The 52,384-nt window shown below is 72.3% G+C and carries 40 protein-coding genes and 1 pseudogene; 20 read left to right on the top strand and 21 right to left on the bottom strand.

Annotated elements, in window-relative coordinates; all coding sequences use genetic code 11:
• Window positions 1–633 precede the first annotated feature (633 nt).
• The 3 genes from ACGFNH_RS17865 to ACGFNH_RS17855 form a co-directional block, all read right to left on the bottom strand.
• On the bottom strand, window positions 634–1,635 hold the full coding sequence (locus tag ACGFNH_RS17865; RefSeq protein ID WP_393654701.1) for a beta-ketoacyl-ACP synthase 3: 1,002 nt from the start codon (window positions 1,633–1,635) through the stop codon (window positions 634–636).
• Window positions 1,636–1,898: 263 nt separating this feature from the next.
• A complete protein-coding gene (locus ACGFNH_RS17860; RefSeq protein ID WP_393654699.1) occupies window positions 1,899–2,945 on the bottom strand; it encodes a hypothetical protein in 1,047 nt (348 codons plus the stop codon).
• Between the two features lie 323 nt (window positions 2,946–3,268).
• Complete coding sequence (locus tag ACGFNH_RS17855) at window positions 3,269–3,775, bottom strand: MarR family winged helix-turn-helix transcriptional regulator (RefSeq protein WP_393655392.1); 507 nt, start codon at window positions 3,773–3,775, stop codon at window positions 3,269–3,271.
• Between the two features lie 156 nt (window positions 3,776–3,931).
• On the opposite strand from ACGFNH_RS17855, the gene ACGFNH_RS17850 reads away from it, so the two are divergent.
• Both ACGFNH_RS17850 and asnB read left to right on the top strand, forming a co-directional pair.
• A complete protein-coding gene (locus tag ACGFNH_RS17850; RefSeq protein WP_393654697.1) occupies window positions 3,932–4,360 on the top strand; it encodes a DUF6069 family protein in 429 nt (142 codons plus the stop codon).
• 220 nt (window positions 4,361–4,580) lie between these two features.
• Entirely contained in the window at window positions 4,581–6,449 is a 1,869-nt protein-coding gene (gene asnB, locus ACGFNH_RS17845; protein ID WP_393654695.1) for an asparagine synthase (glutamine-hydrolyzing), read from the top strand.
• 81 nt (window positions 6,450–6,530) lie between these two features.
• Here asnB and ACGFNH_RS17840 read toward each other — a convergent pair whose 3' ends face one another.
• Entirely contained in the window at window positions 6,531–8,315 is a 1,785-nt protein-coding gene (locus ACGFNH_RS17840; protein WP_393654693.1) for a BTAD domain-containing putative transcriptional regulator, read from the bottom strand.
• Window positions 8,316–8,594: 279 nt separating this feature from the next.
• On the opposite strand from ACGFNH_RS17840, the gene ACGFNH_RS17835 reads away from it, so the two are divergent.
• Together ACGFNH_RS17835 and ACGFNH_RS17830 are read left to right on the top strand one after the other, a co-directional pair.
• Window positions 8,595–10,313, top strand: coding sequence for an MDR family MFS transporter (locus ACGFNH_RS17835; RefSeq protein WP_393654691.1), 1,719 nt, complete (start codon window positions 8,595–8,597; stop codon window positions 10,311–10,313).
• Between the two features lie 405 nt (window positions 10,314–10,718).
• Window positions 10,719–11,084 (top strand): holo-ACP synthase, encoded by a 366-nt coding sequence (locus ACGFNH_RS17830; RefSeq protein WP_393655390.1) that lies wholly within the window; start codon window positions 10,719–10,721, stop codon window positions 11,082–11,084.
• Between the two features lie 56 nt (window positions 11,085–11,140).
• On the opposite strand, the gene ACGFNH_RS17825 is transcribed toward ACGFNH_RS17830, so the two are convergent.
• Window positions 11,141–11,533, bottom strand: a complete 393-nt coding sequence (locus ACGFNH_RS17825) for a DUF6059 family protein (protein ID WP_393654690.1) — start codon at window positions 11,531–11,533, stop codon at window positions 11,141–11,143.
• Between the two features lie 604 nt (window positions 11,534–12,137).
• Window positions 12,138–12,590: a thioredoxin gene (gene trxA / locus ACGFNH_RS17820; RefSeq protein WP_393654688.1), complete on the bottom strand. Its 453-nt coding sequence runs from the start codon at window positions 12,588–12,590 to the stop codon at window positions 12,138–12,140.
• Between the two features lie 164 nt (window positions 12,591–12,754).
• Between trxA and ACGFNH_RS17815 the strand changes: the two genes are divergently transcribed.
• Entirely contained in the window at window positions 12,755–14,188 is a 1,434-nt protein-coding gene (locus tag ACGFNH_RS17815; RefSeq protein ID WP_393654686.1) for a dihydrolipoyl dehydrogenase family protein, read from the top strand.
• Window positions 14,189–14,352: 164 nt separating this feature from the next.
• Here the strand turns inward: ACGFNH_RS17815 and ACGFNH_RS17810 are convergent, their stop codons facing one another.
• On the bottom strand, window positions 14,353–14,829 hold the full coding sequence (locus ACGFNH_RS17810; protein ID WP_393654684.1) for a GNAT family N-acetyltransferase: 477 nt from the start codon (window positions 14,827–14,829) through the stop codon (window positions 14,353–14,355).
• Between the two features lie 116 nt (window positions 14,830–14,945).
• Here ACGFNH_RS17810 and ACGFNH_RS17805 point away from each other — a divergent pair, with 116 nt between their 5' ends.
• A complete protein-coding gene (locus tag ACGFNH_RS17805) occupies window positions 14,946–15,767 on the top strand; it encodes an exodeoxyribonuclease III (RefSeq protein WP_393655388.1) in 822 nt (273 codons plus the stop codon).
• Between the two features lie 100 nt (window positions 15,768–15,867).
• On the top strand, window positions 15,868–16,374 hold the full coding sequence (locus tag ACGFNH_RS17800; RefSeq protein WP_393654682.1) for a DUF309 domain-containing protein: 507 nt from the start codon (window positions 15,868–15,870) through the stop codon (window positions 16,372–16,374).
• 171 nt (window positions 16,375–16,545) lie between these two features.
• Here ACGFNH_RS17800 and ACGFNH_RS17795 read toward each other — a convergent pair whose 3' ends face one another.
• The 3 genes from ACGFNH_RS17795 to ACGFNH_RS17785 form a co-directional block, all read right to left on the bottom strand.
• Entirely contained in the window at window positions 16,546–16,779 is a 234-nt protein-coding gene (locus tag ACGFNH_RS17795; RefSeq protein ID WP_393654680.1) for a DUF2277 domain-containing protein, read from the bottom strand.
• A gap of 261 nt (window positions 16,780–17,040) precedes the next feature.
• Window positions 17,041–17,439, bottom strand: coding sequence for a nuclear transport factor 2 family protein (locus tag ACGFNH_RS17790; RefSeq protein ID WP_393654678.1), 399 nt, complete (start codon window positions 17,437–17,439; stop codon window positions 17,041–17,043).
• A gap of 241 nt (window positions 17,440–17,680) precedes the next feature.
• Entirely contained in the window at window positions 17,681–18,469 is a 789-nt protein-coding gene (locus ACGFNH_RS17785; RefSeq protein WP_393654676.1) for a MerR family transcriptional regulator, read from the bottom strand.
• Window positions 18,470–18,630: 161 nt separating this feature from the next.
• Between ACGFNH_RS17785 and ACGFNH_RS17780 the strand changes: the two genes are divergently transcribed.
• From ACGFNH_RS17780 to ACGFNH_RS17765, 4 genes are all read left to right on the top strand, one after another.
• Window positions 18,631–20,232 carry a flavin-containing monooxygenase gene (locus ACGFNH_RS17780; protein WP_393654674.1) on the top strand — a complete coding sequence of 534 codons (1,602 nt, stop codon included), beginning with the start codon at window positions 18,631–18,633 and terminating at the stop codon, window positions 20,230–20,232.
• A complete protein-coding gene (locus ACGFNH_RS17775) occupies window positions 20,229–21,203 on the top strand; it encodes an alpha/beta fold hydrolase (protein ID WP_393654672.1) in 975 nt (324 codons plus the stop codon). The genes ACGFNH_RS17780 and ACGFNH_RS17775 overlap by 4 nt, the downstream gene beginning before the upstream one ends.
• The gene (locus ACGFNH_RS17770; protein ID WP_393654670.1) at window positions 21,200–22,096 is read left to right on the top strand and encodes an SDR family oxidoreductase; all 897 of its coding nucleotides are present in this window, start codon (window positions 21,200–21,202) and stop codon (window positions 22,094–22,096) included. The genes ACGFNH_RS17775 and ACGFNH_RS17770 overlap by 4 nt, the downstream gene beginning before the upstream one ends.
• A gap of 135 nt (window positions 22,097–22,231) precedes the next feature.
• On the top strand, window positions 22,232–22,549 hold the full coding sequence (locus ACGFNH_RS17765) for a hypothetical protein (RefSeq protein WP_393654668.1): 318 nt from the start codon (window positions 22,232–22,234) through the stop codon (window positions 22,547–22,549).
• 147 nt (window positions 22,550–22,696) lie between these two features.
• On the opposite strand, the gene ACGFNH_RS17760 is transcribed toward ACGFNH_RS17765, so the two are convergent.
• Entirely contained in the window at window positions 22,697–26,017 is a 3,321-nt protein-coding gene (locus tag ACGFNH_RS17760; protein ID WP_393654667.1) for a S41 family peptidase, read from the bottom strand.
• A gap of 163 nt (window positions 26,018–26,180) precedes the next feature.
• Between ACGFNH_RS17760 and ACGFNH_RS17755 the strand changes: the two genes are divergently transcribed.
• The gene (locus ACGFNH_RS17755) at window positions 26,181–26,777 is read left to right on the top strand and encodes a TetR/AcrR family transcriptional regulator (RefSeq protein WP_393654665.1); all 597 of its coding nucleotides are present in this window, start codon (window positions 26,181–26,183) and stop codon (window positions 26,775–26,777) included.
• A 120-nt stretch (window positions 26,778–26,897) separates the two neighbouring features.
• A complete protein-coding gene (locus ACGFNH_RS17750) occupies window positions 26,898–29,153 on the top strand; it encodes an MMPL family transporter (protein WP_393654663.1) in 2,256 nt (751 codons plus the stop codon).
• A gap of 171 nt (window positions 29,154–29,324) precedes the next feature.
• Here the strand turns inward: ACGFNH_RS17750 and ACGFNH_RS17745 are convergent, their stop codons facing one another.
• Window positions 29,325–31,394, bottom strand: coding sequence for a DHA2 family efflux MFS transporter permease subunit (locus ACGFNH_RS17745; protein ID WP_393654661.1), 2,070 nt, complete (start codon window positions 31,392–31,394; stop codon window positions 29,325–29,327).
• Between the two features lie 302 nt (window positions 31,395–31,696).
• Here ACGFNH_RS17745 and ACGFNH_RS17740 point away from each other — a divergent pair.
• The 3 genes and pseudogenes from ACGFNH_RS17740 to ACGFNH_RS17730 all read left to right on the top strand — a co-directional run bounded on the left by ACGFNH_RS17740 (window position 31,697) and on the right by ACGFNH_RS17730 (window position 34,454).
• Window positions 31,697–32,913: pseudogene (locus tag ACGFNH_RS17740) on the top strand (energy-coupling factor ABC transporter permease).
• A gap of 3 nt (window positions 32,914–32,916) precedes the next feature.
• Window positions 32,917–33,678, top strand: a complete 762-nt coding sequence (cbiQ, locus tag ACGFNH_RS17735; protein ID WP_393654659.1) for a cobalt ECF transporter T component CbiQ — start codon at window positions 32,917–32,919, stop codon at window positions 33,676–33,678.
• Window positions 33,666–34,454, top strand: a complete 789-nt coding sequence (locus ACGFNH_RS17730) for an energy-coupling factor ABC transporter ATP-binding protein (RefSeq protein WP_393654657.1) — start codon at window positions 33,666–33,668, stop codon at window positions 34,452–34,454. The genes cbiQ and ACGFNH_RS17730 overlap by 13 nt, the downstream gene beginning before the upstream one ends.
• A 58-nt stretch (window positions 34,455–34,512) precedes the next feature.
• Here the strand turns inward: ACGFNH_RS17730 and ACGFNH_RS17725 are convergent, their stop codons facing one another.
• The gene (locus tag ACGFNH_RS17725; RefSeq protein ID WP_393654655.1) at window positions 34,513–35,823 is read right to left on the bottom strand and encodes a haloacid dehalogenase-like hydrolase; all 1,311 of its coding nucleotides are present in this window, start codon (window positions 35,821–35,823) and stop codon (window positions 34,513–34,515) included.
• 226 nt (window positions 35,824–36,049) lie between these two features.
• On the opposite strand from ACGFNH_RS17725, the gene ACGFNH_RS17720 reads away from it, so the two are divergent.
• Window positions 36,050–37,303: a serine hydrolase domain-containing protein gene (locus ACGFNH_RS17720; protein ID WP_393654653.1), complete on the top strand. Its 1,254-nt coding sequence runs from the start codon at window positions 36,050–36,052 to the stop codon at window positions 37,301–37,303.
• A 578-nt stretch (window positions 37,304–37,881) separates the two neighbouring features.
• Window positions 37,882–38,667, top strand: a complete 786-nt coding sequence (locus ACGFNH_RS17715) for an SDR family NAD(P)-dependent oxidoreductase (protein ID WP_393654651.1) — start codon at window positions 37,882–37,884, stop codon at window positions 38,665–38,667.
• 21 nt (window positions 38,668–38,688) lie between these two features.
• On the opposite strand, the gene ACGFNH_RS17710 is transcribed toward ACGFNH_RS17715, so the two are convergent.
• The gene (locus ACGFNH_RS17710) at window positions 38,689–39,144 is read right to left on the bottom strand and encodes a VOC family protein (protein WP_393654649.1); all 456 of its coding nucleotides are present in this window, start codon (window positions 39,142–39,144) and stop codon (window positions 38,689–38,691) included.
• Between the two features lie 318 nt (window positions 39,145–39,462).
• Between ACGFNH_RS17710 and ACGFNH_RS17705 the strand changes: the two genes are divergently transcribed.
• Window positions 39,463–41,010 (top strand): MFS transporter, encoded by a 1,548-nt coding sequence (locus ACGFNH_RS17705; protein WP_393654647.1) that lies wholly within the window; start codon window positions 39,463–39,465, stop codon window positions 41,008–41,010.
• Between the two features lie 61 nt (window positions 41,011–41,071).
• On the opposite strand, the gene ACGFNH_RS17700 is transcribed toward ACGFNH_RS17705, so the two are convergent.
• The 7 genes from ACGFNH_RS17700 to ACGFNH_RS17670 form a co-directional block, all read right to left on the bottom strand.
• Entirely contained in the window at window positions 41,072–41,368 is a 297-nt protein-coding gene (locus ACGFNH_RS17700; RefSeq protein ID WP_393654645.1) for a hypothetical protein, read from the bottom strand.
• A gap of 176 nt (window positions 41,369–41,544) precedes the next feature.
• Window positions 41,545–42,432: a hypothetical protein gene (locus ACGFNH_RS17695; protein ID WP_393654643.1), complete on the bottom strand. Its 888-nt coding sequence runs from the start codon at window positions 42,430–42,432 to the stop codon at window positions 41,545–41,547.
• A gap of 164 nt (window positions 42,433–42,596) precedes the next feature.
• Window positions 42,597–43,793 carry a hypothetical protein gene (locus ACGFNH_RS17690; protein ID WP_393654642.1) on the bottom strand — a complete coding sequence of 399 codons (1,197 nt, stop codon included), beginning with the start codon at window positions 43,791–43,793 and terminating at the stop codon, window positions 42,597–42,599.
• A gap of 430 nt (window positions 43,794–44,223) precedes the next feature.
• Window positions 44,224–45,075: an EamA family transporter gene (locus tag ACGFNH_RS17685; protein ID WP_393654640.1), complete on the bottom strand. Its 852-nt coding sequence runs from the start codon at window positions 45,073–45,075 to the stop codon at window positions 44,224–44,226.
• Window positions 45,072–45,572, bottom strand: a complete 501-nt coding sequence (locus tag ACGFNH_RS17680) for a YbaK/EbsC family protein (protein WP_393654638.1) — start codon at window positions 45,570–45,572, stop codon at window positions 45,072–45,074. The genes ACGFNH_RS17685 and ACGFNH_RS17680 overlap by 4 nt, the downstream gene beginning before the upstream one ends.
• A gap of 173 nt (window positions 45,573–45,745) precedes the next feature.
• Entirely contained in the window at window positions 45,746–47,416 is a 1,671-nt protein-coding gene (locus ACGFNH_RS17675) for a penicillin-binding transpeptidase domain-containing protein (RefSeq protein ID WP_393654636.1), read from the bottom strand.
• A gap of 383 nt (window positions 47,417–47,799) precedes the next feature.
• On the bottom strand, window positions 47,800–50,562 hold the full coding sequence (locus tag ACGFNH_RS17670; protein ID WP_393654634.1) for an ATP-binding protein: 2,763 nt from the start codon (window positions 50,560–50,562) through the stop codon (window positions 47,800–47,802).
• A 517-nt stretch (window positions 50,563–51,079) separates the two neighbouring features.
• On the opposite strand from ACGFNH_RS17670, the gene ACGFNH_RS17665 reads away from it, so the two are divergent.
• Window positions 51,080–52,267, top strand: a complete 1,188-nt coding sequence (locus tag ACGFNH_RS17665; RefSeq protein WP_393654632.1) for a macrolide family glycosyltransferase — start codon at window positions 51,080–51,082, stop codon at window positions 52,265–52,267.
• Window positions 52,268–52,384 lie beyond the last annotated feature (117 nt).

Genomic DNA, 52,384 nt, shown 5'->3' with positions numbered 1-52,384 from the left:
GCCGGGGGGGCGCGCGGGCCGCCCCCCCCCCCCGCCGCGCCCCCCCCCCCCCCGCCGGCCCCCCCCCCCCCCCCCGCCCCCCGCCCGGCCCCCCCCCCCCCCCCCCCCCCCCCCCCCCGGCCGTCCGCGCGTGTTCCACGGTCGAGGCCGGTCGCCGGAGGATCCCGCCGGGATCGGCCTACCGGCCTGTCAGGCGGCGACCCGCTCAGTGCCACATCCAGGGAGCGAGGTCCTCGCCTTCGCGACCCATCGGTGCGGCAACCGGAGCGAACGCGTACGGCCACAACCCCCGCTTGCGACACGGGAGATCACCAGTGGCAGAGGCGATGTGATGCCCAGCCGCCATCGCCACAGGGAGGACGGCTGGGTCAGGACCACCGCCGCCGCTCGAGGCCGTGCGGCGACATGAATCGCCGTCGGATGCCGCGTGCACATCCCTCGCCGCGGATGTGGTCGGCGCGGCGGAAGGCGCTGTGCGGTGCAGTGCGGGCGGGGCTTGCGTACGGCCTTCGCCGGGGGCGGGCGGGGCCTGCGTACGGCCTGTGCCGGGGCGGCGGAGGGCATGAGGGAAGCGGGCACCCGGGCCGTGCTTTCGGCAGCCGGGTGCCCGCTTCGGTTCTGGGACCGCCGGGGTCAGGGGAGCCGTACGACCTGGCCCGCGTAGACCAGTCCGGCGCCGAAGCCGACCAGCAGGGCGAGCCCGCCGGAGGGGGCCTTGCCGCCCGCCAGCAGCTCGTCCATGGCCAGCGGGATCGAGGCCGCCGAGCTGTTGCCGCTGGTGACGATGTCCCGGGCGACGGCGGTGCGTTCGGTGAGGCCGAGCTGCTCGACGACGAAGTCGGTGATGAGCATGTTGGCCTGGTGGGGGATGAAGGCGTCGAGGTCGTCGACCGTGACGCCGGCGAGGTCCAGCATCCGCCGGGCGGCGGGCACCAGTTCATTGGTCGCCCAGCGGTAGACCTTCCAGCCCGACATCGTGATGGCGGGCCGTGCGTCGGGCCGGGCGCCGGTGCCGTCGTGCCAGGGATCGGTCATCTTCAGGGCGGCGTTGCGCGAGCCGTCAGCGCGCCAGACGACGGGTCCGATCCCGGCCTCCTGCGACGGCCCGACGACCACGGCGCCGGCACCGTCGGCGAACAGGAACGCGGTGTCACGGTCCTCGTGGTCGAGGATGTCCGTCATCCGCTCCGCGCCGATGACCAGTACGTAGTCGGAGCGGCCCATCCGCACCTGGTCGCTCGCCAGCGCCACGGCGTGGCAGAAACCCGCGCAGGCGGCCGAGACGTCAAAGGCGGCTGCCTGCGCCGCCCCGAGCCGGTGCGCGACCTCGACCGCCACGGCCGGCATCTGCTCCATGGACGTGATGGTGGCGACGATGACCGTGCCGAGCTGGTCGGCGGATATGCCGGCCGCGGCGAGCGCCTTCTCGGCCGCTGTCGTCGCCATCGAGGGCAGGGTCTCGGCCGGGGAGGCGTAGCGGCGCGAGCGTATGCCCGAGCGGCGCTCGATCCAGTCGGGGTCGAGCCCCGTCCGCTCGGCGATCTCGGTGTTGGGGACGGACCGCTCGGGCCGGTAGGTGCCGACCCCCAACAGGCGGCTGTGGCGCAGGACTTCTGTGTCCCGGATCGCAGTCATGCTTGTCCTTTCCTGGCGTACGGGAGGGCCCGGACGGCGGTGGGGCGGATCAACGTGCGGGGCGCGGTAGGTGCTGCGGGGCGGTACGTGGGGGCGTGGCGTGGCCCTGGGCGGTGCGTGGAGCTGGGTGGTGCGGAGTGCTGCGTCGCTGCATGGCGGCGCGTGCACGGCGTCTGGCGTGTCACGGCCCTGCGGTCGTCAGCAGGCCGTGCCGGAGTGTCCGGAGGCCGCCGCCCGCCGGCCGCCATGCGGTGACAGGCGGATCAGCCGGTCGTCCGGGACGAGCCCGCGCGGGAGGACCCCTTCCTGCCCCAGCGGGTCGGGCCCCACGGCTTGTACGTGGACACGGCCGTCATGAACACCAGCGACAGCAGGGCCAGGGCCGCCGAGCCGGCCATCGACCAGCCCACCGTGTCCAGTTCGCCGCCGCGCACCGGTGCACCCGCGTCGACCAGTTCATTGGCCTTGAGGATGAGCTGGTGGATGACGGAGAAGCCGAGCAGCATCACGCCCATGGTCGTGAAGAACTTCACGGCCACCCATCTGCGCTGCAAGAGCCCCCACTTGGTGCCCGCGCCGACGACGATGCCGGTGATGAGGGCGAACATGCTGGTCATGCCGAGGAAGATCTCGTCGAGCATCGACATGGTGCGATACATCGCGGCCTGCTGCTCGGCGCTCCCCGTGGTGGCGCCCGCCACCGACATGGCGAACATCCCGGTCACGAGCCCCAACCAGCCCACCGATATGGCCACATGCGCGGTCAGGACGGCCTTGCGCAGCCGCTGCGGGATCGTACGGCTCTGCCCGCGCACCGCCGCCATCCAGCGGTTGGCGGACGGGGCGAACAGCAGGAACAGGCCCGCCACCGATGCCAGGAGGCTGACGACGGCCAGGGAGCCCTGCAGCGCTCCCACGAGCGGCCGTCCGCCGAGCCCGGCAAGGCCCAGACCGGTGAACAGGATGCCCAGGGAGGTGAACACCGTCAGCAGGACCCGGCCCCACTGGCGGCCGGCCCTGAGCATCTCGGCGAAGAACCCGAACAGCGCGCAGAACGCGATGGTCAGGACGAGGTCGCCGGTGGTCGCGGCACCGGCGACACCGGACTCGACCTGGTGGGCGATCTCGAAGACATTGCTGGCGATCGCGGCGAGCGTCGCCACGATCACCATGACGTAGGCCCAGCGGATGGCGGTCGGCGGGCCGGCGGGCGGCGCCGCGGCGGCCGGACCGGCCGCCTCGGCAGGCTTGCGGCGGCCGCGCCCGGCCTCCGGGACGGGCGGCCTCTCCGTCTGGTCTGTCGTACTCACCGTCGCGCCTCCTTCAGGACAAGGCGCGGACGCCCGCGGCAGCGGGGCTCTGACGCGCCGTCGGTTTGCGGGGTTCTGGCGCGATCAGCCTTGCCGGGAGGGCTCGAAGGTCACTCGAAGGCCGGTGGACGGAGGGTGGGCGACGGGCGCGAACGGGGCTCGTACGGCTGAGGGTTGGTCGACCCGCGGTACGGGGCTCGTACGACGGGCGGTCGGCCGACGCGCGTACGGTCCGCCGACGGCCTGGTGGACGGAGGCCCCGGGTGCGACAGGGATGCCGTTGCCCCGGGGTGCGGAGTGCCTGGGTGCGGAGTGCCGGGGCGTCAGCCCCGGGCCGCGTCGTCCAGGGACCGTACGAACTTGGTGAGCAGGCGCGCGAACTCCTGCTGCTCGTCCGGGTCCCAGCCCTCGAGCACGTGGGAGTAGAAGTCCTGGCGGGTGCGGTGCGCGGCGGTCACGGCCTCCTCTCCCGTCGAGGTCAGCTCCAGACAACTCCGCCGCCCGTCCTCCTGCGAGGCCACGCGGCGCACGAAACCGGACCTGACCGCGTCGGCGACGATCCGGCTGGCCCGAGAGGGGTCGATGGCCAGCCGGTCGGCGACGAAGCCGACTGTGACGTCGCGGCCCCTCTCGTCGGCGCCCTCGTCGACGGCGTCGACGACGGCGAGCGTGTTGAGATCCACCGGCTCCGCGAGGCCCTTCATCACGGGCCGGGCGAGGCTGCGCCGGGACTGCCGGCGGCGGATCCGGATCATCGCCGCCTCGACGGCGGTCAGCACGGTCTCGTCGACCGGCGCGTCATCGGCGCGTCTGCGCGCTTGCGTATCGATTTCTTCTGCACCTTTCACGCTTCGAGGCTACTTGCATACGACTGGACCGAGCATTCCTGGGTGTGAGACCATTATGTGCGAAGGTCATGCATGTGCGTAGTGCACAATATCTGGTCCGGCACTCGCCCGAGTGTTCGCGACCGAAGGAGGCCGAACATGTCCGCATCCCCCGCCGCCGCTCGTACCGGCAGCCCGGTGCGCACCCGCGCACTCGCCCTCGTGGGAGCCGTGGTGCTCGACGCGCTGATCTGGCTCCTCGCCGACCGGGTCTTCGGGATCGACCTGAGGATCCCGGACGGCCCCGGCTCCACCACGACCAGTGAGCTGGTGCTCCCGGCCGTGATCATCTCGGTGGCCGTGATCTCGCTCGTGGGATGGGGCCTGCTGGCCCTCCTGGAGCGGCTGACCGGCCGTGCCCGCACGGTGTGGACCGCCATCGCCTCGGCGGTGGTCGTGCTCTCCCTCCTCGGGCCCCTGTTCGCCGCGGGCCTGACGGCGGGCAACCGGATCACGCTGGTCTGCCTGCACCTGGCGGTCGGTGCGGTCCTGATCCCGGCCTACCGCAAGGACGCGCGCCGCGTGTGATCCGGGCACGCGCCATGCCGGTCCGAGCGCGATCCGGGTGTGGTCCGGGCGTGGTCCGGGCGCGCGCAGGGCGTGATTCGGGCGCGCGCAGGGCGTGATTCGGGCGCGCGCAGGGCGTGGTCCGGACCGGGCCGGTCCAGCGCCTCTCCAAGCCGCTTCGAGTGCTCCGGGAAACCTTGGACACCGAGGGCAACCGAGAGGCCACGGAAGGAGATCCCGTATGTGCGGCATCGCAGGCTGGGCCGTCCGCCAGGACGGCCGGCCCCGGGAGGAACCCGGAATCGCCGAGTCCATGGCGCGCACGATGGCTTGCCGGGGGCCGGACGAGCAGGGTGTCCGGACCGGCCGGCACGTGACGCTGGTCCACACGAGAATGGCGGTCATCGACCTGGCCGGTGGGCGCCAGCCCATGGCCGCGGACGACAGCGAGGATCCGGCCGCGACCCTCACCTACTGCGGCGAGATCTACAACTTCCGTGAGCTGCGTACGGAGTTGACGGGCCGCGGCCACCGGTTCCGCACGCGCAGCGACACCGAAGTGGTCCTGCGTGCCTATCTGGAGTGGGGCGAGCGCTGCGTCGAGCGGCTGGAGGGCATGTTCGCCTTCGCCGTCTGGGACGCCCGCGACCGTACGCTCTTCCTGGCCCGCGACCGCTTCGGCATCAAGCCGCTGTACTACGCCCAGACCCGTGACGGGCTGGTCTTCGGCTCCGAGCCCAAGACCCTGCTCGCCCACCCGGAGGTCCGCCCGGCCGTGGACCTCGACGGTCTGCGGGTGCTGTTCTCCATGGCCCGCGCGCCCGGCGAGAGCGTCTACCGCGACATCCGCGACCTACCGCCGGGTCACACGCTGGTCTTCGGGCCCGGGGGAGAGATATCGCTGCGCAGGTACTGGCAGTTGGAGGCGCAGCCGCACGAACACGACCTGGAGCACACCATCGGCACCGTGCGCGAGCTGCTGGAGAGCAGCGTCGCCCGCGAGCTCGTCTCCGACGTCCCGCTGAGCGTGATGCTCTCCGGCGGCCTGGACTCCAGCACCGTGGCCGCGCTTGCCGCCCGCGCCCTGGCGACCGAAGGCGCGGGCCCGGTCCGCACCACGACCGTCACCTACAGCGGATACAGCGACAACTTCCAGCCCGACCTGGTGCGCAGCGCCCCCGACTCCCCGTACGCCCGTGCCGTCGCCGAACACATCGGTGCCGAGCACCTGGAGATCGAGCTCACCACCGCCGACCTGATCGATCCCGTCGCGCGCCGCACCGTCCTGCGCGCGCAGGACGTCCCCGCCCCCTTCGGGGACATGGACACCTCCACGTACCAGGCGTTCGCGGGCGTCCACCGGTACTCGAAGGTCGCGCTGACCGGGGAGAGCGCCGACGAGATCTTCGGCGGCTACAGCTGGGTGCACATACCCGACCTGGCGTACGAGCAGCAGTTCCCCTGGGTGGCCTTCGAGCAGTGGCACCCGGGGACCCGTGAGGGCCTGGGGCAGGGGCTGCTCTCGCCGGCCTTCAAGTCCCGCCTGGACATGGGCGCTTACTACGCGGAGCGCTATGCGCAGGCAATGGCCCATATACCCCGGCTTCCGGGCGAGAGCGACGAGGAGCGCCGGGCCCGGGAGATCTGCCATCTGCATCTGACGCACTGGCTGCCGCGGCTGCTGGAGCGCAACGACCGTCTGAGCATGATCTCGGGCCTCGAGGTGCGGGTGCCCTTCTGCGACCACCGGCTCGTCCAGTACGCGTACAACATCCCCTGGGAGATGAAGACTTACGACGGCCGGGAGAAGAGCCTGCTGCGGGCCGCCGCCCGTGATCTGCTGCCCGAGAAGGTCCTGGACCGGCCCAAGGCGCCGTTCCCGGTGAGCCAGGACGCGACGTACACCAAGGCCCTGCACCAGGAGCTGGCGGAGGTGCTCGCCGACCCCGCTTCTCCGGTGCTGCCGATGCTGGACCTGGAGGCGGCCCGGGCCGTCGTCTCCCGGGACGGCGGGGCCGATGTCCAGGACTGGCTGCACCGGATGAACATCGAGATGGTGCTGCAGGTCAACTCCTGGCTCCTGGACCTCGGGGACGACCTGGAGCTGTGACCGCGGACAGCGCCAGGGCACACGACTCAGGGGGCGCCCCGTGGGACGCCCCCTGAATCGCGTGCTGTCGGACGCGTGCTGTCAGACGCAGGTGCGTGCGGGCTGCATGGCGCGCAGCGCCGTCCGGACCAGCGGGGCCAGGCGGTACTGGAAGAACCGCTCCGTGGTCGGGTCGCTCGCCATGTCGACACCGAGGAGGAAGAACTCGACCAGCTCTTCCAGGAGTTCCTCCGTCTCGTCCCCGTCCTTGCCCAGGATCACGGCCGCCTGCTCCACCGTCAGATCACCGATGGACTCCCAGGCCAGCTTGGCCAGGGCGTCCCGGAGCCGGGGCTCGAGCCGGCCGCAGCGCCGCACCACGTGGTGGAACGGATGCGGCCGCTGATGCGCCACGACAGCGGGTCTGTCGCGGCTCAGCCAGTCGATGAGCTGACGGATGGACCAGTGCGGCCGCAGCGCCAGCAGCCCCACGGCCTCCAGCGTCGGGCCGGGCAGATCCCCGCACAGGTCGAGCATCGTGTGGAGACCCGGGGCGTCGCCCAGTGCCCGGTCCCGGCCGAGGGCGCCCAGGAACAGTTCGAGCGACCGCTCGGAGCCCAGGGGCGGCAGATCCACCCGCGCCTTGAACTGGCTGCCGTACAGACGCCGGTAGCCGGCCACCAGGACGGCCGACCCGGAGTCGGCCGGCAGGAGGTCGGTGACCTGGTCTGTGGTCGCCACGTCGTCGATGACCAGCAGCACCCGGCGGCCGGCGGTCCAGGCGTGGAACATCCGGGCCCGGTCGGCGCGGTGGGGCGGCAGATCGGCGCGCCGGTGGCCGACGGCCTCGAGGAGGTTCGCGAGCACCTCGTCGATGGCCAGCGGGTCCGCCGGGTTGCCGAACGACGCGTACAGCCGCCCGTCGGGAAAGGAGTCGCCGAGACGGTGGGCGAGATGGACGGTGAACGACGTGGTGCCGGCCCCGGGCGGTCCCGCGACGGCGACGCACCGCGGACCGTCCGTGCTCCCCTGCTCCGACAGCATCCGGCCCACGTGCAGCAGATCGGCCTCCCGGCCCACCAGCGGGACATCCGCGGGCAGCGTCACCGGTGGTCCGCCGGTGGGTGCGCCGTGGACGGCCGTCTGACCGCCGGGCAGGTCGAGCCCGCGGTCGCCGGCCAGCACCTGCTGGTGCAGCCGCTGGAGTTCGGAGCAGGGCTCGAGCCCCAGCTCCCGGGTGAGCACGCGGCGGATGCGCTGGAAGACCTCCAGGGCCTCCGGCCGCCGGCCCGCCCGGTAGAGCGAGAGCATGAGCTTGGCGTGCAGCCCTTCGCGGGTCGGGTTGTCGGCGGCGAGTGCCGTCAACTCGCTGATGAGGCGGTGGTGGCGGCCGAGGAGCAGGTCGGCGTTGATCCGCTCCTCGAGCACCTCGTAGCGCTGTTCTTCGAGCCGCAGGGCGTCGATCCCGACGATCGGGCCGGGGGCCAGATCACTGAGAGCGGGCCCTCGCCAGACGGCGAGGGCCCGCTGCAGCAGGTCGGCGGCTTCCGCCACCGAGCCTCTCTCCATCGACTCTCTGCCGCGTGCGGCCAGTTCGCCGAACTCCTGGGAGTCCAGGCAGTCCGGGGGGACCGACAGCCGGTAGCCGCCCGGTGTGGTGAGCAGGGCCCGGGTGCCCACGGCGGGGCCGGGGAGGTGCGGATCGCAGAGCCCGGGCAGTTTGCGCAACTGGTAGATGTACGTCTGGAGCGTGGTCGCCGCGCTGGACGGCGGGCGCTCCTCCCAGAGTTCTTCCACGAGTTGGTGCAGCGGGACCGTGGTGTTGGCCCGCAGGGCCAGCAACGCGAGAACTTGTCGGACCTTTGGTGCGGATGGCGTGACGTGCACGCCGTCATGGACGACTTGCAGGGTTCCAAGTAACCCGATCTGCAGCACTGGCCCTCCCGTTGGTTTGCATCATTGATACGGCCTGATGCACTTCGTGAGCGTGAGGTCGATTACTTGACTTCTGCTTGAGCGATGCTCGACGGCGGGCAGCGAGCAGGTCACGGTCTGGAAAATCCCCCGGTCGCATCTCCACCCCCTCACGCTAGGCTACACAAGACATTTATATGCGCGTGGCATACAATTGCAAAGAGCCCAGAAGTGTGGCCCGAGGAGGACCCGATGACCGATGCCGGACCAGGCCGTCCGCAAGGACCCGCGGCCACCGCACCGCCGCCGCGCCGGCTGCCGCCCCGATTCCCTCTGCTCCTCGCCGCCCTGCTCCTGACCAGCGCGATGTCGATGCTCGACCAGTCGATCGTCGCCACCGCGGGACCGAGCCTGACCGCGGATCTGGGCGCGCTGCACCTCTACAGCTGGACCTTCACGGCGTACATGCTGACGTTCAGCGTGGCTATGCCCGTCTACGGCAAACTCGGTGACCTCTTTGGTCGCCGTGCGGTCTACCTCAGCGCCATCGTGATCTTCCTCGCGGGATCCGCGGCGTGCGGCGCGGCCGGCTCGATGGGCCAGCTCATCGTGTTCCGCGCACTCCAGGGGCTGGGTGGAGGCGGGCTCCAGGTCAGCGCGTTCTCCGTGCTCGGCGATCTGATGCCGCCGCGCCAACGCGCCAAGTACCAGGGGTGGTTCGCCGGCGTCATGGTCATCGCCAACCTGGCGGGGCCCCTGGTCGGCGGCTTCCTCACCGACCAGCTGGGCTGGCGCTGGATCTTCTACATCAACCTGCCGCTCGGCCTGCTGGCCATGGCGGGCATCCGGGCCCTCCTGCCCCGCACCGCCCGCGGCGCCACCCGGCCGCGCATCGACTACGGCGGCACGGCCCTCCTCACAGGCCTCATCGTCTGCCTGGTTTTGGTCACCGACCTGGCCGGGCGGTACGGCTGGGGCCACATCGCCATCATCGCCCTCGGCACGGGCGCGGTGCTCCTGGCGGTGGTCTGGGTGCGCCACGAGCGGCGCGCGGCCGAACCGGTCGTCCCGCTCGGGCTGTTCGGGAACCGGACCTTCACCATCTGCGTGGTGGTGGCCTTCGCGGTCAGCTTCGCCTTCTTCGGCTGCGTCAACTTCGTACCGCTGCTCTTCCAGACGGTCGAGGGCGTCAGCGCCACCCGGACGGGGCTGTTGTTCCTGCCCGCGATGATCGGCATGGCCGTGGCGACGGTGGTGGCCGGCCAGGTGATCGGCAAGACCGGGCGCTACAAGTGGTTCCCGGTGGCCAGCACCGCCCTCGCCGCGGTGGCCGCCGGATTCATGTCGCTGACCTCCGCGGACACGGGCGCCGCGACAGTCAGCGCCCTGCTCGCGGTGATGGGGATCGGCGTCGGGCTCTCCTCGCAGGTGACCACCCTCGTCGCCCAGAGCACCGCGCCCCGTGAGCACATCGGTGTCAGCACGTCCACGGTCGGGCTCGCCCGCAACATCGGAGTCGCCTTCGGCGCAACGGTGTTCGGCTCGCTTCTCAACGCGCGACTGGCTTCCGAGGCCGCACGGCTCCTCCCCTCGGACGTGGCGGACCGTGTGGTGGGCGGCACGCTGGAGCCGCGGCGGATCGAGGCTCTCGATCCGCAGACCGCCTCGGCCGTGGCCGACGTCTACAGCGGGGCGCTGTCCACCGTGTTCCTCTCGGCCGTGCCCGTACTGCTGGTCGGCCTGGTGCTCGCGCTGATGCTGAAGGACGTCAAGCTGGAGGCCCGCGGCCCGGGCGGCCCCGGAGGTCCCGCGGGACCCGGGAGTGCGGGAGGCCCTGATGCCCCCGGGAAGGCGGCGGACGGTGGCGTCGCCGCGGGCCCGGCGGCGGACGGTGGCGATGCTGCGGGGAGGGCTGCGGATGCCGAGAGACCCGGTGAACCGCGGACGGGCGGTGGGGGAGGAGGGGCGTAGGGCTGTCGGGTCGGAGGAGGCGCAACGACCGGACGTAGCGATCGGGCGGAGCCCCCAGGCCGGGACGACGGCACGCCTCGGAGGCGTCCTGCTCCCGGCGTAGTCACCGGCCCGGATGCGGATGCGGACTCAGGTGAGGTGGGGATGCGAATGCGGCTGGGAATGCGCATGCGTCGGCGCTTCGCGTCGTGCCCAAGTTCCTTGCCGAGCAAGGAACTTCGGGCCGTGCTCGGGGGCCCTTCGAGCAGCCGTCGAGCCGGTGGTGACAGCCTCACCCGCATGCGAAGCGACGACATGGCCGAGGCGGCTCGGAGCGGCGGATTTCTGACGGGCATCGGCAGGTGGCTGACCTGGCTCCTGCCCTATCCGCTCGCCACTCCTCCGTCTCCCCCGCCTCCGCCGCAGATCGTGGGCGTGGGGATCGATGTGGCGGCGATAGCCCGGTTCGGCCTGGCCCTGGAGCGCAATCCGGGCCTCGCCGACCGGCTGTTCACCCACGAGGAGCGGGCGCTCCCCTCGGGTGCGCCGCGCGGTACGGCGTCCCTGGCGGCGCGGTTCGCGGCCAAGGAGGCCCTCGCCAAGGCGCTCGGTGCGCCCGGCGGGCTCCGCTGGCACGACTCGGAGGTACGGACGGAGCCGGGAGGCCGCCCGACACTGCATGTCCGAGGCAGCGTCGCCGCCGCTGCCTCCCGGCACGGCATCACGTCATGGCATCTGTCGCTCACCCACGACGCGGACGTGGCCTCGGCCGTCGTGATCGCGTCGGCCTGATCCCCGCACGGGGAGAGCCGGCAGAGCCCTCGGTGTCCTGAGTGTCCTCAGTGCCCTCAGTGTCCACAGTGCTCTCCAGTGTCCGTGACGCCATCCGCCGTGTACGCGTCGCGCTCCCACAGGTCCTCCAGCCGTCGCCACGCTGCCCGCTCCGGCCGGGAGAGCGTGGCGACCGGGACCAGACGTTCGGGATGACCGGGCGGCGGCATACCGTCACCAGGCGTGGTGAGGCCGGTCCTTCTGGCAGCCGTGCCGCCGTCGGCCCTGTCCCTGGAGGCACTGTCCCCGCCGGCCCTGTTCCCGTCGGCCGTGTCACTGGCGGGCGCTGTCGCGGGGCCGAAGCCGTAGCACTCGGCGGGGGTGTACGCGCCCAGGCACTGGCCGACGGCGATCAGCCCCGTCGTCAGATGCTTCCCCGCCCGCCGCAGCCAGTCCGGTGTCTGCCACACGCCTGCCTCCCCTTCGCCGACCTCAGGGGGCGGAGCCCACCCCAGGGCCGGGCCTGTGTCCACCCGGTCCCGGCGACGAGGCTAGGAAGGCGACCTCGAAGGTGGGTGGAGGGCGGGAACCGACGCACCGTCAGCGTTCCAGCGGCTGACCAGCGTCTCTCGAGTCCGCAGGGGCACAGTGCATGACGGGGGGCGCGCCCACGGCCTGGCGCGCCCCCTCGGCGGCGGGCGGAGCGCAGTGTCTTCCCCCGTGGCGCAGTGCTTCACCCGCCGCTTCGCTCGTTCCGCGTCCGGGAGTGTCCGTCTCCGCAGGCATCCGAACCGGCCCGGGTTCCTCCGATCCCGGAACCCGATCCCGGAACCGATCCCGGTCCCGGAACCCACAGGGGCCCGTGGGGAATCCGTTGGGATCCCACACGCCGACCAGGGGCACCCGGGACCCCGAGCTCCGGGGCCCGGGACCCCGGGCTCCGGACCCTGGACACCCGGACCCGGAAGCCCGGACCCGAGCAGTCCGGACCCCTGGAAGCCCGGACCGGAAGGCCGACCCGGAAGCCCGGATCTCAAGCCCATTGCCCCGGAACTGCCGACCCGCGGAGTGTCCTCAGGCGGAGGCGGAGTCCGGAGCGCCCGAACCCGGAGCTTCGTTGCCCGCAGCGGCGGCGTCCTGCCCCGGAGCCTGCCCCTGGGCCTGTGCCGCCTGCTGCTCGGCGACGGACTCGTGGACCTGCTTCATGTCCAGGGCGCGGGCCTGGCCGATGACGTCTTCAAGGGCTGCTTCGGGCAGTGCGCCGGGCTGGGCGAAGACCGCAACGTTCTCCCGGACGATCATCAGGGTCGGGATCGACCGGATGTCGAACGCGGCTGCCAGCTCCGGCTGCGCCTCGGTGTCGACCTTGCCGAACACCAGGTCCGAGTGGCGCTCCGCGGCTTCCTCGTAGACGGGCGCGAACTGACGGCAGGGGCCGCACCAGGATGCCCAGAAGTCGATGAGGAGGAAGTCGTTCCCGGAGACGACGTCGTCGAAGTTTTCCTTGGTCAGCTCGACCGTACTCATGTGCTCTCTACCTGCTTCCGAATCTCGTCGGCGGGCTGTCCGCTCGGGGCAACAGGGGGGAGCCTGTCCGTATTCCAGAGATTCATGTGGCCGAGTTCCCTCAGCGGCGGAAGGATGGCAGGAGCGACCATGGTCATCCTTCCCGAGCCGAGAGGCGGATCCCCATGCAGGAGGACGCGTACGACGTGATCGTGCTCGGCGCAGGACCGGTCGGCGAGGTGCTCGCCGGGCGTACGGCGGAGGCCGGTCTGCGCACGGTGATCGTCGAGAGCGAGCTGATCGGTGGCGAGTGCTCCTACTGGGCCTGCATGCCCAGCAAGGCGCTGCTCCGCCCGGCCGCCGCGCTCGTCGAGGCCCGGGCGGTCGCGGGGGCGCGCCAGGCCGTGGACGGGGGCCTCGACGCGTCCGCCGTGTTCGCGCGCCGCGACGGCTTCACCCACCACTGGAAGGACGACTCCCAGGTCGACTGGCTCGATTCGGCCGGCATCGACCTCGTACGGGGCCGCGGGCGCTTCACCGGCCCGCGCCAGGTCACCGTCGACACCGCCGACGGGAGCCCCCGGACGCTGACCGCGCGCCATGCCGTCGCCGTCTGTACGGGGAGCCGGGCCGTGGTGCCGAACCTGCCGGGAGTCGCGGAGGCCGAGCCGTGGATCAGCCGCGACGCCACCAGCGCGCACGAAGTACCGCGGCGGCTCGCGGTCGTCGGCGGCGGTGTCGTCGGCGTGGAGATGGCCACCGCCTACCAGGCGCTCGGCTCCCAGGTGACCATGCTCGTCCGGGGCGAGGGGCTGCTGCCGCGGATGGAGCCGTTCGCGGGGGAGTTCGTCGCCGAGGCGCTGCGCGAGGCAGGCACGGACATCCGAATCGGGGTCTCGGCCACCGCCGTACAGCGGGAGGCGCCGGGTGGTCCCGTCACGGTGAGCCTGGACGACGGCGGTGAGGTGGTCGCCGACGAAGTCCTCTTCGCGACCGGGCGCGCGCCGCGCACCGGCGACATCGGCCTGGAGACGATCGGCCTGGAGCCGGGGGCCTGGCTGGAGGTCGACGACACCTGCCGGGTCACGGCGATGGACGACGGCTGGTTGTACGCGGTGGGCGACGCCAACCACCGTGCGCTCCTGACCCACCAGGGGAAGTACCAGGCGCGGATCACAGGCGGAGTGATCACCGCCCGCGCGCAGGGCAAGGAGGAGCTGGACACCCGGCCGTGGGGCGCCCACGTGGCGACGGCGGATGCGGCGGCCGTTCCCCAGGTGGTGTTCAGCCTGCCGGAGGTCGCCGCGGTCGGGCTGACGGCGGCCGAGGCCGAGCACCAGGGCCGCAGGACGAAGGTCGTCGACTACGACCTGGGGCAGGTGGCCGGCGCCTCGCTGTTCGCCGACGGCTACCGCGGCAGGGCCCGGATGATCGTCGACCTCGACCGGGGCCATCTGATCGGGGCCACCTTCGTCGGGCACGGGGTGGCCGAGCTGCTGCAGTCGGCGACGGTGGCCGTGGCGGGCGAGGTGCCGGTCGAGCGGCTGCTGCACGCCGTCCCGGCGTACCCGACGGTGAGCGAGATCTGGCTCTGGCTCCTGGAGACCTACCGGAGCTGACCGGCCCGGCGGCCCGGCGGCCCGGCTGCGCGACGGCCGCGTGACGCGAGAGGTGCGGGGCACCCCCGCGGCCGGGCGCGAAGGGGACCCGGCCGTGCGATGAGCCCCTGACCATCCGCGGGGCCCGACCACCCTCCGGGCTCACGCCACTGGCTCGACCCCCGTCATGGGGTGAGCGGCTTGGCGTAGCAGCGGCTGTCCTCGTACTCGCGGTAGCAGCCGAACTTCTGAGCCGTGGTGTAGCCGGACGAGGTGTAGAGCCCGATGGCCTCCGGCTGCTTGGTGCCGGTCTCCAGGACCATGCGGACACGGCCCGCCGACCGTGCGCTGTCCTCCAGGGCGGCCAGGATCCGGCGGGCCAGGCCCCGCCCCCGCGCGTCCGGCACCACGTACATGCGCTTGATCTCGGCGTCGCCGTTCGCGTAGCCCTCCCCGTTCGCCTCCTGGGCGCGCCAGCCGCCGGACGCGACGGCCTCCGTGCCCTCGTACGCGATGAGGTAGAGGCCCAGCGGTGGGTCGAACTGGGCAGGATCCAAGGGCGTCATGTCGCCGTCGCCGTACCGCACGGCGTACTCGAGCTGCACCTGGTCGTTGAGCTTCAGCGCGTCGGGATGGTCGAAGCGCACGGTACGGATCTGCATGACCGCCATCGTAAGGAAGCGCGGCAGCGGGCGGACCGGGCGGACCGGGCGGTGGGGCGCGGACAGCCCTGGCCGGAGCCTGCTCCACGCTCCCGTAGGGTGCCGTGGTGCTCAGTGTGACAAGCGTGAACGTGAACGGGCTCCGCGCCGCCGCCAGGAAGGGCTTCGTGGAGTGGCTGGCGGACACCTCCGCCGATGTGGTCTGCCTCCAGGAGGTCCGGGCCGAACCCGGCCAACTCCCGGACGCCGTACGGGAGCCGGAGGGCTGGCACGTGCTGCACGCCCCGGCCGCCGCCAAGGGCCGGGCGGGGGTGTCGCTCTACTCGCGGCGCGAGCCGGAAGCGATGCGGATCGGCTTCGGCTCCTCGGAGTTCGACGGCAGCGGACGGTACGCGGAGATCGACCTGCCGGGGGTGACGGTGGCGAGCCTCTACCTCCCCTCGGGCGAGGTCGGCACCGAGCGGCAGGAGGAGAAGGAACGCTTCATGGGCGAGTTCCTGCCGTATCTGAAGGAGCTGCGCGAGCGGGCCGCGGCTGGGGGCACCTCCCATGGCGGCTACGGGGGAGGCCGTGAGGTGCTGGTGTGCGGCGACTGGAACATCGCCCACCGCGAGGCCGACCTGAAGAACTGGAAGGGCAACGTCAAGAACTCCGGCTTCCTGCCGGAGGAACGCGCCTGGCTGTCCCGGGTGTTCGAGGAGGCGGAGTACGCGGACGTGGTGCGGCAGCTCCACCCGGACGCGGTGGGGCCCTACACCTGGTGGTCGTACCGCGGGAAGGCCTTCGACAACGACAGCGGCTGGCGCATCGACTATCACGTGGCGACGCGAGGGCTCGCGGAGCGCGCGGTGAAGGCCGTCGTGGAGCGGGCGCCGAGCTACGACCTGCGCTGGTCCGACCACGCACCGGTGACGGTGACGTACGGGACCCGGCACTGAGGCGCTCGGCAACGGCGCCGGCCGCCCGCAGAGCGACTCCCACGTGCCGGCCGCCGGGCCGGGTGGGCGCCCGCCGCCGGGGACCAGGCACCATGGAGCCGTGAGCGAGACCAGATCCAGTGGCCCGGGCCGCGACCGCGACGAGGGCGGACGCGCCCGCAATGCCAGGCCGCGTGACGGCCTCGGGCGCCCGCTGCCCTACGGCGAGGACGGCGTCGAGCGTCAGCCGGAGGGCGTCGTACGCACCCCGGGCGAGACGCTCGCCGAGGCACAGGAACTGCTGGACGACGGCATGCCGTTCCACGCGCACGAGGTCTTCGAGGACGCCTGGAAGTCGGCGTCCGAGCCGGGCGAGCGGGCGCTGTGGAAGGGCCTGGCGCAGCTCGCCGTCGGCGTGACCCATGCCGCGCGCGGCAACGCGCGCGGCGCGGAGTCGCTGCTCCGCCGGGCTGGCGACGCCATCGCGCCGTACGGGTCGGTGCGCCCGTACGGCATCGACGCCGACGGTCTCGCGGACTGGGCCCGCGGCGCGGCGGACGCCATCGCGGGCGGTGCCTCCACGAACGCGGCAACGCTCAACCCGCCGCGGTTGCGCTCGCGCGGCTGACGCGGGGCGGGCCTGCGCCGGACCGGACGCGCCGGACGCGCCGGGCCGTCGGGCCCATCGGCCATCGCCCGCCCGGCCTGCCGGGCGGCCCGACGCGGCGCGGGAGGCACTCGGGCAGCCGGGCTTCCGCGTCGGCCGGGCCGTTGGCGGCCCGGTGCCGCTCGGCGTCGCTCAGGTCTTCGCGCTCCCACGGGAGGCGGAGCCGCGGACGACCAGGTCGTCCAGGAGCTGGCGCGTCGAGTCGGCCACCGAGGCGACCGCCTGGTCGAAGACCTCGCGGTTGTGCGCGGCCGGGTGCTGGAAGCCGGAGACCTTGCGGACGTACTGCAGGGCGGCGGCTCTGATGTCGTCGTCGCCGACGTCGTCCATCTGGGGCGGGCGGAGAGTCTTGATGCTGCGGCACATGCCCCCAGTGTGCTCCTCCGGTACGGCCGTGGAGACCGGTTCCGCCCGGGACGGCGAATCCCGGCCGGTCCGTCGGCACCGACCGCCGCGGGTGGGCCGGTCCCGGCTCCGGCTCCGGCCCGCACGTCGGCCAGGGCCTCGGCTCGGGCCCCGGCCCTTGGCCCCGCTTCGGGCCACCGCCACCCTGCCTCCCGCTCCTGCCTCCCGCTCCTGCTTTCCGACCTTGGCCTCCCGACCTTGGCCTCCCGATCCCGCACGCGCTCAGGGCGTCATCGCGGCCAGCAGCGGGGCGCGGTCGAAGAACACCTCGTTCCTCGTGATCAATCCGTCCCTGAGCGTCACCGTGCACACCCCGTCGCACGCCACGACCGTGCCGCCGGCCGGGATCTCCGCGTGCCAGTAGTTGAGGAAGCCGCCGCGCAGGGGCCGGACGTCGGTGTTCGTCCAGACCCAGTCCGGGTAGCGGGCGAGGAGCCGGCGGAAGTAGGCGAGGATCTCGTCGCGGCCGCGTACGCCCTGTGGCACCGCGGGGTCGCTGTAGACGGCGTCGTCGGCGTAGAACGCGGTGAGCCGCTCGGGGTCGTTGCCCGTCCAGGCGGGCAGCCATCGCGAGGTGAACGCGCGTGCGTCGGCCTCGGCAAGTCCGTCAAAGCTCTCCACGGTCGGCCTCGTCTCCAGTTCCCAGGTCGTCACGATCGCCGTGCGGGTGCCCGGGCGGATTCCCGCCCTGCACCCCCGGCCCTTGCATATCCAGCTCCCGCACCCTCGGCCCCTGCGTCCCAGCCCCTGCGTCCCCGCCCGGAGGCCGGGTCTCGCAGGCAGCCCAGCACAGCCCAGCCCGCACAGCCAGGCTCGGCCCGGCTCACGCAGCGGCGGCGGACCGCCCTGCCCCGTAACCAAGTTACTGGCCGGTCGCCCCGTTCGTGGAGTCCTTCGGCAGGCTGCCCAGTTCGCTGCGTATCCGCCGGTCCATCGCCATGGACAGCTCCGCGTCGATGACCCCCTTCGCGATGGGCCTGAGGCGTTCGACGACCGCCGCGACGTCCGGCGAGGCGGGCAGGACGTGGGTGCGGACGAGGCCGGTGAACAGTCCGGCGAGCTCGTCGGCGTGGGCGCGGACCTCGCGGGCCGCGGCGAGGACCGAGGCCAGGGGGACGCCCTGGCCGACCAGTTCGCTCGACGCGTCCAGGAGGCGGCGGCTGACGTGCACGACCTCGTCCCCGTCCACCGCCACGTAGCCCAGGGCGAGCGAGGCCGCGAGGTTCTCCGGGGTGACGTCGCCGGCGAAGTAGTCGGCCAGTTCCTCGGGGGTGAGACGGACCGGGGTCTCCTCGGACCAGTGGGCGGCCGTTCCGCCTTCCAGGCCCAGGAGTTCGCCGACGTCCCGCCCGGCCTCGAAGGCGCCGATGAGTTCGGCGATGCCGCCGAGGGTGTGCCCGCGGTCGAGCAGTGCGGCGATCGTCCGCAGCCGGGCCAGATGGTGTGCGTTGTACCAGGCGATCCGGCCTTCGCGGCGCGGCTCGGGGAGGAGTTTGCGCTCGCGGTAGAAGCGCAGGGTGCGGACGGTGATCCCGGCCTCCTCGGCCAGCTCCTCGGCGCGGTACTCGCGGGTGCCGGCGTTCGGTGCCGTGGCACCGCCCGCTGCCTCGGCCGCCGCCGCCGCTTCCGCTGCTTCCTGGTCCTTCGCCACGGCAGCAGCCTATGTCGGCATACGGGCGTGCAGGCACCCCAGGTGCAACCCGCGGTAACTTCCGGTGCGCGACCCCTACCCATCAGTATCGTCCTGCTCTACTCTCCGGAACGTTGCCAGTGATTGCTGGCACTGTCTTACAGGGGCTGGGAGGCAGCGGCATGGCCGGGCGGAACCATGACCAGGGCAGCGGGCGAGCGCAGGGGCGCGACCACGTACGGGTGGCGGTGATCGGGTCCGGTTTCGGCGGACTGGGTGCCGCGGTGCGGCTCCGCCGCGCAGGGCTGACCGACTTCACCGTCCTGGAGCGGGCCGACGCGGTGGGCGGCACCTGGCGGGACAACACCTATCCCGGCTGCGCGTGCGACGTGCCCTCGCATCTGTACTCGTTCTCCTTCGCGCCCAACCCCGAGTGGCCCCGGAACTTCTCCGGCCAGCCGCACATCCGCGCGTACCTGGAGAAGGTCGCCGACACCTTCGGACTGCGCCCGCACATCCGCTTCAACTCCGAAGTGCTGAGCCTGCGGTGGGACGAGGGGGCGCTGCACTGGGAGATCGGGACCGCGACCGGCCGGCTCACCGCGGACGTCGTCGTCTCCGCGACGGGGCCGCTCTCCGACCCGAAGATCCCCGAGGTCCCGGGCCTGGACTCCTTCCCCGGCAAGGTCTTCCACTCCTCGCGCTGGGACCACGACTACGACCTGCGCGGCAAGCGCGTGGCCATGGTGGGCACGGGCGCCTCGGCGATCCAGATCGTGCCCGCGATCCAGCCGGACGTGGACCGCCTCACGCTGTTCCAGCGCACCCCGCCCTGGGTTCTGCCGCGCATGGACCGGCAGATCAGCGCGCTCGAACGCCGCCTGCACGCCGCCCTGCCGGCCACCCGGGCCCTGCGCCGCGGGATGCTCTGGGGCCTGCGCGAACTCCAGGTCAGCGCCTTCACCAAGCGTCCGAAGCAGCTCGGGTTCATCCAGTCCCTGGCCACATCCCATATGCGCAAGGCCATCAAGGACCCGGTCATGCGGGCGCAGCTCACGCCCGACTACCGCATCGGCTGCAAGCGCATCCTGCTGTCCAGTGATTACTACCCGGCCCTCGCGCAGCCGAATGTGGGGCTGGTCGCCTCCGGCCTGACGGAGGTCCGCGGCTCGACGCTGATCGCCGCCGACGGCAGCGAGACCGAGGCCGACGCGATCGTCTTCGGCACCGGCTTCCGCGTCACGGACATGCCGATCGCCGAGCGCGTCACCGGCGTCGGGGGCAGGACGCTGGCGGAGGCGTGGAAGGACGGGATGGAGGCGCTTCGCGGTGCGAGCGCGTCCGGCTTCCCCAACTTCATGACCATCATCGGCCCCAACACCGGCCTGGGGAACAGCTCGATGATCCTCATCATCGAGGCCCAGCTGAACTACATGACCGACTACCTCCGGCAACTCGACATCCTGGGCGGCAAGGTGGCACTGGACGCCCGCCCCTCGTCCGTCCGCGCCTGGAACCGGCACATCCAGGAACGCATGAAGCGGACGGTGTGGAACACCGGTGGCTGCGACAGCTGGTACCTGGACGAGAACGGCCGCAACACCACCGTCTGGCCCGGCACCACGGGCGAGTTCCGTCGCGTCACCAAGCAGGTGGATCTCGCCGAGTACGCCGTGCTGCGCCCCGGCGGGGGTCCCGTACCGGCGGAGGAGGGCGCCGTGGCCGAGGGGTGCGAGGCGGCCGAGGACGGATCGCTCGTCGCGGCGGGGGAGGATGCCCGATGAGCCGTCTGCTCCAGCGCACCCCGGGCCCGTACGACCCGCCCGTGGCGGTCCGCGAGCTGACCGCCGTATCCGCCGACGGCGCCCGGCTGCATGTCGAGACGTACGGGCCCGAGGGCGCGCCCGCTGTCGTCCTCGCCCACGGCTGGACCTGTTCGACCGCGTTCTGGGCCCCGGTCGCCCGCGAACTCGCCGCCGGTTTCCGGGTGATCGCCTACGACCAGCGCGGGCACGGCCGCAGCCCGGCGGCCTCGCCCGCGGGCTACACCACCACCGTCCTGGCCGACGACCTCGACGCGGTGCTCGGGGCGGCCCTCGAACCCGGGGAACGCGCCGTGCTCGCGGGGCACTCCATGGGCGCGATGACCTTCATGGCCGCCGCGGAGCGGACCGCGTTCCGCGCCCACGCCGCCGCAATCCTGCTGTGCAGCACGGGCAGTTCGCGCCTGCTGGCCGACTCGCGGGTGCTGCCGCTGCGCAACGAGCGCATCCGCACCCGGGCGCACCGTGCGCTGCTCGGCTCGCGCCTTCCGCTCGGCCCGGTCACGTCACCGGCCCGGCGGATACTCAAGTACATGACGATGGGTGCCGACGCGACGCCGGAGATGACCGCGGCGTGCGCCCGTATCGTGCACGCTTGCCCGCCCCGCGTACGCGCCGCATGGGCCCATGTCCTCGGCGAACTGGACCTGGAAGCGAACCTGGGTCGGCTGACGGTGCCGACCGCGGTCCTCGCGGGCACGGCCGACCGGCTCACCCCGATCGTGCACGCGCGGCGGATCGTGGCCGCGCTCCCCGACTGCGTCGGATTCACCGAGTTGGCCGGGCGCGGCCACATGACCCCGGTCGAGCAGCCGGACGCCGTCGTCGGCATGATCCGCGAACTCGTCCGCGATCACCTGGCCGCCGGGGGCCCGCCCGCGGTCGCACAGGACGAACCGACCAGTGCCAAGGTCAAGGAGGAGACGTCATGAGTGCCCGTACACCTCTGGAGGGGCGGGTCGCGGTGGTGACCGGCGCGGCGCGCGGCGTGGGCGAGTTGCTGGCCCGCAAACTCGCCGCGCGCGGCGTGAAGATCGCCCTGGTCGGCCTGGAGCCGGACGAGCTGCGGCGGGTCGCCGACCGGTTGCCGACCGAGTCCATGTACTGGCACGCCGATGTCACCGACAGCGAGGCCATGGCGCAGGTCGCCGCGGAGGTCCGTGAGCGCTTCGGCCGGACCGACATCGTCGTGGCCAACGCCGGTGTGGCGACGGGCGGTCCGTTCCCCGACTCCGACGCGCGGTCCTGGAACCGGGTCGTCGAGGTCAATCTGCTCGGCAGCGCCGCCACCGCCCGCGCCTTCGTGCCCGCGCTGCTGGAGAGCCGCGGCTATCTGCTGCAGATCGCCTCGCTCGCCGCGCTCAGCCCGGCGCCGATGATGTCGGCCTACTGCGCGTCCAAGGCGGGCGTCGAGGCCTACGCCCACTGCCTGCGGGGCGAGTTGGGCCACAAGGGTGTCAAGGTCGGTGTGGCGTACCTGAGTTGGACCGACACCGACATGGTGCGCGGGGCCGACGAGGACGATGTGATGCGCGAGTTGCGGCAGCGGCTGCCCTGGCCCGCCAACCGCACGTATCCGCTGGGGCCGGCCGTCGACCGGATCGTCGACGGCGTCGAGCGCCGCTCCGCGCATGTCTACGGGCAGTGGTGGCTGCGCGGGATGCAGGCGGTCCGCGGCTATCTGCCGGGCATCGTCGCGACCGTGGGACAGCGCGAGATGCGCCGGATCGAACCGAGGCTGGCCGAGAGCGGCGGGATGCGCGGAGGGCTGGTGGGCGCAGGCGGTGCGGCGGACGAGAAGACACGTGCCGAGCACGGCGCGTAGCGCTGCGTGCACCAGCGCTGAGCTGCGCCTTGTCGCTCTCCGTAGCGAGTTTTGGGCGTAGAAATGCGAAGAGTGTCCACCCATGTCACGCTTGTCCGGGGCTCAAGCCCCCTCACCCAGCGAGGAGTGACATCGATGGCCATCAAGGACCAGTTCCACGACAAGGCGGAGCGCATGGAGCGCGCCAAGCAGAACAAGCAGGGCGGGGACCAGGGCGAGAAGTCCGACCGCGAGCGCCAGAACCCGCAGCGCGGTTCGCAGCCGCAGCGTGGTTCGCAGCCGCAGCGCGGTGGCCAGCAGCCCCAGCGTGGTTCGCAGCCCCAGCGTGGTTCGCAGCCGCAGCGTGGTGGCCAGCAGCGGCCGCAGGGCAAGCCGGGCGAGCGCTCCCAGGAGGGTCGCGAGCAGGGCCGTCAGGGCTCCTTCGACGACATGCAGGGCGAGTCCCACAGCTGAGGCGGGTGACGGGGCCGGTGCGCAGGGCGCACGGCTTCCTCGGCCTTCGGGGAAGGGGCGCACCCCCGGCGGGTGCGCCCCTTCTTCAGGTACCGGCCGCACTCCCGGATGCGGCACAGTCCGCCCCGCCGTACGCCCCTACGCGCCTCAGTTCCCGTCGCGCGGCGGCAGTTCGGGCCGGTGCAGGTCCGGCACGTCGGAGTGGTCCGGCGGGCCCTTGGCCGGGTGCCGCTCCAGAAGTTCCAGCGCGAGCTCCACCGCGTCGTCGAGTTGCCGGTGGCGCCCCTCGGCCCAGTCGAGCGGGGTGCGGTCCACCTCGATGTCCGGCTCCACCCCGTGGTTCTCCACGCCCCACCCGTACCCCTCGAACCATGCGGCGTTCATCGGCACCGTGATGACCGTGCCGTCGCCGAGCCGGTGCCGCCCGGTCATGCCGACCACCCCGCCCCAGGTCCGCAGGCCCACCACCGGCCCCAGGCCCAGGAGTTTGATGGCCGCGGTGATCATGTCGCCGTCGGAGGAGGTCATTTCGTCCGCGAGCGCGACGATCGGACCGCGCGGGGCGTGGGAGGTGTAGGACACCGGCTGGGCGTTGCGCGTCAGGTCCCAGCCGAGCACGCGACGGGTCAGCTTCTCGATGACCAGCTCGCTGATGTTGCCGCCCGCGTTGCCGCGGACGTCCACGATCAGTGCGTCGTGCGCCATCTCCTTCCGCAGATCGCGGTTGAACTGCGCCCAGCCCGAGCCGCCCATGTCGGGGATGTGCAGATAGCCGCACCGGCCGCCGCTGGTCTCGCGTACGACCTCGCGCCGCTTGTTCACCCAGTCCTGGTAGCGCAACGTCCGCTCGTCGATGAGCGGTTGGACGGCGATGCGCCGCGGCGGGCCCTCGCCTCCGGGAGGCAGGAAGGTCAGCTCCACGGTCGTCCCGCCGGCCGCGGTCAGGAGCGGGTACGGCCCCGCCACCGGATCCACCGGACGCCCGTCCACCTGCGTGAGGATCGAGCCTTCCCGGATGCCGGAACCGGCGAGCGGTGAACGCGCACGGGAATCGGAGGACTCGCCGGGCAGGATGCGCGCCACGGTCCACCGGCCGTCCGCCGTACGGCCGAGGTTGGCGCCGAGCAGGCCGATCGGCCGCTGGTAGTGCGGCGGTCCCTCGCTGCGCCGGCCGGGGCTGACGTAGGCGTGGGAGGTGCCCAGCTCACCCATCACCTCGCGCAGCAGATCGGCGAACTCGTCCGGGGACGCGACCCGTTCGACCAGGGGCCGGTACCGGTCCAGCACCCCGTCCCAGTCCACCCCGCACATCCCCGGGTCCCAGAAGTAGGCGCGGGCGATGCGCCCGGTCTCCGCGTACGCCTGCCGCCACTCCGCCGCCGGGTCCACCTGGTGCTGGATGCGCCGCAGGTCGAGGTGGACGGTCGAGTCGCTGTCGCCGGGCTCGATCGCCGGTACCGCGCGCAGCTCGTCGTCGTCGTCGAGCACGAGCCGGGTGCCGTCGCCGCTGAGGGCGAACCGGTCGAGATGGGTGACCAGTTCGGTGCGGCGGGCCCGGGCGAGGTCGAAGTGCTCCAGGGTCGGCTTGCCGGAGGTGTCGGCGGGGTTGGCGAAGGTCTCGCCCAGCGCACCGGAGATGGGCCAGCGCATCCAGACCAGTCCGCCGCCCGCGACCGGCTGGAGCGAGGAGTACTTGGACGCCGCGACGGGGAACGGCGTCACCCGGCTCGCCAGCCCCTCGGCCTCGACCGTCACGGTGCCGTCCCCCTGGGCCGAGGCGTCCGGGTCCAACCCCCCGGCGGCGGGGCGGCCTTCGGGGGAGAGGGCGAAGGGCGAGGGTGTCGCGGAGGACAGAGGTACGAGGTACGGGCGGCAGCCCAGCGGGAAGGACAGGTCACCGGTGTGCACGTCGTAGACGGGGTCGAAGCCGCGCCAGGAGAGGAAGGCGAGATAGCGCCCGTCGCGGGTGAACACCGGCTGCTCGTCCTCGAACCGGCCGTCCGTCACCTCGACGACTCCGCCGTCGGCCAGGCGGGCCATGCTGATCTGCCGGAGCGTGCGCCCGATGCCGGGGTGGGACCAGGTGATCCACTCCGAGTCGGGGGAGAAGGCGAGGTCGCGCACGGGCCCGTTGGCGGAGCGGACCACCTCGATGACCGGTCCAGGTTCGTGCACCGCCGTGCGTCCGGGCCCGTCACCCCCGCCGCTCGCTCCGTCGCCGTTCCCCTCCCCGCCGCCCTCGCTCGCGTCGACGATCAGCAGCCGTCCGTCGTGCGCCGCGACCGCGAGCCGCTCGCCGTCCGGTGACGCGGCCAGTTCGTGCACCCGGCCCAGCTCGCCGGCGGCGATCCGGCGCGGCTCGCGCGCGCTCCCGGCCCGGGGCAGGTCCGCGATCTCGATCGCGTCCTCGCCCTCCGCGTCCGTGACGTACGCGATCCGCCCGGAGGAGCCGAGCATCCTGGGGCGCCGGACCCGTACGCCCGGGGTGTCGGTGATCGTGCGGGCGGGGCCGTCGCGGTGGGTGAGCCAGTACAGGCTGCCGCGGACGCAGACCGCGCTCGCCCGCCCCGTGGCGTCCACGGCGAGGGAGGCGACGTGCGAGGCGGCCGGGATCTGGTAGATGCGCCGCCCGGTGCGCGGGCTGCCGAGCCGCAGGTCCAGCCGCCGCGGCACGCCGTCGGGCGAGAGGTCCTCGGCCAGCCACAGGTCGCCGGCGCACTGGTAGACCACGTGTGATCCGTCGGTCGAGGCGTGGCGTGCGTAGAACTCCGCGTGGTCGGTGTGGCGGCGCAGATCGGAGCCGTCGTGGGCGCAGGAGTAGAGATTGCCGGTCCCCTCGTGGTCGGAGAGGAACGCGATGCGGTCGCCGACGAACATCGGGCAGTCCAGATGCCCGCCGAGACCGGGCAGCAGCCGTTCGCACTGCAGGTACAGCCGTCCCGTCGCTCCGCCCCGGTAGCGCTTCCACGAGGCGGGCTCGTGCGGCGGCTTGCCCGTGAGCAGCAGGGTCAGATGCTCTCCGCCGACATCGGCGACCGCGATGTCGGCGATGGGGCCCCAGGGCAGCCGGCCGCCGGGCGAGCCGTCGGTGGGCACCTTGTAGCCCCAGGAGAAGTACGAGAAGGGCTGGCGGTGCGAGGCGACCGCGAGGATGTGCTCGTCGGGGCTCCAGCCGCAGACGCGGGTGTCGGTGCTGCCCCAGTAGGTGAGGCGTCGGGCGGGGCCTCCGTCGGTCGGTGCGAGATGGATCTCGGGGTCGAGGCTGCGCCACGTCGTGAACGCGATCCGGCTGCCGTCGGGGGAGAAGCGGGGGTGGCCGATCCGGGTCCGGTCGACGGTCACCCGCCAGGCCCGCTCCGCCGGTTCGCCCGGCGGAGCGATCGGGGCCACCCACAGGTCGTCCTCGGTGGCGAAGCAGACCAGGTTCTCGTGGACGTGCGGGAACCGGAGGTACGCACGGTCGCTCACCCCTCCAATGTCCGCGCCCGGTCCGGGGCCCGGCAACTCGTGACGCGGACCACATAGCGAAACGTTTGCGTTTCGATCGACCCGCCGCCTACTCTCGTTGTGTACGAAACGGTTTCGTGTCGATAGCGCGAGTGTCGAGAGTGGCCCGAGGAGGTGCACGCGGATGCAGACGGAACCGCGCCCCCAGGCGCGCCGCACCCGGCTCACCCCGGAGCGGGAGAGCGAGCTGTACGAGGCGGTGCTCGCCCTCCTGCGCGAGGTGGGCTACGACGCGCTGACCATGGACGCCATCGCAGCAAGAACCCGCTCCAGCAAGGCGACCCTCTACCGCCAGTGGAACAGCAAGCCCGAACTGGTCGCCCGCGCCCTGGGGCACATCCAGCCCGTCTCGCCCGCCGAAGTCGACACCGGCAGCCTGCGCGGCGATATGCAGGAACTGCTGGACTCCTCCGACGACGACCGGATGGAGATGGACACCGCACTCCTGCGCGGGCTCGCCCACGCCGTCTACCAGAACGAGGATCTCCACGCGGCGCTGCGCCGGTTCAAGATCCAGCCGGAGATCGACAGCATCAACGTGATGCTCCAGCGGGCCGTCGCCCGCGGTGAGGTCCCGGCCGACCTGCCCGCCCTGGAGTGGGTCCCGCAGTTGCTGATCGGCGCGTTCCTCACCCGTCAGCTGATCGAGGACCTTCCGGCCGACAGAGACCATCTCGCCCGCTTCGTCCACGCCGTGATCTTCCCCGTCCTCGGCGTCTGACCCCCCAGATCTCCCCGCACAACCGCATATCGGGTTCTCGCTCCGGCGCGCCGCTCTCGTCGCCGGGCCGGTACCGCACACCCTCATCGACCCCTTGACCCCACGGGAGCCCATCTCGTCATGGCCACATTCCTGTACAAACTGGGCCGGTTCGCCTTCCGCCGGCGCCACTTCGTCGCCCTCATATGGGTGGCGCTGCTGGTCGCCGTGGGAGTCGGCGCGGCCAGTGCGCCCGCCGCCACCTCCAACTCCTTCTCCATTCCCGGTACCGAGGCCCAGAAGGCGTTCGACCTGCTCGACGAGCGCTTCCCGGGCAGCAATTTCGACGGCGCCACCGGCCGTGTGGTCTTCAAGGCCCCGAAGGGCGAGAAGATGACCGACCCGGCCAACCGGTCGGCGGCGCTGAAGGTCGTCGCGGAACTCGGGGACGGCAAGCAGGTCGGCCATGTCACCGACCCGTACAAGGCCAAGGCCGTCAGCAAGGACCGTACGACCGCCTTCGCCCAGGTCTCGTACGACGTCTCTGCGTTCGAGCTCAAGGAGTCCACGCGCGAGGAGCTGAAGGACGCCGCGGACGACGGGCGCGACGCGGGCCTGACGGTCGAGATCGGCGGTGACGCCCTGGAGTCCATACCCGAGACCGGGGCCGGTGAGGTCATCGGTATCGCCGTCTCGGCGGTCGTCCTCGTCATCACCTTCGGCTCGCTCGTCGCCGCCGGAATGCCGCTCCTCACCGCGCTGATCGGGGTGGGCATCGGGGTCTCCTCGATCACCGCGCTCAGCAGCGCCCTCGATCTGTCCAGCACCACGGCCACCCTGGCGACGATGATCGGTCTCGCCGTCGGTATCGACTACGCGCTCTTCATCGTCTCCCGCTTCCGGGCCGAACTCCTGGAGGGGAACAAGCCCGAGGAGGCCGCAGGCCGCGCCGTGGGCACGGCGGGTTCGGCGGTCGTCTTCGCCGGACTCACCGTCGTCATCGCCCTCGTCGGCCTCGCGGTCGTCAACATCCCGATGCTGACGAAGATGGGCATGGCCGCCGCCGGAACCGTCGCCATCGCCGTCCTGATCGCCCTCACCATGATCCCGGCGCTTCTCGGCTATGCGGGCGGGCGCGTCCTGGGCCGCAAGACCCGCAAGAAGGCGGCCGCTTCGGCCCGCGAGGACGGGGAGCAGGCGGCGGGAGCCGCCGAGGAGAAGCCCAACCTGGGCACCCGTTGGGCCCGTTTCGTCCTGCGCCGCCCCGTGATGGTGCTGCTGGCCGGTGTCATCGGACTCGGCGCCGTCGCCCTGCCCGTCAGCTCGCTGGAGCTCGGTCTGCCCGACGACGGCGCGAAGCCGACCAGCACGACCCAGCGCAAGGCGTACGACACCCTGGCCGAGTCCTTCGGCCCCGGCGTCAACGGGCCGCTCATGCTGGCCGTGGACACCGCGGACAGCGACGATCCGAAGGCCGCCACCAAGCGTGTGGTGAAGACCGTCTCCCGCCTCGACGGTGTCGCTGCAGTCACCCCGGCCACCTTCAACAAGTCCGGCAACACCGCCATGCTGACGGTGATTCCGAAGTCCAAGCCCAGTGGTTCGGACACCGAGAACCTCGTCGCGGACATCCGGGACGCGGCGGACGGCCTCAGGGCGGACACCGGCGCGGACACGCTCGTGACCGGCACGACCGCGATGAACATCGACGTCTCGAAGAAGCTCAACGACGCGCTGGTGCCCTACCTCGGGCTCGTCGTCGGGCTCGCCTTCCTGCTGCTGATGGTGGTCTTCCGGTCCATCCTGGTTCCGCTCAAGGCGGCGCTCGGCTTCCTGCTGTCGGTCGTCGCCGCACTCGGCGCGGTCGTCGCGGTCTTCCAGTGGGGCTGGCTCGCCGATGTCTTCGGCGTCGAGCAGACCGGCCCGGTGATGAGCATGGTGCCGATCTTCATGGTGGGCGTCGTGTTCGGCCTGGCGATGGACTACGAGGTCTTCCTGGTGACCCGGATGCGTGAGGCGTACGTCCACGGCGAGCGGCCGGGCCAGGCCGTCGTCACGGGCTTCCGGCACGGTGCCCGGGTCGTCACCGCGGCCGCCGTCATCATGATCAGCGTCTTCGCCGGATTCATCGGCTCCTCCGAGTCGATGGTCAAGATGATCGGCTTCGGCCTGGCCGTCGCGGTCGCCTTCGACGCCTTCGTGGTGCGCATGGCGATCGTTCCGGCAGTGCTCGCCCTGCTCGGCAAGTCCGCCTGGTGGCTGCCGCGCTGGATGGACAAGGTGCTGCCGAATGTGGACGTCGAGGGGGAGCGGCTGCGGAAGCCGACCGCCGTGGAGACGGCGGACGGCCCGGCCGCGGCGGGGGACGCCGCGGACCCGGAGCTCAGCCGGGTCTGACCCACCGACGGTGCCCCGTGCCCGCTCGCCTCTCAACGGGCGGGCGGGCACGGCCCGTTGGGCACCAGGAGGCACGGCCCGGTGGGCACCGCGGCCTGCTCCGCAACCGCGTACGCCCCGTTGGGCACCGCGGCCTGCTCCGCAACCGCGTACGCACGGAGGCGGCGGGCGTCACACCGGTGTCCGCGCGTACCGTGCCTCGTCCTCTTCCAGGAGCTCCTCGGCCAGGTGGTCCAGCGCCCGGTCGAGCCGGGCCCGGTCGTCCGGGTCGCTGACGTCCCAGTCCTCCAGCTGGGCGTCGAGCCAGTGCCGCCAGGCGTGCGTGAGGCGGTCGATCTCGGACCGCCCGGCGGCCGAGAGACGCAGACCGCCGTCCGCGTCCCACGCCGCGACCCCCGCGTCCACGACCCGCCGGAACACCGGCTCCAGAACCTCCGCCGGCATCCTGTGGGCGGCGGCCACCGCCTCCGGGTCCGTACGCCGCCCGGCCCGGGACCGCCAGTGGATCTGGCCGAGCGCCCATGCCTCGCCCGCCGACAGCCCGCTGCGGCAGTCGGCGAGGAGCTGAGCGGTCAGCGGTTCCTCGGTCCTGCGCATCACCGCGGCGACGGCCCGCGCCAACTGCAGGTCCGTGTCCGGTCCGTCGGGCGCCGCGAACCCCTCGCCGATGTCCAGCGCCCCGGCCCGCGCGCTGTCCCGCAGCGGCACCTCCTTGAGGAACCAGGACACCAGGAACCCGGCGAGCGCGACCGGCACGACCCACAGGAAGACATCGTTGACGGTCTCGGCGTACGCCTTGATGAACGGGGCCGCCAGGTCCGCGTCCAGCCCGTGCAGCCCCTCCGGGTTCTGCACCACCGCATCCGGTACCCCCGGCGCCTCGGCGTGCGCCCGCGCGAGGTTGGGCTCCAGCCTGCCGCTGTAGAGGCTCCCGAAGATGGCTGTGCCGAACGCGGCGCCGAGCGTGCGGAAGAAGGTGACGCCGGACGTCGCGGCGCCCAGCTCGTGGTACGGGACCGTGTTCTGCACCGCGATCATCAGCACCTGCATGGTCAGCCCGATGCCGAGACCCAGCACGAACATGCACAGGGTCTCCAGCCACACACCCGTACTCACCCCCATCGTGGACATGAGCAGCAGGCCGAGCGTCATCAAGCCGGTGCCGATGATGGGGAACACGCGGTATCTGCCCGTACGGCTGACCACCTCGCCCGACAGCACGGCCGTCCCCAGCAGCCCGACCACCAGGGGCAGGGTGAGCACCCCGGACGCGGTCGCGGTGATCCCGTCGACGTACTGCAGATAGGTCGGCAGATACGTCAGGGCGCCGAGCAGCGAGAAACCGACGATGAAGCTGAGGATCGAGCAGACCGTGAACACCGGGTTCCGGAAGAGGTCCATCGGGATCACCGGCTCCTTCGCCCGGAACTCGGCGAAGACGAACGCGGTCAGCAGCGCGACCGAGACGGCGAGCAGCCCGATGACGATCGGCGAGTCCCACGCGTAGACCCGTCCGCCCCACTCCAGGGCGAGGACGAGGCCCGAGGCCCCCAGCGCGACCAGCACGATGCCCTTGTAGTCGATCACCGGACGCACCGCCGCCCGGACCGCGGGAATCGTCCGGGCCGCCATGACGACCATGACGACGGCGATGGGGATGTTCACGTAGAAGCACCAGCGCCAGGTGGCCTGGTCGGTGAGGAACCCGCCCAGGGTCGGGCCGACCACCGTGGTGATGCCGAAGACCGCGCCCAGCGCGCCCTGGTACCGGCCACGCTGCCGCAGCGGGATGACATCGGCGATCAGCGCCATGGCCGTGACCATGAGGCCGCCCGCCCCCGCGCCCTGGATCGCCCGGCCCGTGATCAGTACGGGCATGCTGCCGGCCACCCCCGCCGCGACCGAGCCGAGGACGAAGACGACCGCGCTGACCTGGAAGACCACCTTCCGCCCGAAGACGTCGCCGAACCGGCCGACCAGCACGGTCGCGACCGTCTCGGTGAGCAGGTACGCGGTCACGACCCAGGCCATGTGCCCCGCGCCGCCCAGCTCCGCCACGATCGTGGGCAGCGCCGTCGAGATGATCAACTGGTCGAGGGCGGCGAGCATCAGCCCGAGCACGATCGTCGCGAACACGGCGTTCGTCCGGCGCCGGCTCAGCGCGGGCGGCCCGGACGTCAGCGGCTCGGCGGAGCCCGGCCCGGCAGGCGGCCCGGCAGGCGGCTCGGCGGCCCTGGTCATGACTTCAGGATTCGGCCGTACGGGCCGGGCCGCCACCCAAGGGCTGTCCCGCCATCCCCGGCGCGGGACCGAGGCGATCCGGAAGGCACGGCCGAGAGGGCCGCCGGACCGGGGGCGTGCGGGGCGGAATGTGCTCGCTTTCGCGGCGTACCCGCTCTTGCAAAGGGTTCGCAGGTAGCGACTATCATCGAGCGGTTGACCGGAAACGCTCGACCGAAACGCTGCACTTCCCGCACCCCGGTGCACACAGCGCAGCCGCAGAAAGTACGACCCACGACGGATCGCAGGAGCGGAGACCCGCCATGCATGTCCCGGACGGATTCATCAACGCACCGGTGTCGGTGGCCACGGGGGTGGTCGCCGCAGCCGCGGTCGCCGTCAGCCTCCGCGGCGCCCGGCGCGAACTCGCCTCCGCCGACGGGCTCGGGGGCGAGCGCACCGCGCCGCTCGCCGGTCTCGTCGCCGCCTTCATCTTCGCCGTGCAGATGCTCAACTTCCCCGTCGGCGTCGCCACCAGCGGACATCTGCTGGGCGGCGCGCTCGCCGCGATACTCGTCGGCCCGTACACCGGCGTCCTCTGCGTCTCCGTGGTCCTGCTGATGCAGGGGGTGCTGTTCGCGGACGGCGGGCTCACCGCCCTCGGCGTCAACATCACCGTCATGGGCGTCGTGACGGTCGTCGTCGCCTACGGGCTCTTCCGCGGCCTGCTGAAGGTCCTGCCGCCGAGCCGCGGCTCGCTCACCGCCGCCGCCTTCGCCGCGGCCCTGGTGTCCGTACCGGCGGCCGCGGTCGCCTTCACCGGTCTCTACGCCGTCGGCGGCACCGCCGACGTGCCGATCGGCACGGTCTTCACCGCCATGGTCGGCGTCCACACCCTCATCGGCCTCGGCGAGGCGGCGATCACGGCCCTCACGGTGGGCGCGGTCGTCGCCGTACGCCCCGACCTGGTGTACGGCGCGCGCGGTCTCGCGCGGCCGCTCACGCTGCGCACCGCCCCCGCCGCGGTCCCGGCCGCGCCGGTCGCAGCCGACCGGAAGACGCCCGCACCGGTCGCCGCCGACCGCACCGTCGAGCCCGTCGCAGCCGACCGGAAGGCGGGCGCGGGCCGCCCGGGCACCCAGGAGACCGAGGAGCGGAACGTCTGATGGCCGCCAGCACCGACACCACCGGCAACACCCCCGCGCCCGTCCGCCGGACCGGCGGCGTCCGGCTCTTCTGGATCGTGGGCGTCGTCGCCACGCTCTTCCTCGCCGGCGTCGTCAGCTACTACGCCTCCGCCGAGCCCGACGGCCTGGAGAAGGTCGCCGCCGACCACGGCATCGACAAGAAGGTCGAGGACCATGCGGCCAAGGACTCCCCGCTCGCCGACTATCAGACCAAGGACGTCTCCGACGCCCGCCTCTCCGGGGGGCTCGCGGGCGTGATCGGCGTGGGTGCGACCCTGGCCGTCGGCACGGGCGTGTTCTGGGTGATCCGCCGTCGCCCGGCCGCGGGCTCCGCGGCGTCCGAGGAGGGCTGAGCGATGGGAGCCGGGCATGCGCACAGGCTCTACCGGCACGGCCGCTCGCCCGTGCACCGGCTCCCCGCGCACTGCAAGCTCGCCGCCGTCCTGGGCTTCGTCCTCACGGTCGTCTCCACCCCCCGCGAGGCGGTGTGGGCCTTCGGCGTCTACGCGCTGCTGCTCGCCGCCGTGGCGGCAACGGCCCGTATCCCGCCCGGATTTCTGCTGGGACGGATGCTCATCGAGGTGCCGTTCCTGGCCTTCGCCGTGCTGATGCCGTTCGTGGCGGGCGGTCCGCACACCGAGGTGGCGGGGATCTCGCTCAGCGAGAACGGGCTGTGGGGCGCCTGGAACATCCTCGCCAAGGGCACGCTCGGCGTCGCCGCCTCGGTGCTGCTGGCCGCCACCACCGAACTGCGGGAACTGCTGCTCGGTCTCCAGCGGTTGAGGATGCCCCCGTTGCTCGTCCAGATCGCCTCCTTCATGATCCGCTACGGCGATGTGATCGCCGACGAGATGCGCCGGATGCGTATCGCACGGGCCTCGCGCGGCTTCGAGGCGCGCGGGGTGCGCCATTGGGGCGTCCTGGCCAAGTCGGCCGGGGCGCTGTTCATCCGCAGCTACGAGCGCGGGGAGCGGGTGCACCTGGCGATGGTCAGCCGCGGCCATACGGGAACCATGCCGGTGATCGACGAGGTGACAGCCACCCGCGCCCAGTGGTCGTACGCCGCAGCCCTGCCCGTCGCGGCGCTCGCCGTCTGCCTGATGGGATGGACCCTGTGACAGTTCAGCACTCCGGCGCGGCGGACGCCCCCTCCCTGGAGGTCTCCGGTCTCGCCTACGCCTATCCCGACGGCCACCAGGCGCTCTTCGGCGTGGATCTGACCGTCGGGCGGGGCGAGCGGGTCGCGCTGCTCGGCCCGAACGGCGCCGGCAAGACCACGCTCGTCCTGCACCTCAACGGCATTCTCGCGGGCGGTGCCGGCTCGGTGCGCGTCGCCGGCCTGCCGGTCGGCAAGCGGAACCTCGCCGAGATCCGCCGCCGCGTCGGCATCGTCTTCCAGGACCCCGACGACCAGTTGTTCATGCCGACCGTCCGCGAGGACGTCGCCTTCGGGCCGGCCACGGCCGGGCTGCGCGGGCCCGAGCTTCAGGCCCGCGTCGTCACCGCCCTGGAGCGCGTCGGCATGGGGGACTTCGCCGACCGGCCGCCCCACCACCTCTCCTTCGGGCAGCGGCGGAGGGTGGCGGTCGCGACCGTGCTCGCCATGGAGCCGGAGATCCTCGTCCTCGACGAGCCGTCGTCGAACCTCGACCCGGCCTCACGGCGCGAACTGGCCGACATCCTCAAGTCGTTGGACGTCACCGTGCTGATGGTGACGCACGATCTGCCGTACGCGCTGGAGCTGTGCCCGCGGTCGGTGGTGCTCAGCGGCGGGGTGATCGCCGCGGACGGGCGTACCCAGGATCTGCTGTGCGACGAGGAGTTGATGCGCACGCACCGCCTGGAGCTGCCGTTCGGCTTCGACCCGCGGTCGGTGACGGCACCGACGGCGTGAACCAGGAGCCGGAGCGGGTCCGGTCCCCGGCGCACGCCGCCGTGCGCCGCTCACGGGGTCAGAAGACCCGGTCCTTCTGGTCGGGGACGACCGTTCCGTCGGCGCGGCGCATCGGGCCCGCCACGCCGTCGGTGTTCATGTAGCCCTCGGTCGCGCACGGGTAGGGCGTCTTCTGCCGCGGGTTGGGCTCGATGAACATCGGGTTGACCAGCCAGCGCCGGTCCGCGTTGTCGTACGCCCGGCACATCAGCTCGGTCTTGTTCCGGTTGATGGCAAGATGCCCGGCGGTGGCGTCGTCGACGAAGGTCACGTCGGTCTCCGCGTCGCCCGCACCGAACGCGATGCGGTGCGCCGGGTCCTGGAGGCGGAAGGCCTCGGCGCCGTCGATGCCGTAGACGACCTTGTTGAGCCAGCAGCGCTTGCCGTCCATGTAGGTCAGCACCTCTCCGCCGGTGTCGTCCTTCACATCGCCGCAGCCCTCGACGCCGTTGGTGAGCCGGCCGTCCTCGACGACGTTCCGTACGCCGATGACGCGGTTCCCGTCGATTCCGGCACCCGGGGTCCAGGCACGGACGATCGGCTCCGCGGACGCCGAGACGATCCAGACGTCGAACCCGGCCTTCTGCAACGTCCGGATGAGATCGCGCTGTTGGTCGTAGTAGCGGACGTACCCGGCCATGGTGTGGGTGCCGACCTTCTGCTCCGAGCCGACCGGCGCGGCAAGGGCCTCCGTACGCGCCTCGCGCGCGAAGGCCGTCAGGGCGGCGGGGCTGTGACCGGCGAAGAGCTGGGTGAGCCACACGTATCCGGGGACGGTGCGCCGGTGGTTCCACTCGCCGGCGAACGCCGCCTTGCCGCCCGAGGTCTCCTCCTCCAGGTAGACGTCGAGGATCTCGTCGGTGCAGTCGGTGTCGGTGGACGTCGGCAGCGGGCGGCCCGCGGGGACGGACGTGCCGCAGGCGCGGGTCAGGGCACGGTGCGCGTCGTCGGTCAGCCACTTGTTGGTGGACTTCCAGCTCCGCGGCTGAAGGACCTTGTCGTGCTTCAGCATCCAGGCGAGCGTGGCGTCGGAGACGTCGTTCTTGACGACGGTGTTGTCCCAGTCGAACGCCGCCACCGGCCGCTGTCCGTCGCGCTCCTCGCGCCCCTCACCGGAGCAGAGGCCCACTTCGTCGATCATGCGCTGGAGTTTTTCGCGGTTCTCGCCGTACCACTTCAGGCTCGTGCTCAGCCGTGGGCAGTCGCCGCGGGAGGCGCCCGGGGTGCTCTTCGCGGTGGCGGTTGCGGTGGCGGGGGCCGCGGTGAACGCGACGGCGCAGGCGACCGCCAGCCCCGTCATCCCCGTCGTGAGAGCCTGTCTGCGCACCATGTGACCTCCTGGCCGTGGGGGGTGGACACGTGCGCCGGGCGCGGGCACGGGTTCGGCCCGGCGCTGATCCGGGACCCTACAGGCGCTCGCCCTCCTACCGGCCCGTACGGGACGCGGCTCCGACCGCGTCCGGGCGGTGGCGCCGCCCCGCGTGCGCTGCCGCGATGGCCTCCAGGCACTATGGGAGGTTGTCGGTGCAACGAGTTTCAAGGGGGAGAGCGGACCCGTGGTGGACGTCCAGGGCAGGGTGGCCGACGGCTTCGAGCCGGTCCGGGACGCGTTCGTCCGCAACTTCGAGCAGCGCGGGGACCGCGGGGCGGCCGTCGCCGTGTACGCGGACGGGCACAAGGTCGTGGACCTGTGGGCGGGTTCGGCCGATGCCGATGCCGATGCCGATGCCGATGCCGACGCGGGCGCCGACGCCGCGTCCGTGTCCGGTGCGGACACCGGCACGACTCCGGAACCCTGGAACGAGAACACCGCCCAGGTCGTACGCTCCGCCACCAAGGGCGTCGCCGCCGCCGTACCCCTGATGCTGCACCAGCGCGGCCGGCTCGACCTCGACGCCCCCGTCCGCACGTACTGGCCCGAGTTCAAGGCGGCGGGCAAGGACCGGGTGCTCGTACGGCATCTGCTCACCCACCGCGCCGGCGTGCCCGTGCTCGACACCCCGCTCTCCCCGGCACGGGCCACCGACGCCGTCTCTGGGCCCGAGGCCGTGGCCGCGCAGGCGCCGGAGTGGGAGCCGGGCACCGCGCACGGTTACCACGCCCAGACCTACAGCTGGCTCCTCGGTGAAATCGTCCGCCGGGTCACCGGGCGGAGCATCGGCCGCTGGGTCGCCGAGGAGATCGCGGGGCCGCTCGGACTCGACCTCTGGCTCGGCCTTCCCGTGCGCGAGCAGGCGCGGACCGGCCGCCTGGCCGACGTCGAGGCGCCGCCGCGGCCCGTCTCCCACGGACTGCGCGTCCGTCCCAAGCGCACGGTCACCGACGCCTATCGCGACCCGTCCTCCCTCACGCGCCGTGCCTTCGGCGCCATCGACCCGCTTCCGGACGAGAACGATCCGGCCTACCGCGCCGCGGAACTGCCCGCGTCCAACGGTGTTGCCACGGCCCGCTCCCTGGCCCGGTTCTACGCCGCGCTGATCGGTCCGGACTCAAGCACCGGCCGTCGCCTCTTCGCCCCCGCGACCCTCACCCTCGCGCGGACCGAGGAGTCCGCGGGCCCGGACCGCGTCCTCGTCGTCAACACCCGCTTCGGGCTGGGCTACATGCTCCACGGGCCGGCCTGCCCGCTGCTGTCACCGGGCTCCTTCGGCCACCCGGGGCGCGGAGGCTCCCTGGCCTTCGCCGATCCGGAGTCGGGCACGGCCTTCGCCTACGTCACGAACGGCATGCAGAAAAACGTCACTGCGGACCCCCGGGCCCAGGCCCTGGTCCGGTCCGTCCACGACTGCCTCACGGCACAGGGGAGTTGAGCCGCCCCCGGCCGAACCCCCACCTGACGAGGTCGCGCCCCACCTGACGAGTCCGCGCCCCCTGGCCCTGGCCCTTCCCCTGCCCGTCTCTCCCGTCCGGCACGATGCTGCGTGCGGCCGGCGGTGACCGCCCGTCCTTCCCGGCCGACGGGCGGACCGGCGCTACGGTGCGGTGCGCGCGCAGGACATGCGGCCGGTGCGCGCAGGACATGCGGGGCGGTGCACGCGGGGTCTTCGCCTCCGGCGGCACGGCCCGTACGCTGCTGCCCTCCCGGCCCGGCCGCGTCCCGCGCGGCACCGGGGGGGGGGGGGGGGGGGGGGGGGGGGCCGGGGGGGGCGGGGGGGGGGGGGGGGGGGGGGGGGGGGCGCGGGCGGGGGGGGGGGGGCGGGGGGGGGCGGGGGGGCGGCGGGGGGCCCCCCCGCCCCCCCCGCCCCCGCCCCCGCCCCCCCCCCCCCCCCCCCCCCCCCCCCCCCCCCCCCCGCCCCCGCCGGGGGGGGGGGGGGGGGGGGGGGGGGGGAAACGGATGCGCGGCTCGGCTGCCGGGGTGCGCCACGGCGAGCGGAAAGGGGCGTGCCGGATGCGGCGATTCGAGGGGTACGGCGCGCTTGTCACCGGCGCCGGCCGGGGCATCGGCGAAGCGACCGCCCACCGGCTGGCCTCCGAAGGCGCCGGAGTCCTCGTCACCGACCTCGACGGCGGGCGGGCCGAACGATCGGCGGCCGGCATCCGAGAGGCCGGAGGCAGAGCGGAGGCACTCGCCTGCGACGTCGCCGACCGGAGCGCGGTCGAGGCCGCCGTCGCCCGCGCCGTGGCGTGCTTCGGCTCGCTCGACGTCCTGGTGAACAACGCCTTCTCCTGCACACCCGACGCATCCGCCTTCGAGGACGAGCCCGACGAGACCTGGTACCGGGACATCGACATCAGCCTCGGCGGCGCCTTCCGCTGTGCCCGCGCGGCGCTGCCCCACCTGGCCGCGGCGCCGGACGGCCGGGGCGCGATCGTGAGCATCGGCTCGGTCAACGGCGAACAGGACTTCGGCAATCACGCCTACAGCGCCGCCAAGGCGGGACTCGGCTCCCTCACCCGTACGCTCGCCGTCCACGCCGCACCACGCGGCGTACGCGTCAACCTCGTCGTCCCCGGTACCGTCCGTACGCCCGGCTGGGACGACCGGCCGGAGGCGCTGGAGCGCGCAGCCGCCCACTACCCCCTCGGGCGCGTGGGCCGCCCGGACGACATCGCGGCCGCGGTCGCCTTCCTCGCCTCGCGCGACGCCGCCTGGATCACCGGCACGACGCTCCCGGTCGACGGCGGCCTGCTCATCAGCAACCTCGGCCTGCGCACCGCTCTGCGGGGCGACTGAAGCGCACGGCGACGCGGGCGGCTACGCGACGCAGAACTCGTTCCCCTCCGGGTCCCGCATCACCACCGCGTAGTGGTCCACGCCCGGACACCCGAGGATCTTCTGCCGAGCGGCGCCCGCCGCCACCAGGCGGTCCACCTCGGCGTCGACCCGCTGCCGCCGGATCTCCACGGGGACCGTGCGGCCGCCGCTCACCTTCAGATCCAGATGGACACGGTTCTTGACGACCTTGCCCTCCGCCACCGGCTGGAACCACAGGCGCGGTCCCACCCCGTCCGGGTCGACGACGGAGTCCGGACCGTCGTCGCCCTCGTCCCCCAACTCCTCCTCCGGAACGCCCATGTCGAGCCAGTACGCCCGCCAGCTCCCGAACCCGCCGGGCGGAGGCTCGGCCTCGTACCCCAGGGCCTCGGCCCAGAAGCGCACCAGCCGTGCCGGTTCGGCGCAGTCGATCGTCACCTGGAGCGTCGTCGCCATGCTTCCTCCCGTGTCTCCGCGAGCCCGCGCCCGCGTGTCTCCGCGAGCCCGCGCCCGCGAGTCCCCGCGCCCGCGAGTCCCCGCGCCTGGGCGCCCACCACCCGGCGTACCACCGCATCCGCAGTCTGGACCCGGCCACTGACAGCCCCTCCTCACCGGCTCCGGGCCCGCCTCCGCCCCTCGCGCCACACCCGTACGTCACCCGCGCGGCGGCGGCCGGGTGTCACTGGCGCCGCGGCGCGGGACATTGAGGTGCGAAGCGGACCGTGACCGGCAGGGGACGCGGGCCCCGATCGGACGCCGAGGGGGTGTGCAGGCGTGGGCGACCTCGGGGCACTGACCTCGCGGCAGCGCATGGTGATGGCGGCCACCATCACGGCCAGCGCCCTGCTCTTCTCCAGCCTGACGAGCATCAGCGTCGCCCTCCCCGTCATCCAGCGGGAGCTGGGCATCAGCAGCTCGGCCCTGCACTGGGTGATCGTCGCCGCTCTGCTCCCGCTGTGCGCGCTGGCCGTGGTCAGCGGCAGGATCGGCGACGTGCTCGGGCGCCGCCGCGTCTTCCTGGCGGGCATGGTCTGCTTCGGTGCCGGTTCGGTGCTGTGCGCGGCCGCACCGAACGCAGTAATGCTGGTGGCGGCGCGCGGCGTCCAGGGCGTGGGCATCGCCTTCGCCGTCCCCCTGGCCCTGGCCAACCTCACCGGCGCGCTGCCCGAGCACCGGCAGGGCTGGGCGATCGGTGTGCTGACCGCCGTCACCACGGGCGTATCGATCGCCGTGCCGCTCGCCGTTGCGGTGCTGGTGCACTTCGTCAGCTGGCGCTGGCTGTTCGTGGCCTGCGTTCCCGCCACGGCCTACGTCTTCCTGGCGGCCCGCCGCCACATCGCCGAGTCCCCACGGGCCTCCGGAGCCTCGATGGACGTCCGCGGGTGCCTGTTGATCGCCTCCGGCCTGACCCTGCTCGTCTTCGCCTTCGAGCGCTCCTCGGACTGGGGCTTCGCCGATCCCCACACCCTTGTGCCGCTGGGCGCGGGCCTGCTGCTGCTCCTCGTCTTCGCCCGCGTGGAGCGGAGGGCCGCCGACCCGCTCCTCGATCTGCGGCCGCTGGGACGCCCCGGGGTCTCCGTACCGCTGACCGCCCTCGCCTTCGCCCAGTGCGCCGTCCTCGTGGTCACCGTCTACGTGACCCTGTACCTCCAGCAGGTCCTCGACCTCGGCACCGTCGAGACCGGCCTGCTCATGCTCCCCACGAGCGTGGGGTCCGTCCTGCTCGGCCCGGTCGTGGGGCGGCTGACCGACCGCGGCGCGGGCCACCACCTCATCCTCGGCGGCATGGCGCTGCTGACCGCTGCGCTGCTGTGGCTCGCCGTGGGAGTGGCGCACCGGCACGGAGCCCTGCTGGTGCCCGCCCTCCTCCTGCTCGGCCTCGCCGTTCCCCTGGTCTATCCGTCGGCCGGAACGCTGAGCCTGGGCGCGCTGCCGGCCTCGGCGCGCGGCGTGGCCGCGAGCCTCCAGGTCGAGGCGCGCCAGATCGGCGCGACCATGGGACTCGCCCTGATGAGCGCCCTGTTCACGGACGTGGAGTGGAACGAGCGGAACGCCCGGCTGGCCGACCCGGGGGAGCAGTTCACCGCCGACGAGCAGGACAAGCTCGACATCGTCCTCACCGAGGCGGAGAAGGGCAAGGCCGCGCTGGCCCGCCTCCCGCCCGTCGAGCGCCGTCACGTCCACGACGCGGCCGACGCCGCCTTCTCCACGGCGCTGACCACCACGCTGCTGACGGCGGGCGGGCTGCTGTTCCTGGGCGTACTGCTCGCCCTGGGCGCCTTCCACCTACCGCGCCGCCGGAACCGGAAGCCGGGCGCGTAGAGCACGGCCGGATCCGGGATCGCGGATCGGGAACGGCGGATCAGCGGAAGGGAACGGCGGATCAGCGTACGGGGACGGCGAGTTCGCGGCCGCGGTAGAACGCCTCCCGCTCCTCCACCACGTACGGAGCCATCGCCTCGCGCCGCTGCGCCTCCCCTTCGGAGGAGCGCCATGCGTCGCACGACTCCCGGGAGTCCCAGAACGACACCCCGATGATCTCCAGACCGTCCTCGGACCAGTAAGCGTACGCGTGCCGCAATCCCTCGGGATACGGGGCGGGACGCCAGGACCGCTCGAAGTCCTCCAGCATCCCCGGCTTGATGCGGCGCGTGGTCATCCAGACGAAGTGATCTTCCATCACGGCCTCCTCCGAGGCGTTCGCCCGCGCGTAAGGGCGCTTCTGTGACCACCGTAGGGTCGCGGCGCCGGTTCCGCCTCGCGAGTGGCCGGAACTCCGCGCCGGGCATGCCGCGGCGCCGGTGACTGTGGTCACCGGCGCCGCGGGCGTCGTGGTGTGGCGGTTGGTGCGCGGGTTCAGCGGCCCTGGGTGAAGGAGCGGTCCTGGGTGGCGCACTGGGTCTTGCGCTTGATCTGGCCGAGGGGGAGGTCGATGCCGGTGCCCGGGTGGCCGCAGGTCTGGTTCTGCCGGCCGTTCTGACCGGTGTTGGTCTCGGGTCCGACGACCTGTCCGGCGTCGGCCGAGGCCGCGCCGCGGTAGGTGTTCGCGGAGCCCTTCTTCTGGGACTTGTCGGCCGCGATGCACGTGGTGTGCTTGCGGATGGTGCCCAGGATGTTGATCGTCGCCGTGTCCGAGGCGTTGCCGCAGCGGAGGTTCTGCTTGCCGCTCTGCGCGGTGTTGACCTGCTGCCCGAGCGAGGTACCGCCCAGTGCCTTCGCGCCGGCGGCGTGGTCACCTTGACCGCCGTTCCTGATCCCGCGCTTCTTGCCCGGGTCGACGGCCAGGCACGTGGTCTCCTGGTTGATGGTGCCCAGGAAGTTGATGGTGAGCAGGTCCGCGGAGTTGCCGCAGTTGAGGTTCTGCTTGCCGGACTGGGCCGTGTTGACCTGGGGACCGACGGTGGTGCCGCCGACGGCCTTGGCGCCGCCGCCGAAGCGGCCGGTGTGGTGCCGGGTGCGGCCGTCGGTGTCGACGCAGTTCTTCACACGGTTCTTGGTCTCGGCGATGTTGATGCGCACCAGCCGGGCCGAGTTGCCGCAGTTGAGGTTCTGCTCACCCACCTGATCCAGGTTCTCCTGGCCGCTGAACGGGCTGCCGTCCAGAACATCGGCGAATGCCTGGCCGCTGCCGACCGAGACCAGGGCCCCAGTGGTGAGCACAGCCGCGGCCACCCGGCGGATCTGCAGCATGGTCGCCTTCGGTGACGCGTGCCGTCCCTGCCCCATCGTGGTGTCTCCTGTCATCGCTTCGAACCCGGCCCCGCGTCCGCCTCCGGCGCGGCCACCGCGATCCATAACTCCCGAATTACCGGGAAAGTAACGGTATTGAAGGTCTTTGAACCGTCTCCGCCCGGACAGTCCGGGCGGAGACGAGAGGACGGGGCCATCCGAGAGGTGACCCCGTCGACTCACTTGTGGAACCGGCCGAGCTTCTTCGAGTCGTCGACCGCCACGCACTGCGTCGTGTTGCTGGCGCCGGAGAGCGTCAGCGAAGTGTCGTTCGCGTTCGCGCAGTTGAGGTTCTGCCGACCCTCCTGCGCCACGTTCTGCTGGTAGACGTCGAGCGCGGAGGAGCTGCCGTCCGCCTCCGCGCCGCCGCTGAACTCCGCGGTGCCCAGGCTGCCGGAGCGGTCCAGAGCCGTGCACTCGGCCTTGCCGCGGCCACCGGTCAGGGTGACCTCCGTGCCGTTGGTGTTGGCGCAGTTGCTGTTCTGCCGGCCTTCCTGCGCCACGTTCTGCTCGCTGACGGACTCCAGCGACGAACCACCGTCGGCCTCGGCGCCCTTGCCCTTCACGAAGGTCTTGCGATTGAACGAGCCGTCGATGTGCTTGCAACGGCCCTCCAGACGGCCGCCGGTGACATCGAGGAGGCTCTCGTTGGGGTTGGCGCAGTTGGTGTTCTGCCGGCCTTCCTGCCCCACGTTCTGCTGGCCAACGGTAGCGGCCGCGCTGCCGCCGTCGACCTGCGCGCCGCCGCCCTTGACGACGGCCTTGTCGTTGAACGAGCCGTCCTTGTTGCCGCAGAAGCCCTCCAGCCGGCCACCGGACACGAAGAGCGCCGTCGCGTTGGGGTCGGCACAGTTGGTGTTCTGCCGGCCTTCCTGCGCCGTGTTCTGCTGGGTCGTACTGGCAACCGAGGAGCCGCCGTTGGTCTCGACGCCGCCGCCCTCGTACCGCGTGAACCGGTTGAACGAGTCGTCCCTGTCGGCGCACCGCCCGGTGGCACTACCGCCGGTCAGCTCGATGAACGTGAGGTTGGCGTTGCCGCAGTTGTTGTTCTGGCGGCCCCGCTGGGCGGTGTTCTGCTGACCCGTGCCGAGCTCGGAGCTCCCGCCGTTGGCGTCGGCGCTGCCGTTCTTGACGATCGCGCCGTAGTTGAAGGAGCCGTCGCCGGTCGTGCAGTTTCCGGCCAGCCTGCCGCCCGACGCACTGACGAGTTGCTCGAAGGAGTTCGGGTGCGCGCAGCTGTTGTTCTGCCGGCTCTCCTGCGCCGTGTCCTGCTGGATCACGGAGCCCAGAGTGGCCGAGCCGCCCCGGGCGTTGGCACCGGGACTGTCGGCGAGAGCCACCGTCGAACCCAGGCTCGCCAGCCCGCCCAAGGCCATGGCCACCACTGAAGTGGCCGTTGTGACCTTACGTCCTCGCATCATTCCTCCTGGTCGTTCGGGCGGACACGAGTTGCCCAACGGGACCTGTGCCGGGCCGGACATGGTGTTGAGCCGTTCATGCCCCGGACGGCCTAGCCACGGAGTTGACGCCCGCCGGACCCGGCCCCCCCCGCGGTCCACCCCACGAGCGACGGCTCGCACGCGCGACGCCCCGGACAGGTCCGGGACGGGGCCGGTGCGGCCGGGTGCCTGGAGGAGCGCACCGGGCACGCGGCCACCGTCCTTCAGGGGCGGTCGCCGCGGACGCGGCCCGGAACACCGCTGGTCGCACACCGGCCCCGCCCGGGCGGGCACGGCGGCGCTCCGCAGGCACCGGTACGAACCTCGCGGGATGGACGCCCCGCCCGTTACACCGCCGCGGGCGGGCTCAACTCGTGTGCAGCATCAGGCCGATGCCCAGGACCATCAGCCCCGCCGCGGCGATGCGCGGTCCGCCGAAGCGCTCCTTGAAGAAGATCGCCCCGATCGCCGCGCCCACGATGATGGAGGACTCGCGCAGCGCGGCTATCGGCGCCAGCGCGGCACGGGTCTGGGCCCACAGGACGAGGCTGTACGCGACCAGGGACAGGACGCCGCCGAGCAGGCCGTGCGCGGCTACCGGGCGGAGCTGTGCAAGGAGTTGGGCACCGCGCGTGGCCAGCGCGTACGCCGGGATGACCAGGCCCTGGAGCGCCACGAGCCACGCCGTGTAGCCGAGGGCCGTGCCGGAGGAGCGGACGCCGATGCCGTCGACCACCGTGTACGAGGCGATGGCCAGCCCCGTGGCGAGGGCTGCCGTCAGCGCCGGCCACTGCGGCCGCGTGCCCCGCCCGCGGATGCCCCACAGGGCGACGCCGACCAGCCCCGCCGAGGCGACGGCCACCCCCGCCGACGCCCATCCGTCCGGCACCTCGTCGATGAACGCGGCGGCCAGGACCGTCACGACCAGGGGTGCCGTGCCCCGCGCGATCGGGTACATCTGGCCGAAATCGCCCAGGCTGAACGACCGCATGAGCAGCGCCTGGTAGGCCACGTGCAGCACGACGGAGGCCGCCAGCCACGGCCAGGCCGCGGCCTGCGGGAGCGGCACGAACACGGCCACCGCAAGACCGCACACCCCCGCCGCCGTGCCGATCAGCGTGAAGGCGACCAGCTGGTCCTTGATGTGGTGGGCCAGCGCGTTCCAGGTCGCGTGGGTGATCGCGGCCAGCAGCACGGCCGCCGCGACGACCGGCGTCACGCGGCGCGCTCGCGGACGTCCGCCAGGGTTCCTCCCGCGTGGCGCACCAGCGCCTCTGGGCCGATCGCGAAGACGGTGTGCGGGGTGCCCGCGGCTGCCCAGACCACCTCGTGCGCGAGCAGCCCGCGGTCCACGAGCACGCGCGTACGCGTGCGGTGCCCGAAGGGCGGTACGCCGCCGATCGCGTAGCCCGTCGTCTCCCGTACGAGAGAGGCGTTCGCGCGGCGGACCTCGGAGGCGCCGAGCACGGCCCGTACGCGCTCGGTGTCCACCCGGGACGCGCCGTCCATCAGGACCAGCACGGGCTGCCCGTCGGCCTCGAAGATCAGCGACTTGACGATCTGGCTCAGCTCGCAGCCGATGGCCGCCGCCGCGTCCACGGCCGTACGCGCCGCGTCGGGGAAACGCCGCACCTCGACGTCGAGGCTCAGCTCGCGCAGCGCCGCCGCGAATTGCGGGTGGGCCGCGCCGTGCGGAGGTTCAGGGGGTGTTGCCATGGGGCCGACGCTAGCGGTACGTGCAGCGGCCACGCGAGTGTGATTCCGCCCGCACGGACAGGAGTGAGAGCCCCCGCGGACGGTCGGCAGACGGATGGACGGGGAGGACGACGAAGGGCGCCGGAAGATCTCCCGGCACCCTCCGTACAGCGACTCCGTGGCTCCGCGCTGGCTCAGCCGCCCTGTCGCAGAAGCTGCGCCACGAGCGGTCCCGCCGACGAACCGCCGTGACCGCCGCCGGGCACGACCGCCGAGGCGGCCAGGTCCCCGCGGTACGCCGTGAACCAGCCGTTCGCCTCCTTCTGGCCGTCGACCTCGGCCGAGCCCGTCTTCGCGCCGATGTCCCCGCCCATGCCGGACATGGCCTCCGCCGCCGTGCCGGCCGTCGCGGTGAGCCGCATCAGGCTGCGCAGCTGGTCCGCCGCGGCGGGCGAGAGGGAGCGGGCGGCCTTGGCCACCTGCCGGTCGTCGACCGAGGGCGCCACGATGAAGGGCTGGTGGAAGTTGCCGGTGCGCACGGTGGCGGCGACCGACGCCATGTTCAGCGGGTTCATCCGGACGCCGCCCTGCCCGATGAGGGAGGCCGCCATCTGCGCCTGGCTCTGCACCGGCACCGAGCCGTCGAACGTCGGCACGCCCGTCTGCCAGTTGAGGCCGATGCCGAAGACCTCGCGGGCCTGCCGCGGGAGGTCGCCGTCGTCGAGCTTCTTGGCCTGGGTGATGAAGGCGGTGTTGCAGGAGCGGGCGAAGCTCTGCGCGAACGTCCCGTTCCTGATCTCGAACTTGTCGTCGTTCTGGAACTTCCAGCCGCCGTACGTCGAGTACTTGGGGCACGGGTGCGGCTTGTCGTAGCCCGCGAGGCCCTTCTCCAGGAGCAGCGACGAGGTGATGACCTTCATGGTCGAGCCCGGCGCGTACGAGCCCTGGAAGGCGGTGTTGAAGCCCGACGCGGGCGAGTTGGCCACGGCCAGGATCTCGCCCGTGCTCGCCTTGAGGGCGACCATCGCCGCCTTGCCGTGCTTGCTCACGGCCTGCTCGGCCGCTGTCTGCAGGCCGGAGTCGAGGGTCGTACGCAGCGTGCCGGGCGTGCCCTTGGAGAGCACCTTCAGCGTCTCGTCGGGGCGCTTCCCGCCGGCCTCCGCGCCCGACTGCCCCTTCCCCTTCGCGCGCGCGATCCACAGCTCGACGCCCGGCTTCCCGCCGGCCTTGTCGCCGTAGCGCTCGCGCAGAGCGCCGAGCACGCTGTGCAGCCCCGGGTGCTCCTTCTCCTTGAGTTCGGCGCCCTCGCGGTCGACCGCCTTGATGGGCGGGGCGTCGGCCTCGCCGGTCCTGAGGGTGTCGCCCGTGCGCAGTTGGGGGTGGACGACGGAGGGCTTCCAGTCCACGACCGCCCGGCCGGTGGTCTTCTGGCGGGTCACGGTGAGCTCGGAGTCATAGGTCCACGTGGCCTTCCGGCCGCCGTACGAGATCACCGCGCTGACGTCGAACGGCACGCTCCGGCCCGTGGCCGCGCGCGGTTCGAGCTCGACCTGCACGATGTGCGCGTCCTTGCGGTAGCCGGTCAGCGCGGTCTTCGCGTCACCCCGGCCGTCGGTGAGCGCGGCCGCCCCGGAGGCGTTGCCGCTCTGCCATGCGTCGAGGAACTCCCGTGCCGTGGTGCGCACCTCGGCCGCGCTCGGGGGACCCGTCTTGATGGCGGGCTTGTCACCCACGGCGCTGAGGTCCAGCGGACCGCCCGAGGAATCGTCGTCGCTCCCCGTCAGGGCGTACGCCCCGAATCCCGCGGCCCCCACCATTGCGGCGAATACACCGCCGATGACGGCGGCCTTCGCGCCACTGCGCATGACAGAACCCCCACAGTTCCTGTGACCCTCGGATGCGGGGTTCCTTAATCAGATGATTAAGGGCCCCGGCGCGGCGAACTCTACGTCATCAAGGCGACATCACACCCAGGTGTCGAGCCCTATGCGATCCCGCCACGACTCGATGGGAAGGCCCCGGCCTGTGCGGATGGCCGGAAGGGCATGACGTCTGTGCGACGACGCGTGGGGGGCCCGGCCATGGTAGCCGCCTCCGCCGGGCCGGATCGGGCTGCTGGGCCGAGCGCCGGCCGCGGATCGTCAGGCATCGACGCCATGAAGCCCTGTCGAGACGGCCTTTCCGGGGACAGCACTCACCGGTCGGGCATCAGGCGCATGCGCAGGCCCACAGGGCGTACCGGCAGCCCTTACGCGGTGGCCACCCCGTGGTGCGCGGTGGCTTCTCGCCGAGGCGGGCGCATCGTGCCGGTGCGGCTCTTTTCCTCGATCACGTCACGGAGTTGGGAGCGGGCGGTGACACCGAGCTTGGGGAAGGACCGGTACAGATGCGAGCCGACGGTCCGCGGCGAAAGATGCAGCCGCTCACCGATCTGACGATTGGTCAACCCGGAAGCGGCCAGGTGCACGATCTGCTCCTGCTGCGGCGTCAGCCCCGTGAGCCCGTCCGAGGCGTCAACGGCCTCGCGGACCCCGGCGGCGCGCAGCTCGCCCAGCGTGCGCGTCGTCCACGGCTCGGCACCGAGCCGGCGGAAGGTTTCCAGGGCCGCGGTCAACAAGGGCCGGGCCGAGCTGGAGCGGAGCTGTCGGCGCAGCCACTCCCCGTATTCGAGTTGTGCCTGCGCGTGGGCGAACGGCCGGTCCTGGGCGGACGGTACGGCCAGCGCGGCGCGGAAGTGCCTCTCGGCTTCCCCGGCGTCCGCCAGCAGCGCCCTGGCCCGGAGGAGCAGTGCCCGCTGCCGCGGTGAGGAATTCTGGAGGCGGCCGGCGGTCCGCTCCACGAGAACGGATGCGCTGTCCTGCCGGCCGACGCGCACCGCCGCCGCAGCCAGGTCGGCCAGACCGTAGTGGGAGACGTGGTAATGGATCTCGCCGCCGTCGGCCGTGAACATCATGCGGAAGTGTGCGAACGCGGCCTCGTGGTCGCCATCGGCCGCAGCTGCCATGCCCATCGCCCAACGCGCCCGCACGATCACGAACCCGTTCTCGTCCGACGCCACGGAATCCAGCGCTTTCATGGCCGACGCACGCGATGCCGTGGAGTTGCCCCGCAGCGCCAGAATCGCCGCGTCGAGGGCGTGCGGAGCGGCGGCCTCGTAGGGCGGATCACTCTCGGCGGCTGCGCGCCTGGAGGCAGCGGCGACAGCCCTTGCCTTCGCCCACTGGCCGTATTCCAGGTACGTCCACCCCTCCACGCAGCGAAGGCCGTCGGGTAGCGCCGCCGGCGCGAGTACCGGACTGCTCGCCTCGTCGAACAGGCCGACCGCCAGGCCGGTCTCGTCGAGCAGCCATGCCAGCGTGGCCGTTGCCGCCAGGAACCCGGGCTCGTGCGCCTCGTCGGCCAGCAGCGCATGGAGGTCGCCGAGCAGCGCCGCCCGGTCCTCCGACGGATCAGCCGCGGTGCGGATCCACAGCGCGCACAGCCCGGCGCGGTGATGCCCGTGCTTCTCGATCACGGAGGAGAACACCCGCCGCAACTCGTCCCGTTGGGCGGTGCCGCCGCAGTAGTAGCAGACCAGCGCTGCAGTGGCGAGAGCTTCCAGCGCCTGCTGCGGGCTGTGCGGTACCAGCTCCTTCGCGGTCCGCAGCAGCAGCGGGTACGCAGTGGACCGTCGCGGGGTCAGGGCGAGGGCCTGCCCCCTGCGCAGCGCGGCGTGTGCCAGCAGTGCCGGGTCATCCGTGAGTGCCTGCACCTCGGAGGTCAGCTCCTCGACACAGCTCACCTGGCCCGTGAGAGCTGCCATCGCGGCGGCGAGAGTGCAGCGACGAGCGCGGGTCCGGTCGTCCGGGCTGAGTTCCGCGGCACGCCGGAAGGCCTGTGCCGCCGAACTGAACGCCCCTCGTCGGCGGGTCTCTTCGGCCGCGCCTTCCAGTTCACGAGCCACGGCTTCGTCGGGGCCGGAGCCGGCTGCGGCCAGGTGCCAGGCACGCCGCTCGGGTACGTCGCGCAGAGCCTCGGCCCACGACCGGTGCGCCTCGCGGCGTTCCGCCGGTGCGGCGGCGTGGTAGACGGCCGAGCGGATCAGAGGGTGACAGAAGCGAACGTTCCCGTCGCGGACACGTATGAGTCCGGCCCGCTCGGCCGGGAACCACACCTCGGGGGGCACCCCTTCCACGGCGGCCACATCGGTCGCCGCCAGCAGGAGCGCACTGCGGGTCCGTTCGTGCAGCGCGTGCAACTTGATCGCGAAGCTCTGCTCCAGCCTGTCGGTGAGCGGCAAAGGCGCCCCCGGCGTGTACGGCAGGTCCGCACCGGCGAACTCGATCAATGCCAGGGGGTTGCCGGCCGCCTCGTCGAGGATGCGCATACGCCGCTGCCCCGTGGGCCGGCGGGGCTGGATGTCCAGCAAGCGGCCCGCGGCGACCGGGCCCAGCGGACCCAACGGCAGGACCGGGAGGTTCCGGGCGAAAGGAGGGAGCGGAACACCGCTGCGGAGGACGACGAGGAGGGTGATCCTCTCTCCTTGGAGCCTCCTGGCGACGAACGACAGCACTTCCAACGAGTCCTGGTCGATCCACTGCGCATCATCCACCACGATCAGCACCGGGTGATCATCAGCGAGTTCCGACAGCAGGGTGAGAACCGCGATGCGCAGGATCAGCCGATCGGACATCGCCGGACCGTCGGTCATTCCGAAGGCACCCAGAATCGCGTCCCGTTGCCGTTCGGGGAGCCGCCGCACGTCGGCCAGCACCGGCCTCAGAATCTGGTGCAGTCCTGCGAAGGCCAGCTCGGATTCGTTCTCGCCGCCCTCTGCCCGAAGGACCCGAGTGCCCATGTCGTCGATCCGGGCCACTTCACTGTCGATGAGTGCGCTCTTGCCGACGCCCGGCTCGCCGGTGATCACCAGGACCCGCCCGTCACCGTCCGGGGCCTGGAGGAAGCTCCTCAGACCGGCAGCCTCCATCGTGCGGCCCAGGAGCGTTCCGCCGGACAACGATAGAGCGGTCACCGTGCCTCCGTGAGCGAAGAGATCTCCTCAGGTGCGGCGCCGCTCAAGCTACACCGGCCCCTGGCGTTCACCTGCCCTCCACCGGACTCACTGAGGTTTTCCCTCGACTTGCGCGCGGTCATTCCCGCGGCCGTCCCGGGGCGCTGGCGCGGGACCGGCACACCCGTCCCGGCCGACCGACTGCATCGGCCGAAGTGACGTCATGACGAGAGTGCAGTCACATGACGGACTCGCGAGCCCGCTTCGCCGCAGCACAATCCGTGGCACGTGACCGGGCTTTCGGTCGTACGCGCCATTTGTTCACGCGACCTGCCTCCTCAAGACGTTCGCGGAGACGGCTTCGTGGAGGCGGTTTCGCCGAAGCGGTTCCGCGGAGGCGAATTCGAGCAATGGCGTGCGCGGTGGTCACCGCATCATCCGCGCTGATTCTTTCGTACAGCGAGGCCTGGGCATTCCGCTGTACGCGCCGTCCGCTTCCTGGCTCAGAAGAATTCGCCACCCGGCAGGAGGATTCGACATGTCGAACCACATCCTTATGCTCAACATTCCGGCCTGGGGCCATATGCGGCCCGCCCTGGCGGTCACGGAGGAGTTGGTTCGCAGGGGGCATCGCGTGAGTTTTCTCGCGCCGAAGGGTTTCGAGACAGCGATCCGAGCGGCAGGCGCAACCGCTGTGCCCTACGAGAGCACGCTGGGGCAAGCCCTTGCGCCTGGCCAAGGGATACCCGACCAGGATGGGAACATGCGCCTGGCGATCTCGTTCATGAGGGAGAGCGTCGAGGTGATGCCGCAGGTCGAGCGGCTCTTCGTCGATGACATTCCGGACCTCGTCATGTATGACATAGCGGTCGGGGCGGCCGGGCGGGCTCTGGGCGCGCGATGGGGGCGGCCTGCGGTGCAGTCCACCCCCTCCATGGCATCCAATGAACACTACTCCCACATCCATGAGGTGTTCAGGTTCTCCGGAGTCCCCGCCGACCACCCGGGATTTGCCGAAATCTTCACCTGGGCCAGGAACTTCCCCATGGAGCTGACCCCTGCGGGACCGACTCCGGAGAGGAGTGTCGTCTACATCCCGCGTGAGTTCCAGACAGCCGGCGACACCTTCGGCGAGGAAGCCGTTTTCGTGGGACACAGCTTCCCGACGGAGCAGATATCGGAATGGTCGCCCCCGTCCGATGGCGGCCTGCCGCTGGTCATCGTCTCGATGGGTACCCTGCACAACGGCGAGGCGGAATTCTTCCGGACATGTGTCGAGGCTTTCCGTGACCGGCCCTGGCGCGTGGTCATCACCCTGGGCCGCTCCACGGACATGGCGTTTCCGGAGAAACTGCCGCCCAACGTGGAAATCCATTCGTGGATCCCTCAGCTCGCGGCGCTGGAGGAGGCCACCGCGTTCGTGACCGCCACGGGCCTCGGCAGCCTCATGAGTGCGCTGCTCGCCGGGACGCCACCGGTGATGATTCCGTCCGTTGCCGAGAATGTGGTGCTCGCGCGGCGCGCGGCCGTACTGGGACTGGGGACGCTCCTCACACCGGAGGTGACCGCGGATGAACTCTTCAAGGCAGTGTGCTCCCTCGCGGAAGACGAGGCGACACGGCGGAGAGTTCGGCGGATGAGTGCCTCGATGACGCGGTCCGGGGGCGCCCCGCGGGCGGCAGACGCCCTGGAGAAGTGGCTGTGTACTGCCCCATCGGCTCGGTGATCCATGCCCCACGGCAACTGCCCGGGGCGGGGGGGCGGGGCGGGGGGGGGGGGGGGGCCCCCCCCCGGGGGGGGGGGGCCCCCCGGGGCCCCCGGGTGGGGCCCCCCGCGCGCCCCC

Source organism: Streptomyces sp. NPDC048639 (assembly GCF_043199075.1).
GTDB lineage: Bacteria > Actinomycetota > Actinomycetes > Streptomycetales > Streptomycetaceae > Streptomyces.
The sequence above is the reverse complement of the archived record's forward strand: the minus strand, read 5'-3'. Positions and strand labels throughout refer to the sequence as shown.

Coding starts and splice junctions, on each gene's coding strand:
- ACGFNH_RS17680 (WP_393654638.1), bottom strand. CDS start 45,572: ATGGCAACACCCCCTGAACCTCCGCACGGCGCGGCCCACCCGCAATTC.
- ACGFNH_RS17765 (WP_393654668.1), top strand. CDS start 22,232: ATGGCCATCAAGGACCAGTTCCACGACAAGGCGGAGCGCATGGAGCGC.
- ACGFNH_RS17775 (WP_393654672.1), top strand. CDS start 20,229: ATGAGCCGTCTGCTCCAGCGCACCCCGGGCCCGTACGACCCGCCCGTG.
- ACGFNH_RS17815 (WP_393654686.1), top strand. CDS start 12,755: ATGCAGGAGGACGCGTACGACGTGATCGTGCTCGGCGCAGGACCGGTC.
- ACGFNH_RS17780 (WP_393654674.1), top strand. CDS start 18,631: ATGGCCGGGCGGAACCATGACCAGGGCAGCGGGCGAGCGCAGGGGCGC.
- ACGFNH_RS17850 (WP_393654697.1), top strand. CDS start 3,932: ATGTCCGCATCCCCCGCCGCCGCTCGTACCGGCAGCCCGGTGCGCACC.
- ACGFNH_RS17715 (WP_393654651.1), top strand. CDS start 37,882: ATGCGGCGATTCGAGGGGTACGGCGCGCTTGTCACCGGCGCCGGCCGG.
- ACGFNH_RS17770 (WP_393654670.1), top strand. CDS start 21,200: ATGAGTGCCCGTACACCTCTGGAGGGGCGGGTCGCGGTGGTGACCGGC.
- asnB (WP_393654695.1), top strand. CDS start 4,581: ATGTGCGGCATCGCAGGCTGGGCCGTCCGCCAGGACGGCCGGCCCCGG.
- ACGFNH_RS17690 (WP_393654642.1), bottom strand. CDS start 43,793: ATGGCCTTGGGCGGGCTGGCGAGCCTGGGTTCGACGGTGGCTCTCGCC.
- ACGFNH_RS17835 (WP_393654691.1), top strand. CDS start 8,595: ATGACCGATGCCGGACCAGGCCGTCCGCAAGGACCCGCGGCCACCGCA.
- ACGFNH_RS17675 (WP_393654636.1), bottom strand. CDS start 47,416: ATGCGCAGTGGCGCGAAGGCCGCCGTCATCGGCGGTGTATTCGCCGCA.
- ACGFNH_RS17665 (WP_393654632.1), top strand. CDS start 51,080: ATGTCGAACCACATCCTTATGCTCAACATTCCGGCCTGGGGCCATATG.
- trxA (WP_393654688.1), bottom strand. CDS start 12,590: ATGAGTACGGTCGAGCTGACCAAGGAAAACTTCGACGACGTCGTCTCC.
- ACGFNH_RS17750 (WP_393654663.1), top strand. CDS start 26,898: ATGGCCACATTCCTGTACAAACTGGGCCGGTTCGCCTTCCGCCGGCGC.
- ACGFNH_RS17730 (WP_393654657.1), top strand. CDS start 33,666: ATGGACCCTGTGACAGTTCAGCACTCCGGCGCGGCGGACGCCCCCTCC.
- ACGFNH_RS17755 (WP_393654665.1), top strand. CDS start 26,181: ATGCAGACGGAACCGCGCCCCCAGGCGCGCCGCACCCGGCTCACCCCG.
- ACGFNH_RS17700 (WP_393654645.1), bottom strand. CDS start 41,368: ATGGAAGATCACTTCGTCTGGATGACCACGCGCCGCATCAAGCCGGGG.
- ACGFNH_RS17695 (WP_393654643.1), bottom strand. CDS start 42,432: ATGACAGGAGACACCACGATGGGGCAGGGACGGCACGCGTCACCGAAG.
- ACGFNH_RS17725 (WP_393654655.1), bottom strand. CDS start 35,823: ATGGTGCGCAGACAGGCTCTCACGACGGGGATGACGGGGCTGGCGGTC.
- ACGFNH_RS17810 (WP_393654684.1), bottom strand. CDS start 14,829: ATGCAGATCCGTACCGTGCGCTTCGACCATCCCGACGCGCTGAAGCTC.
- ACGFNH_RS17865 (WP_393654701.1), bottom strand. CDS start 1,635: ATGACTGCGATCCGGGACACAGAAGTCCTGCGCCACAGCCGCCTGTTG.
- cbiQ (WP_393654659.1), top strand. CDS start 32,917: ATGGGAGCCGGGCATGCGCACAGGCTCTACCGGCACGGCCGCTCGCCC.
- ACGFNH_RS17745 (WP_393654661.1), bottom strand. CDS start 31,394: ATGACCAGGGCCGCCGAGCCGCCTGCCGGGCCGCCTGCCGGGCCGGGC.
- ACGFNH_RS17795 (WP_393654680.1), bottom strand. CDS start 16,779: ATGTGCCGCAGCATCAAGACTCTCCGCCCGCCCCAGATGGACGACGTC.
- ACGFNH_RS17710 (WP_393654649.1), bottom strand. CDS start 39,144: ATGGCGACGACGCTCCAGGTGACGATCGACTGCGCCGAACCGGCACGG.